This is a genomic window from Shimia sp. (genome assembly GCF_965227725.1).
In the GTDB taxonomy this organism is placed as follows: domain Bacteria; phylum Pseudomonadota; class Alphaproteobacteria; order Rhodobacterales; family Rhodobacteraceae; genus Shimia.
The window spans coordinates 705,973-749,649 of record NZ_CBDDGH010000006.1 but is presented as its reverse complement, the minus strand read 5'-3'; the positions used below and the strand labels follow the sequence as shown (position 1 = coordinate 749,649).

Annotated in this window: 38 protein-coding genes and 1 pseudogene (1 of these 39 only partly in view); 24 read left to right on the top strand and 15 right to left on the bottom strand. The window is 56.2% G+C overall.

The features are described from left to right. The 10 genes from ACO07T_RS21160 to ACO07T_RS21115 form a co-directional block, all read left to right on the top strand. A partial coding sequence (locus ACO07T_RS21160; RefSeq protein ID WP_422051045.1) for a TonB-dependent siderophore receptor occupies window positions 1-2,083 on the top strand: 2,083 nt, incomplete at its 5' end. Window positions 2,084-2,462: 379 nt separating this feature from the next. Next, window positions 2,463-3,257 carry an ABC transporter substrate-binding protein gene (locus ACO07T_RS21155; protein ID WP_422051044.1) on the top strand — a complete coding sequence of 265 codons (795 nt, stop codon included), beginning with the start codon at window positions 2,463-2,465 and terminating at the stop codon, window positions 3,255-3,257. After that, window positions 3,254-4,282 carry a FecCD family ABC transporter permease gene (locus ACO07T_RS21150; protein ID WP_422051043.1) on the top strand — a complete coding sequence of 343 codons (1,029 nt, stop codon included), beginning with the start codon at window positions 3,254-3,256 and terminating at the stop codon, window positions 4,280-4,282. The genes ACO07T_RS21155 and ACO07T_RS21150 overlap by 4 nt, the downstream gene beginning before the upstream one ends. Beyond that, window positions 4,279-5,295: a FecCD family ABC transporter permease gene (locus ACO07T_RS21145; protein ID WP_422051042.1), complete on the top strand. Its 1,017-nt coding sequence runs from the start codon at window positions 4,279-4,281 to the stop codon at window positions 5,293-5,295. The genes ACO07T_RS21150 and ACO07T_RS21145 overlap by 4 nt, the downstream gene beginning before the upstream one ends. After that, window positions 5,295-6,077 carry an ABC transporter ATP-binding protein gene (locus tag ACO07T_RS21140; protein WP_422051041.1) on the top strand — a complete coding sequence of 261 codons (783 nt, stop codon included), beginning with the start codon at window positions 5,295-5,297 and terminating at the stop codon, window positions 6,075-6,077. The genes ACO07T_RS21145 and ACO07T_RS21140 overlap by 1 nt, the downstream gene beginning before the upstream one ends. A gap of 11 nt (window positions 6,078-6,088) precedes the next feature. After that, complete coding sequence (locus ACO07T_RS21135) at window positions 6,089-7,135, top strand: siderophore-interacting protein (RefSeq protein WP_422051040.1); 1,047 nt, start codon at window positions 6,089-6,091, stop codon at window positions 7,133-7,135. Further along, a complete protein-coding gene (locus tag ACO07T_RS21130; protein WP_422051039.1) occupies window positions 7,135-8,217 on the top strand; it encodes a MotA/TolQ/ExbB proton channel family protein in 1,083 nt (360 codons plus the stop codon). The genes ACO07T_RS21135 and ACO07T_RS21130 overlap by 1 nt, the downstream gene beginning before the upstream one ends. Before the next feature lies 1 nt (window position 8,218). Next, the gene (locus ACO07T_RS21125; RefSeq protein WP_422051038.1) at window positions 8,219-8,590 is read left to right on the top strand and encodes an ExbD/TolR family protein; all 372 of its coding nucleotides are present in this window, start codon (window positions 8,219-8,221) and stop codon (window positions 8,588-8,590) included. A gap of 4 nt (window positions 8,591-8,594) precedes the next feature. Next, window positions 8,595-8,978: an ExbD/TolR family protein gene (locus ACO07T_RS21120; RefSeq protein ID WP_422051037.1), complete on the top strand. Its 384-nt coding sequence runs from the start codon at window positions 8,595-8,597 to the stop codon at window positions 8,976-8,978. A gap of 44 nt (window positions 8,979-9,022) precedes the next feature. Further along, the gene (locus ACO07T_RS21115; protein WP_422051036.1) at window positions 9,023-9,829 is read left to right on the top strand and encodes an energy transducer TonB; all 807 of its coding nucleotides are present in this window, start codon (window positions 9,023-9,025) and stop codon (window positions 9,827-9,829) included. Between the two features lie 610 nt (window positions 9,830-10,439). Here the strand turns inward: ACO07T_RS21115 and ACO07T_RS21110 are convergent. Further along, window positions 10,440-11,229: pseudogene (locus ACO07T_RS21110) on the bottom strand (IS3 family transposase). 629 nt (window positions 11,230-11,858) lie between these two features. Between ACO07T_RS21110 and ACO07T_RS21105 the strand changes: the two are divergent. From ACO07T_RS21105 to ACO07T_RS21095, 3 genes are read left to right on the top strand one after another with little or no spacing between them, the layout of a single operon-like run. After that, window positions 11,859-12,950 carry an NAD(P)/FAD-dependent oxidoreductase gene (locus tag ACO07T_RS21105; protein WP_422051035.1) on the top strand — a complete coding sequence of 364 codons (1,092 nt, stop codon included), beginning with the start codon at window positions 11,859-11,861 and terminating at the stop codon, window positions 12,948-12,950. Next, window positions 12,943-13,230: a (2Fe-2S)-binding protein gene (locus ACO07T_RS21100; protein WP_422051034.1), complete on the top strand. Its 288-nt coding sequence runs from the start codon at window positions 12,943-12,945 to the stop codon at window positions 13,228-13,230. Before ACO07T_RS21105 ends, ACO07T_RS21100 begins: the two co-directional genes overlap by 8 nt. Continuing rightward, the gene (locus ACO07T_RS21095; protein ID WP_422051033.1) at window positions 13,220-14,596 is read left to right on the top strand and encodes an NAD(P)/FAD-dependent oxidoreductase; all 1,377 of its coding nucleotides are present in this window, start codon (window positions 13,220-13,222) and stop codon (window positions 14,594-14,596) included. The genes ACO07T_RS21100 and ACO07T_RS21095 overlap by 11 nt, the downstream gene beginning before the upstream one ends. A gap of 268 nt (window positions 14,597-14,864) precedes the next feature. Here ACO07T_RS21095 and ACO07T_RS21090 read toward each other — a convergent pair whose 3' ends face one another. The 5 genes from ACO07T_RS21090 to ACO07T_RS21070 form a co-directional block, all read right to left on the bottom strand. Next, the gene (locus ACO07T_RS21090) at window positions 14,865-15,548 is read right to left on the bottom strand and encodes an ABC transporter permease (protein WP_209065698.1); all 684 of its coding nucleotides are present in this window, start codon (window positions 15,546-15,548) and stop codon (window positions 14,865-14,867) included. 10 nt (window positions 15,549-15,558) lie between these two features. Continuing rightward, window positions 15,559-16,239 (bottom strand): ABC transporter permease, encoded by a 681-nt coding sequence (locus ACO07T_RS21085; protein WP_422051032.1) that lies wholly within the window; start codon window positions 16,237-16,239, stop codon window positions 15,559-15,561. A gap of 60 nt (window positions 16,240-16,299) precedes the next feature. Continuing rightward, a complete protein-coding gene (locus tag ACO07T_RS21080) occupies window positions 16,300-17,073 on the bottom strand; it encodes a transporter substrate-binding domain-containing protein (RefSeq protein WP_422051031.1) in 774 nt (257 codons plus the stop codon). Between the two features lie 55 nt (window positions 17,074-17,128). Then, complete coding sequence (locus ACO07T_RS21075; RefSeq protein WP_422051030.1) at window positions 17,129-17,926, bottom strand: ABC transporter ATP-binding protein; 798 nt, start codon at window positions 17,924-17,926, stop codon at window positions 17,129-17,131. A 232-nt stretch (window positions 17,927-18,158) separates the two neighbouring features. Then, window positions 18,159-19,097: a LysR family transcriptional regulator gene (locus tag ACO07T_RS21070; protein WP_422051029.1), complete on the bottom strand. Its 939-nt coding sequence runs from the start codon at window positions 19,095-19,097 to the stop codon at window positions 18,159-18,161. Between the two features lie 130 nt (window positions 19,098-19,227). Between ACO07T_RS21070 and speB the strand changes: the two genes are divergently transcribed. The 4 genes from speB (at window position 19,228) to ACO07T_RS21050 (ending at window position 24,393) form a co-directional block, all read left to right on the top strand. Continuing rightward, window positions 19,228-20,280: an agmatinase gene (speB, locus tag ACO07T_RS21065; protein ID WP_422051028.1), complete on the top strand. Its 1,053-nt coding sequence runs from the start codon at window positions 19,228-19,230 to the stop codon at window positions 20,278-20,280. After that, entirely contained in the window at window positions 20,277-21,464 is a 1,188-nt protein-coding gene (locus tag ACO07T_RS21060; RefSeq protein ID WP_422051027.1) for a pyridoxal phosphate-dependent aminotransferase, read from the top strand. Before speB ends, ACO07T_RS21060 begins: the two co-directional genes overlap by 4 nt. Window positions 21,465-21,502: 38 nt before the next feature. After that, entirely contained in the window at window positions 21,503-22,873 is a 1,371-nt protein-coding gene (locus tag ACO07T_RS21055) for an aspartate aminotransferase family protein (RefSeq protein WP_422051026.1), read from the top strand. Between the two features lie 83 nt (window positions 22,874-22,956). Beyond that, window positions 22,957-24,393 (top strand): aldehyde dehydrogenase family protein, encoded by a 1,437-nt coding sequence (locus tag ACO07T_RS21050; protein WP_422051025.1) that lies wholly within the window; start codon window positions 22,957-22,959, stop codon window positions 24,391-24,393. Window positions 24,394-24,413: 20 nt separating this feature from the next. Here ACO07T_RS21050 and ACO07T_RS21045 read toward each other — a convergent pair whose 3' ends face one another. The 4 genes from ACO07T_RS21045 to ACO07T_RS21030 form a co-directional block, all read right to left on the bottom strand. Next, window positions 24,414-25,796: an FAD-binding oxidoreductase gene (locus tag ACO07T_RS21045; protein WP_422051024.1), complete on the bottom strand. Its 1,383-nt coding sequence runs from the start codon at window positions 25,794-25,796 to the stop codon at window positions 24,414-24,416. Beyond that, a complete protein-coding gene (locus ACO07T_RS21040) occupies window positions 25,796-27,310 on the bottom strand; it encodes an aldehyde dehydrogenase (RefSeq protein WP_422051023.1) in 1,515 nt (504 codons plus the stop codon). The genes ACO07T_RS21045 and ACO07T_RS21040 overlap by 1 nt, the downstream gene beginning before the upstream one ends. Next, a complete protein-coding gene (locus ACO07T_RS21035) occupies window positions 27,307-28,923 on the bottom strand; it encodes a 5-guanidino-2-oxopentanoate decarboxylase (protein ID WP_422051022.1) in 1,617 nt (538 codons plus the stop codon). Before ACO07T_RS21035 ends, ACO07T_RS21040 begins: the two co-directional genes overlap by 4 nt. Window positions 28,924-29,167: 244 nt before the next feature. Further along, window positions 29,168-30,046 (bottom strand): LysR family transcriptional regulator, encoded by an 879-nt coding sequence (locus ACO07T_RS21030; protein ID WP_422051021.1) that lies wholly within the window; start codon window positions 30,044-30,046, stop codon window positions 29,168-29,170. 93 nt (window positions 30,047-30,139) lie between these two features. Here ACO07T_RS21030 and ACO07T_RS21025 point away from each other — a divergent pair, with 93 nt between their 5' ends. The 5 genes from ACO07T_RS21025 to ACO07T_RS21005 all read left to right on the top strand — a co-directional run bounded on the left by ACO07T_RS21025 (window position 30,140) and on the right by ACO07T_RS21005 (window position 34,360). Continuing rightward, complete coding sequence (locus ACO07T_RS21025; protein ID WP_422051020.1) at window positions 30,140-31,219, top strand: SMP-30/gluconolactonase/LRE family protein; 1,080 nt, start codon at window positions 30,140-30,142, stop codon at window positions 31,217-31,219. 3 nt (window positions 31,220-31,222) lie between these two features. Beyond that, the gene (locus tag ACO07T_RS21020) at window positions 31,223-31,537 is read left to right on the top strand and encodes a muconolactone Delta-isomerase family protein (RefSeq protein WP_209065408.1); all 315 of its coding nucleotides are present in this window, start codon (window positions 31,223-31,225) and stop codon (window positions 31,535-31,537) included. Window positions 31,538-31,554: 17 nt separating this feature from the next. Beyond that, window positions 31,555-31,950, top strand: a complete 396-nt coding sequence (locus tag ACO07T_RS21015; protein WP_422051019.1) for a VOC family protein — start codon at window positions 31,555-31,557, stop codon at window positions 31,948-31,950. Between the two features lie 248 nt (window positions 31,951-32,198). Beyond that, the gene (locus tag ACO07T_RS21010) at window positions 32,199-33,533 is read left to right on the top strand and encodes a radical SAM protein (protein WP_422051018.1); all 1,335 of its coding nucleotides are present in this window, start codon (window positions 32,199-32,201) and stop codon (window positions 33,531-33,533) included. Further along, a complete protein-coding gene (locus ACO07T_RS21005; protein WP_422051017.1) occupies window positions 33,530-34,360 on the top strand; it encodes a DUF547 domain-containing protein in 831 nt (276 codons plus the stop codon). Before ACO07T_RS21010 ends, ACO07T_RS21005 begins: the two co-directional genes overlap by 4 nt. 141 nt (window positions 34,361-34,501) lie before the next feature. Here ACO07T_RS21005 and ACO07T_RS21000 read toward each other — a convergent pair whose 3' ends face one another. The 5 genes from ACO07T_RS21000 to ACO07T_RS20980 form a co-directional block, all read right to left on the bottom strand. Then, the gene (locus ACO07T_RS21000) at window positions 34,502-35,380 is read right to left on the bottom strand and encodes an isocitrate lyase/PEP mutase family protein (protein ID WP_422051016.1); all 879 of its coding nucleotides are present in this window, start codon (window positions 35,378-35,380) and stop codon (window positions 34,502-34,504) included. A 7-nt stretch (window positions 35,381-35,387) separates the two neighbouring features. Continuing rightward, the gene (locus ACO07T_RS20995; RefSeq protein WP_422051015.1) at window positions 35,388-36,662 is read right to left on the bottom strand and encodes a TRAP transporter large permease; all 1,275 of its coding nucleotides are present in this window, start codon (window positions 36,660-36,662) and stop codon (window positions 35,388-35,390) included. Continuing rightward, on the bottom strand, window positions 36,659-37,156 hold the full coding sequence (locus ACO07T_RS20990; protein WP_422051014.1) for a TRAP transporter small permease: 498 nt from the start codon (window positions 37,154-37,156) through the stop codon (window positions 36,659-36,661). The genes ACO07T_RS20995 and ACO07T_RS20990 overlap by 4 nt, the downstream gene beginning before the upstream one ends. 48 nt (window positions 37,157-37,204) lie before the next feature. Then, window positions 37,205-38,188 carry a TRAP transporter substrate-binding protein DctP gene (gene dctP, locus ACO07T_RS20985; RefSeq protein ID WP_422051013.1) on the bottom strand — a complete coding sequence of 328 codons (984 nt, stop codon included), beginning with the start codon at window positions 38,186-38,188 and terminating at the stop codon, window positions 37,205-37,207. Window positions 38,189-38,549: 361 nt separating this feature from the next. Continuing rightward, window positions 38,550-40,445, bottom strand: coding sequence for a methyl-accepting chemotaxis protein (locus ACO07T_RS20980; RefSeq protein WP_422051012.1), 1,896 nt, complete (start codon window positions 40,443-40,445; stop codon window positions 38,550-38,552). A gap of 859 nt (window positions 40,446-41,304) precedes the next feature. Here ACO07T_RS20980 and ACO07T_RS20975 point away from each other — a divergent pair. Both ACO07T_RS20975 and ACO07T_RS20970 read left to right on the top strand, forming a co-directional pair. After that, a complete protein-coding gene (locus ACO07T_RS20975) occupies window positions 41,305-42,342 on the top strand; it encodes an AraC family transcriptional regulator ligand-binding domain-containing protein (protein WP_422051011.1) in 1,038 nt (345 codons plus the stop codon). A 120-nt stretch (window positions 42,343-42,462) separates the two neighbouring features. Beyond that, window positions 42,463-43,677 carry the 5' portion of a hypothetical protein gene (locus ACO07T_RS20970; protein WP_422051010.1) on the top strand. 2,031 nt of this gene lie beyond the right edge of the window, so the window shows 1,215 of its 3,246 coding nt (coding positions 1-1,215); its start codon is at window positions 42,463-42,465; its stop codon lies off the right edge, out of view.

The following is a 43,677-nucleotide window of genomic DNA, read 5'->3' as shown; positions in this document are numbered from 1 at the left end:
CATTGCAAAGACGGGAGATCCTATTGTTGAGACCCCGCGGTCGGTGAGTGTGATAACCGCTGAGCAGATTCAAGAGCGTGGTGCACGCGATCTGGAAGAGGTTTTAGCCTATTCACCAGGTGTTCGCGCGGGGCTTTTTGGTCAGGACAACCGTGCCGATTGGGCCAACGTTCGTGGGTTCACCCCAAACTTTCTGCAAGATGGGCTGCAGACCCGCTATGACTTCTATAATAGCCCTCGCCCCGAAACATTCATGTTCAATAGCGTTGAAGTATTACGTGGGCCTTCCTCTGGGCTCTATGGAAGCGGTTCTGTAGGCGGGGTGATCAACACAACTTCCAAGACCTCAGCACAAGATGCCCCAAACATTGTGCAGTTCCAGCTGGGTAGCAACAACCGAAAGCAAGTTGGCGTTGATGTCAGCGGCGATGGAAATGAGAGCGGAACACTCAGATACCGTTTCGTAGGTTTGCTGCGCGATTCAGATGATGTTTTGCTATCTTCGCGAGACGATACCGTCAATTTGGCGCCGTCCGTCACTTGGCGCCCTTCCGACGATACGGAACTGACGGTTCTTGCGAGCTATCAAAGAAGTCGCGCGACACCAGCCACGCAGTTTGCGTCTTGGATCGGGACATTGGAGCCGGTGCCATCGGCGTTTGTGATTCCAGATCTGTCTGGTGGTGGAGGGGCGCCGACTGTTGTGCCGACGCCGCACGCTGGGCGCGAGTTTGAGTCTGACCTGTATGTTGGTGAGCCTGGATTTGATCGATATGACTCAGAGTCCGCAAGCCTGTCTGCCAACTTCCAGCATCGTTTCAATAGTGTTTGGTCATTGAATGCAAATGCGCGCTATACTGACTCTGATGCTGAATATGATCATGCATATTGGTACGGCGCGACAGATATCCGAAATAACCTTCCTGCGCTTGCGCAATATATCTATCTTGGACGCTACAACCCTGACGGCACAATCAACCGTACCTTCTATAAAGCACGGAACTCTCTCAAGACGTTCGCAGCTGACGCTTACGCAACGGCAGATTACGAACTGGGCTCTGTCGAGATGCGCAGCATTGTTGGCTTGAGCTACGGCCGTGGTGAGTTTGATAAAGATACCTCGGACAACACCGATCCAAACAACCATGGCGCGCCCATTAACCCGTTTGACCCAACATACGGCAATGTCATCGACGTTGCGATAGTTGATACTCCTTCCGTCACCACCAAAGAGTGGGGGATTTACTCGCAGAACCGCGCGACCATTAACGACCGTTTGTTTGTCGACTTCGGTGTGCGATACGGTAGCGTTGATGTGGGTGAGAACCTAGACTCCTCGAGTGGACGCTTGCGTCCCGGTGCTGATGACAGCGCTTGGACTGGCAATGCGGCTATCATGTACCGCTTTGACAACGGGCTTGCACCTTACGTCAGCTGGGCAACAAGCTTCCAACAAGAAGCGTTTGGTACCGACGCCAATGGTCGGCCGTTTGAGCCAACTGAAGGTGAGCAATATGAGGTTGGTGTAAAGTTCCAACCAACTGGCACAAATACACTGTTGTCTGCGGCGGTATTTGATATCACGAAGTCCAATTTGCTAGAGAGAGATCCGGCAAATCCCAACTTCCAGGTGCAGTCCGGCGAGACAACGTCCAAAGGGGTCGAACTGGAAGCCTATCACAGCTTCGGGGACATCTCTGTTCAGGCATCTTATACCTATCTCGATACACAGACCGACTCCCAAGACTTTATTGATGGTATTCCTGAGCATCTGGCGTCCGCTTGGGTAAACTACACACCTAAACAACTCGGTGGCTGGAGCTTTGGTCTGGGTGCACGGTATACTGGATCGTCTTTTGGCTCGGCGGGTCTTCCTGTTGCCCTGCCGGGGCTGCCCACTGAATTCAAAACCGGGGCTTACACTTTGTTTGATGCCGCGGTGTCTTATCGCAAAAACGATTGGCTAGTGGCGTTCAATGTCAACAATCTATCAGACGAGCGTGTCATCACCGGTTGTGGCGCATTTTCCTGTTACTTCGGCGAAGGTCGCAATGTGATGCTTACTGTCAGCAAAACATTCTAATCAAACAACAAGGGGCCAATCGCGCACACCGTGGCTGGCCCTCTAAAATCTTGACAAAATTACTTTGCCGAACTACCCAAGCACTTCAGCCACTGCCGGTACATTCAGTTGCCCACCGGTAGCCAGCCTCGAGTTTTGGACAGTCCACTTCACATGGATATGCAAGCAAGAGGTGCGGAAATTGCGTGCTTTTCATAAATTGGCACTATTGATTTCCTTGCTCTGTCCTATTGCGGCGAAGTCAGAGTCTTTCCCTGTTGAAATCACTCACAAATATGGTTCTGCGGTTGTTCTGTCTGAGCCAAAAAAAATTGTGTCTCTGAGCTTTATAGGGCACGACTTTCTGCTTTCGCTGGGCGTAGTGCCTCATGCTTTGCGCATGTGGTACGGCTCGCATCCCTATGGGGTTTGGCCCTGGGCGCAAGATGCATTGGGAGACGGAACCCCCATCGTCATGCGCGGCGAGATCGACATTGAACAAATCGCCGCAATGAAACCTGACCTGATTGTAGGGCAGTGGAGTGGCATGACTGAAAAAGACTATGCGCTTCTGAGTCAGATCGCGCCCACTATCGCCACGCAGGAGGCATGGGGGGACTACGGCGCCCCATGGGCGGAGATGCACCGCGTTCTGGGGCTTGCAACTGGGCGGCAGTCGATTGCTGAGGCGCAAATCGCGCGCATTCAGGGGCGCTTCGCAGATATCCGCGCCGCTCATCCGGACTGGCAGGGCGCCACCTCCGTGGTGGTCTGGTCAGGCAGCACCGGGGCCTATTCCAGCCGCGACATTCGCGGGCAATTCATGGCAGAGCTCGGCTTTCAAGAACCGCCCGCGCTCAAAGACATCGGGTTGTTTGACAGTTTTTATAAATTGATCCCTGAAGAGGTCACAGAGCCTATTGATGCGGATGCCCTGATCTGGATTGACGCAGGCAAAAATGTCGCGCGTCTCAATAGCTTGCCACTGCGACACACCATGCGCGCCTATCAGGAAGGCCGTGAAATCTATCTGGGCGTTGATGTGACCGCTGCGTTGTCCCATGCGAGCCCATTGAGCATTGACTACACACTGGACGCTTTGGTGCCTTTGCTTGAAGCTGCAATGGACGGTGATCCGGCAACCGTGGTGTCCTCCTCTCAACAGGCGGGCATTCTGCCAGAGGTGCAGCCATGAGCGTATACACCTCAGAAGCGCCCATGTTGCGGTTACAAGACAGGCGTGGGCTTTGGTTGCTGATCGCGACCTGCGCCGTGATGTGCCTTGCGGTCATGGCGCTGCGCTTTGGATATCGCGCGGTGTCTTGGAGCGACGTGTTTGCGCTTTTTGTTGGTTTTGAAAGCTCTGTTGCGGAGCATATCGTGGTCCGTGAAATCCGTCTGCCGCGCCTATTGGCTGCGATACTTGCAGGCAGTGCTCTGGGCGTTGCCGGCGCTCTGATTCAAGGTATGACCCGCAACCCACTGGCCGATCCGGGGCTGCTTGGGATCAACGCCGGTGCAGCCTTCGGGGTTGTTTTGGTTGTCTTTGCACTGCGCTGGAGCGACCCAAGCCAGTTTATCTGGGTTGCCATGGCAGGGGGCACTTTGGGAGCTCTGAGTGTCTTTGTCCTGGGCGGCGGTGCACAAGCCAACCCGGCGCGTTTGTTGCTGGCTGGGGCCGCCATAACCGCCTTCTTTCTTGCCATGACACGGGCGGTTTTGTTGATGAGCCGACAAAGTCTGGACGTGTATCGATTTTGGGTGCTCGGCGGTCTGGATGGCATCAGCTTTGACGATATCAGCGCGCTCTTGCCATTTTTTGCCGCAGGATTTTTGGTCGCGATTATGTCCGCACATCTGCTCAATGCGCTGATGTTGGGGGAAGACACCGCCAAGGGGCTTGGCATCAATGTCGGGCTGGCGAAATTGATCAGCGGCCTGGCGATTGTTTTGCTCGCGGCCAGCACTGTGGCGCTGGCAGGGCCCATTGCCTTTATCGGGCTGATGGTGCCGCACATCGCGCGCGCCTTTGCCCGGCAGGATATGCGCTGGATGGTTGGCTTCAGTGCTGTAATCGGTGCAGGCCTGCTCCTGATGGCCGATCTTCTGGGACGGCTGCCACTGCTTGGCGACAATATGCAGGCTGGTGTTATGGCGGCGCTGATCGGCGGCCCAACGCTGGTGGTTATGGTGCGCAGAGGGGGTGGACGAAAACTATGAGCATCTCGCTGCAAACCTCGCGCTTTTCTTTTGAAATCAGCCCCCGCGCCGTGGTGGCTGGCGCCTTGCTGTCTCTGCTTGGCCTGTCTGTCGCCTTACTTTCGCTCAGCATTGGCAGCTATCCACTGAGCATCCCGCAACTCCTGCTTGGTCTGGCTGGCCAGCTTGACGGGGTGGAGGCGATGATTGTTCTGGAGCACCGTCTGCCGCGTATATTGGTGGCAATTGGGGCAGGGGCTGCCTTTGGCATGGCTGGCGCAATGTTTCAAACCATGTTGCGCAACCCTCTGGCATCACCCGATGTGATCGGCTTTACCGCAGGTGCAAATTTCGGGGCTTTGCTGGCGGTTTTGCTGACCGGGGGCATGGTTGTGGCAGGGGCCTTGGCTGGCGGCGTGGCAACAGCGCTGACGGTCGCACTCTTGGCCTGGAACAATGGGCTTCAGATCAACCGTTTGATTTTGGTCGGTATCGGCGTGAGCCTGTCACTGGCAGCAGCGGCGGATCTTTTGCTCAGCTGGACAGATGAACGCATCGCAGCGGATATGGCCCAATGGCTGACAGGGTCTCTGAACACGCGCTCTTATGAGGATGTTGCCCTGATCTGGGGCGGTATCGCCTTGCTCCTGCCATTGATTGTCTGGCTGCTCTTCCCACTTGCGCGTTTGGCAATGAGTGATGAAACCGTGGTTGGGCTTGGCCTGTCGCTGGTCTCCCTGCGCCTGCTGATCACCGGCGTAGCGGTCGCGCTCGTGGCCTTGGCCGTCAGCGTAGCCGGCCCGCTTCCCTTTGTGTCATTTGTATCGGGGCCAATCGCACGCGGGATTGTGCGCGGGGGGCAACCGGCTGTTTTTGCAGCGGCTTTGGTGGGCGCTGTGGTCACATTGCTGGCTGATCTGGTGGCGCGTTCCGTTCCCTTTGTCCAGCTTCCCGCCGGTGTGTTCACAGCATTAATCGGTGCGCCGGTTCTGATGTGGCTGCTGATGCGACAATTCCGAAGAGGAAACCTTTGATGAGCCAATCTGCCAGATTACGGGCTGAAACCGTCTCTGTTGCCTTTGGCAACAAGCCCGTCTTAAACGCGCTTTCTCTGGATGTGCCTGATGGTAAAGTGACGGTCATTGTCGGGCCCAACGCCTGCGGGAAATCCACCTCGCTGCGATCCCTGTCGCGGCTACAGAAGGTGGATAGCGGTCAGATCGTGCTGGATGGAAAAGCGATTGCCAAGCAGAGGTCCAAATCCGTGGCGCAATCGCTTGCGGTTTTGCCCCAGTCCCCTGTGGCGCCGGAGGATATCTCTGTTCATGATCTGGTACGCCGGGGGCGGACACCGCATCAATCGGCGCTGCAGCAATGGTCCCAAGCAGATCGCGCTGCCGTGGCGCGCGCTTTGGAGCTGACGGGCATGGCGCATCATGCGCAACGCAGCCTCGACACGCTCTCTGGCGGCCAACGGCAACGCGCCTGGATTGCGATGGCGCTGGCCCAAGACACAGACATTTTGCTGTTGGATGAGCCAACCACCTACCTTGATCTGCCTCATCAGATTGAGCTGCTGACCCTTGTGCAGACGCTGAACAAAGAGACCGGGCGCACGGTTGCAATGGTGCTGCATGATATCAATCTGGCCGCGCGTTTTGCAGATCACATCGTCGCTTTGAAAGACGGTCGTGTGCAAATTGAGGGTGGTCCGGAAGACGTCATCACAGAAGCGATGATGGGCGAGATTTTTTCATTGCCTTGTACCGTGATCGCAGATCCGCTGCATGGTCATCCCCATGTCATTCCAAAATAGGGGCGCACCTTATGACTGAGCAAACACTCTTTCCACATGTGGCCGAGACAAGTCTGTCGGGCTTGGCGTTCGCTGCAGTTCGCGCGCTGCTCATGCACGAGGCCGAGGAACATGATCTAACTCTGTCGACTAACACCGAGAAAATGGTCCGGATGTCGACAGAATACGGGGATCTCTCATTCCAGGATATCAAAGGCGGTGTAAAAGCCGTTGCCATGTCAAAACGTGCAGATACGTTATTTATTTTGAAAGAGAGCCTCGTAGAAAGCATCTCGCATTTCGCACCAGAACTTGTTGAAACGCTTGTTTGGTCAGATGCTAGTTTGCATCAGGGGCATCCCCCTAACTTCCAATTTGCAACAGTAAAATCAGTGCGTGCAATCGGTGGTGATTTCATGCGTGTCGTGCTGCACGTTGAGGATGTTAGAAATTTCGTCGATTCCGCTATTCATTTTAGGATAATTTTGCCAGCGGTAGGCGATAACTCACCGGATTGGCCAACGGTAAATGAAAAGGGTGTGACCGTTTGGCCGAAAGGGGACAAGGCGCTGCACCGACCGGTTTACACCGTACGGCGGGCAGATATTGCAGCCAAAGAACTTGAATTTGACGTTTTTTTGCATGCTGGCGGGCGGACTACGGAATGGGCAAAAGCCGCGGTCAAAGGTTCCAAGATTGGCCTCACCGGGCCGGGTGGAGGGGGTATCCCAAAAACAAATAGAATTGCGGTCTATGCAGATGAAACGGCATTTCCGGCGGTCGCCCGCCTTTTGGAGGGGTTACCACGAGACAGTACTGGCAAGATTGTTGTGATGGCTGATGGAGGAGAAGCCTGTGGTTATATTTTCCCGGAACATCCTCGATTGAAACCCGAATGGGTAAAACGGAATGCTTGTGAAGGGCTCGCTGCTCAAGCCATTACGGACCGAAAAGATCATGCGGACCATATGCTGTGGTTTGCGTCAGAAAAAGAGGATGTCGCCAAAGTGCGCGCCTTTTGCAGCGGTGCAAACATCGACACCAAACAGCACTATATCGCGACGTACTGGAGCCGTTGATGACTAGAGTTCTTATACTCCTTTCCGCTCTCGTGTTGCCTTTCTCAGCGTTGTCTCAAACTTCCCCATTGGGGTCCGAAGTTGCCTCTGAGACGGCATCCGTGCCCGTATTGAGCGCGCCTCAGGTGGAGACGAATGCGCCAAGCCTAAATTCGATATCACCCACATCTGAAGTTACGGATGACGGGCCAGATGTTCCGCAATCAAATGGTGCAAATGTGCGGTCTGGAACGCGCGTAAATTCAGATTTGGATTCAGCAGGCGCTTCGGAAGCGGCAGATCGGAACACACCTGTACAGAGGCAGATTGGAGCCGATGAAGAACAAAACGCTTTGGCGAACGAAGCGATCATGGATGATGCGTCTTTTACCGCAATAACGGATGAAGACATTGTGCCAATGACTCGCCAGCAGGAGCTGACCGAGGTTGCGCAATCCGCGATTTCAGGCGCCTATCGGTTCTTGCGCGATGGTGGCCCAAGCATTTGGGCAATTGCTTCGCTTTCTGTCGTGACATTGGCTTTGATCCTTTGGAAGATCTGGCAGCTGGCCTTGATGGGAGCATGGTCGCGAGGCAAAGCAGATCAGGCAATTCGAGCTTTCGAGAATGGAAATGCTCAGCTGTCTCTTGACATAGTGCGCCCCCGGCGCGGCGTGCGTTCCAAAGTAATTACTGCTACTCTCAATGCTATGGGGCGATTTGATGAAGATCGTGCCAGAGAGGATGCGGCGCGTGTCGCCAAAAATCAATTGGCTGAAGCGCGTGCGGGGCTCTCAGCTCTTGAACTTATAGCAACTATCGCGCCGCTATTGGGCTTGCTGGGCACGGTACTCGGCATGATTGCGGCCTTTCAAGCCCTGCAAAGTGCCGGTTCCAATGCGGATCCATCACAGCTTGCAGGTGGCATTTGGGAAGCGCTTTTGACTACTGCTGCCGGTATGGCAGTCGCTATTCCAGCTTCCGCGGCTCTGACTTGGTTTGAGAGTGTCATTGATCGTATCCACCGTGATATTGAGGATGCGGTCACACGTCTGTTTGTAGCCTTTGGCACGGAGCCTGATCTCAAAGTGGCGGCTGAATAAGATGTTTTTAGAGCCAAGTGTTCGTCCCCGTAGAAAACCCAGCTTAACGCCTATGATAGATGTGGTGTTTCTTTTGCTGGTATTCTTCATGCTGGCCTCTCGTTTTGGCACCGACGCCATGTTGAGTTTGCCGCTTGCTGCGGGAGGCGGCGTTTATTCCGGTCCACCACGTTTGATTGAAGTTGGTTCAAATGACGTCAAGTTGAATGGAATTGTTGTGGCAGATATTGTCGCTTCCGTCGCACCGCTGACCGAGACGATGAATGATACACTTATTTTACGGGGTGGTGCTGAAACACCTTTGCAACGCATTGTAGACGTCACTCAAACGCTGCGATCTGCGGGCTATACCTCGGTTGTTTTGGTTGAATAGAGCAATGCAAATTGAAAAGCCAAAACGCAGGGTACGTGGAGAAAGCATTGTTCCCATGATTAATGTGGTGTTTCTTCTGCTTATTTTCTTCCTGATGACCTCACGTTTGGCGGAGCCAACCCCATTCAAAATTACGCCACCAAATGCAAAGGTAGATGCGAAACCTGTGGCAGAGGCAGTCGTATTCCTAAGCGAAAAAGGTATTTTGTCTTTCGACGGTCAGGAAGGCGAAGCTGCGTTAATCAAGCTGCTGGCGCAAAGCGCTAAGGCTTCGGTTATTCGCGTGCGTGCGGACCAAAATGTTCCCTCCAACATCGCGGCAAAAACGCTTTCAGATCTTGCAGCTGCAGGCATGTCCAAGGTTGAGTTGATTGTGGTGCCACAATGAGGCGGACCCTAGAGTTTTGTGTCGCTGCATCTTTGGCGGTTGGAGTGCATGTCGCTGTCTTTGCAACTGTGCCAAAAACAGGTTCGGAAGCGGCTGGTTCGGGTGGAGAGGAGATGGTTTCTCTGCTGGGTGCTGCCCCAACCGTCGTGGAAATGGTTAAGAGCTGGGAGCAGGCCCCAGAGACGTCCATTGATGTACATGATGTCATGGAAGCCGAAACGCCGATGTTGAACTCGCCTGTTGTTCCCACATTGGAGGATTCTGCACCCCGTGCAGAAGTGCGTTTGCCTACTTTGCAAGACGCTAGTCCAGACCAATTTCAAATTGATCCCTTAGCGACTCAGCTGCCACCGTCACCTGTTGATGAGAAAAAGCCAGATCCGGATGCAGAACAACAGGAGCGTCCTGAAATCGATGAAGTAGAGCTGCAACCAAAGGAAGAGAAAGCGCTTAAGGCTGATGTAAATTCGTCCGGGCGACAAGAACAGCGCGCGGCTGGTAGCAGCGGTGGAAGCAACGCGGGCAATACTGCAACAGCGACGGTTAGCACGGCAGAACAAGGCAAGAAGGCCAAGCTTAAAGCCGTTTGGGGCGCCAAGATCCGCAACAAAATAGCGCGTTTCCAAAGGTACCCGAGAGGTGATCATGGAAATGGGAGAGTTGTGGTGCGCATATTGGTTGCTCGCGATGGTCGCTTTGCCAATACGCAGATCTTGCGATCATCTGGAGTTTCGGCGCTCGACAAGGCCGCCGTTGCGGCTGTCAGGTCAGCAAAAAGAGGACCGAAGGCGCCCAAAGGATTGGAGGGCGAAACATTTAGTTTCAAGATCGCTCTGAATTTTAGTCGGTAGACCGTTTTGCATATTGTTTCGACTTAGGGTGTGACCGCTGATCGAGATTTTGCATTACACGACTTTGCGGTGGCTGGCTCTCGAAGGATAGCCTGCTCTTGGTGAGTAAGGTACATTCACTTGAATATATTTCCTTTAAATACAGCACCTTATCTCAGTTCGGTAACGGCGGTTGCGTGCTCCCGCAACCAAATTTAGCATTTTATAGAAGTCACTTAGCGCCCAAAGGGGCGCTGCTTGCGTTTTTGGTTCGGCAAGTGTGGAAGCACTGTGACGGCGCACTGCCAGCGTTTTGCGAAAATACCGAAACACTTCTTAGGAAAAGTTACGGCACCTCTAAACCGGAATAAGTGTATTCTGACTTGTGGGAATTGTCTCTTAGGGGGCTAAACTGCTTTGAAGAAAGTGAGGTGGGATGGATCGGAGAGTGCTGTTATGGTCCATCACGATCTGTGTGGCAGTGATCGTTTGTGGATTTTGGCTTTGGTTGAGCCCAAAAGAAAAAAACGGACAATCAGCTGGCCGCTGAGACCTTCAGAGCTTTGGACCTTTCGATTGAAGCCTTAGAAGTTTGGACATGTCACGTTTTTGTGCCGCCCCAAGTGCACGTTTAGGCTACTTTCCGTTCGAAGGCGACCGGGCTTTTCCAGCCCAATGCTGAGTGCCTTCGGCGCGGATTGTAGAAGCCGTAGATGTACTGGAAGATGGCTAACTCAGCGTCCCGCCGCGTCTGCTATGACCTTCGCCAAATCAGCTCTGCCTTGATCGTTTTGAAGAAGGTTTCCACAGCTGAGTTGTCATAACAGTTGCCTTTGCCACTCATCGATACCTGGAAGCCGTGCTGGCGCAGCAGCTTCTGGTAATCGTGAGAGCAGTATTGGCTGCCACTGTGGTGTGGTGGATGCAGCCTTTTGGTGGCTGCCGAAGAGCTACGGCCATCTTCAACGCTCGGATCGCCAGATCACGCTTCACCCTGTTGCTGACCACCAAGCCGATTAGGCGCGCAGGCCACGGTTGCTGACACCCAAGACCTGACAAAGGCGGTTGGTCGAGAATTCGTGGCCATGCTCTTCAATGAACTGGAACCTCATGGTTTTTGGCTCGCGAAGAAGGCTGTGGCCTTCGAACGCTCTCTCGAACGCATGGCGTTCGCGTTCTCAGTTTGGGATGTCCCCCTCCTCCTTGAGAATACGGTTCTCCCGTCGAAGTCGCTCATTCTCTCGGGCAAGGTCGAGGTCTTTGTCTGACACAACCTTGGTGTCACGATGTGATGTCACCCATTTATTCAGCGTCGAAAGGCCAACACCCAAATCCGAGGCCACCTGTTTGCGTGTTAGTCCGCTCGTTAGCGCGATCCGCGCCGCATCAGCGCGGAATTCGTCCGTCCGTTTCAATCCCATAGCTCGTCTCCTTTGCTGCAATAAATGCTAGCAAAGGAGCGGCATCAAACCGCGACAGGTCCAAGCCTCATGTTGCCGGATTTTTGACGTCCAATTGGTAGATTAATTCGCCGTAATGTTGAGACTCTGTTATCGGCCAGGTTCGGGGCTCACGCTTCTCGAGAAATGTCATCGGGTATTCAGTTTGGATTTTCTGCGGGTCTGCATTGGAACGCCTCGACGTGGAAAGGCCTCGTTTCAGAATGGGGCGCCATTGTTTGGGCGATGCTTCTGCTGACTTGGTAAAACGTTTCGTTCGTCAGCCCGCTGCGAGAATTCGCGGTGTTGACTTGCGCCGCCTAATAGAAGGCACCTTATTGAAATTGCCATTCTCATCGATGGTCAGACAACTTGGTTTGGTGGGAATTCTATGAATATACTGGCGTTCTGGAGTTTCTTGTCCCATCCAGACCGTGTGTCTCATTTTGCCGAAATGCAAGGCCTAGAGCTTTCGATCTCTGGATATTCCATCCGCACCGAAAACCCGCAAACTACACCACTATCGTATTGATTTTTCGAACCTTCTTGTCGAAAATAGCGGTCATGCGAATTTGTGGGCCCGGCGATTTTTTGGCGGGTAGGGGGGAGCTATGGCCACTCTAGTTATCGGTGGTGGAGTGGTTGGGCTTTCAATTGCTTACGGTCTGCTAAAGCAGGGGCGTGAGGTGATTGTGATTGACGGTTCCGACACCGATGCGCGGGCGTCTCGCGGCAATTTTGGTTTGGTTTGGATCCAAGGGAAAGGTTTGGAGGCGCCGCCTTATGCGAGCTGGTCGCGCCAGTCTGCGGGTTTGTGGAAACAATTTTCAGATGAGCTCAAGGAATCTACCAACATAGACGTCGCTTTCAGCCAGATCGGCGGCGTCGAATACTTCACTGAAATTGGTGCGTTGGAACAAGAGGCTGCTGATTTGTCCGGCCTGCGCGAAAAGCTTGGTGGCGATTATCCCTTTGAAATGTTGGACCATGCGCAGCTCAAAAAACTGGTGCCGGAGATCGGCCTCAAAGTCGCAGGGGGGATTTTCTCCCCCATGGATGGCCATGTGAACCCGCTTTTGCTTTTGCGCGCTTTGACCGAGGCGGTGAAACGTTTGGGCGGAAGGTTACAGACGGGGCACTCCGTTACCTCGATTGAGGGCGCGGATCACAGCTACAGCGCATTACTTGCCGATGGGACACGGATCGACGGCGATGCTCTAGTGCTTGCAGCGGGGCTTGGATCGGCAGAGCATGGTGAAGACCTGGGTTTCAAGGCACCTGTTCGCGCCCAGCAGGGGCAGGTGCTCATCACAGAAAAGCTGCCGTTCTTTCTAAAGTATCCGTCTGGCAGGATCCGGCAGGTGAATGAGGGTGGGGTACAGATCGGGGCTTCGAAGGCCGAAACGGATTCTGAGGCGACAGATCTCTCTACTCTGCAGGAGCTGGCGCGCTACGCCGTTGACGTGTTCCCTTTGCTGGAGCATGTGCAACTGGTGCGCAGCTGGGCAGCGCTTCGGGTGATGTCGCCGGATGGTCTGCCAATTTATCAACGCTCTGCCAAATATGCTGGCGCGCATTTTGTGACCTGTCATAGCGGTATCACACTGGCAGCAGCCCATGCGGGCTTGTTGCCGGAGTGGATTGACGGGCGAAATACCGCGCCTGACCTCACCTTTTTTAGCGAAAGCCGGTTTGATGTTTGAAGCTATGGAGCCCGCGCGCAAGCAGGTTTCTTTTACCTTTGAAGGGCGAGAAATCTCTGCGCCCCAAGGCAGTAGTATCGCCGCGGCCCTCTTGGGCGCGGGGATTCACACCTTTCGCAACACCCCGGTTTCTGGTGCAAACCGTGGGCCATTTTGCCTGATGGGGGCGTGTTATGATTGCATCGTGCAGATTGAAGGCGAAACGGTCCAAGCCTGCATGACGCCGGCTCAAGACGGGATGAATGTGACGGCAGTGAAGGTAGCTAAAAATGTCCTATGACATCGCTGTTCTGGGTGCCGGGCCCGCAGGGTTGGCCGCGGCCACGCGCGCTGCGCAACTGGGTGCGCATGTCGTTTTATTGGATGAGCAGGAGCATCCTGGTGGACAGATTTATCGCAATGTAGATGTTGCTTCTGGCATGCAACAGCGCGTCTTGGGGGCAGATTACACGGCCGGGCGCCAGTTGACGGATGCGTTTCGCCAAAGCGGTGCAGTGTATTATCCTGGATGCACTATTTGGGATGTGACGCGTGACGGGCAGGTGACCTTCAGTGAAGCGGGCAAAGCGCAACAAATCAAAGCCAGCCACCTGATCCTCGCGACAGGTGCGACCGAGCGCCCAATGCCATTGCCTGGCTGGACTTTGCCGGGGGTTATGACGGCTGGCGCGGCGCAAATCTTGATGAAATCCGGTGGCTTGGTTGCACAAGATGCGGTTCTGATCGGTAGTGGGCCTTTGCTTTATTTGCTGGCAGCTCAGATGATCTCGGCGGGAAGCAAACCGGCGGCGCTGATCGAAACGCAGGCGCGCGCTGATCTGTGGTCGGCGCGGGCGAACATCCCGGGTGCCTTGCGCGGTTGGCCGTATCTGGCCAAAGGAGCCGCGATGCTGGCCCGGATCAAATTGGCTGGCGTCTCGCGGTTCACGGCGGCCCATGATGTGGCTTTGATCGGCGAGGACCACGTGACAGCCGTGCGCTTTTCTTGTGATGGGAAACCGCAGGAGATTGCCGCGGAAACGGTGCTGCTGCATCACGGAGTGGTGCCAAATACGCAGATGTCCCGCGCGTTGCGACTGGATCACGATTATGATCAGACGCAGCGGTGTTTTGTTCCCAAGGTGAATGCAATGGGGGTGTCATCTCATCCGAGCATCAGCATCGCCGGAGACGGTGCCGGGATTGGCGGCGCGAAGGTTGCGGCCCTGTCTGGTGAAATTGCCGCATTTGGCGCCGCGCAGACTTTGGGGCTGATTTCCGATGCAGAGGCGCTTGCCGCTCCATTGCAGAAAAAACGTGCCAAGGAGTTGGCAGTGCGGCCGTTTCTGGATCGCGCTTACCCCCCGTTTGAACAGTGCCTGCGGCCCGCGAATGAGACCATCATATGCCGTTGCGAAGAGGTGACCGCCGGGGATATCCGCCGTTTCGCTGAGTTGGGCTGTAAAGGGCCCAATCAAGCCAAAGCCTTTGGGCGGGCTGGCATGGGGCCTTGTCAGGGACGGTTCTGCGGGCTGACCGTGACAGAGATTCTCGCGCAGGAAACAGGGCAGACACAGATCGAAACCGGCGCCCTGCGCATTCGGTCACCGCTTAAGCCTGTGACATTGGGAGAGCTCGCGGCCTATAGCCCGGATCGGGAAAACTAACGAAGAACAATCGTCGCCTAACGGATGCATGTCGGCCGTGAGGTTGGGATGATCGCGTTTTAAGGTAGAACAGCGGGCGCAAGTTGGCGGGAGGCTGTCTGAAACTTGCGCCCGTGTCTTACGTTTTCACGTATGGATGTGAAAACGTCCGGCGTCGTGTCTTCCGTGAGTGCGGCCTGATCGGGGCTTGAGCCAACGCCGTAGTCGTCTGTTCCCACCGCATTGATGGTGGTTGTGAGAGCGCCGCTTCACACGGCGCTCCATGTGTTTAGCGCACCAGATATGCCAGATAACGCCTTTCGGCCTGTTTGAAGACGCGGTCCACCAAGAAGACAATCGCGAGATAGAGAACCGCCGCCACGAGCAGACCTTCATAGGCCAGGTAATACATGCCGTTCAGGGTCCGGCCGGCACCCAGGATATCGGTGATGGTTATGGTTGAAGCGATGACGCTGGCATGCAGCAAGAAGATCACCTCATTGGAGTAGGCGGGCAGGGCGCGGCGCAGGGCGCTTGGGATGATGATCCGGCGGGTCACCTTGGCGCGGGTCATGCCGATTGCCTGTGCCGCTTCGATTTCGCCCTGCGGGATCGCCAGGATGGCGCCGCGGATCATTTCACAGACATAGGCGGCGCTGTTGAGAGAGAAGGCAAGCACAGCACAGATTTCGGGGCGTTTGAGGGCAACCCAGAAGATCGATTCACGTACCGCCTCAAACTGCGACACCCCGTAATAGAGAAGGTACAGCTGCACCAAGAGCGGCGTGCCGCGAAACGCATAGCTGTAGGTGGCGGCGGCACGGCCGAGATAGGGAATTTTATAGGCCTGAAACAAAGCCAGAGGGATCGCCAGCACTGCACCGATCAGCAGAGAAGAGCCAATCAGCCAGATTGTTGTCCAGACACCTTCCAGAAAAAGGCCGCGATGTTCCCAGATCAGATCGTATTCCATCACGCGCCCCTCATTTCAGCGCGTAGCGCTTACCAAGCGCGCGCAAGCCGACGTCGGAAATCATGGTCAATCCCAGGTAGATACAAAACGCCATGAGCAGGAACAGGAAGGGTTCTTGCGAAGTGCGCCCGGCCTGATGGGCGTTGTACATGATGTCGTGGAGACCAAGGATTGAGGCGAGCGCGGTTGTTTTCAGAAGCACCAGCCAGTTGTTGGTGAAGCTTGGCAGAGCCAAAGGAACGATCTGCGGCCACACGATCCGGATCATGTAGGTGCGTGGGGCCATGCCGATGGCTTTGGCGGCTTCGATTTGGCCCAGTGGGATGGACAGGAAGGCTCCGCGAAACGTCTCCGTCATATAGGCGCCAAAGATAAACCCGATTGTTATCGCGCCTGCCATGAATGGGCTGATTTCAATGTACTTCCACCAGCCGGTTGCGCTGCCGATCTTGTTGAGCAGCATCTGGCCGCCAAAAAACACCAGAAGCATTAAGACCAGATCAGGTAGGCCACGGATCAGTGTTGTGTAGGTGCGGCCAATTCCGCGTGCGACCGCGTTGTTTGACAGCCGGAGCGCAGCGCCCACGATCCCAAACATGATGGCAAGACACACGGCGGCCAGTGAGAGGCCAACCGTAAGGCCCAGACCGGACAACACCATGGGGCCATATTCTTTGAGCAGTTCGACCACGATACCCTCGTATTAAGCAATAAGCCCCCTCCCGTTTGGGAAGGGGCAAGGATGTGAGGATTATTCCCCGTAGATGTCGATATCGAAGTATTTATCGTTGATTTCCGCGTATTTACCATTTTCACGCAGGGCAAGAATGGCGCCGCTGATGGCATCACGCAGTTCACTGTCCGCTTTGCGGACACCAATGCTGGAGCCATAGCCGAAGTACTTTGGATCAGCATAGTCGCGTCCGAACAGGGCAAACTCTTTGCCTTGATCGGTGTTCAGGAAGCCTTCAACGATCTGCAGTTTGCCACCCATCGCGGCGTCCAGACGACCTGCGACCAGATCCAGCCAGATTTCATCCTGTGTCGGATAGGTTTTCACAGTCACATCTTTGCGCTCGTTGCGCAGATAGTCTTCCATGATGGTGGAGCGCTGAACACCAACGGTTTTGCCTGCCAGGCCGTCCTCGTCGTTCAGGCCTGCATCAGAACGGCCCACAAAGGTGGAAGGGATATTGTAGTATTTGCCGGTGAAGTCGATGGCGCGCTGACGTTTGTCGGTGTTGGTCATGGAGGCCAGGATCGCGTCGAATTTATTGGCGTTCAGCGCCGCGATCAGCGCGTCGAACTCGTGTTCTTGCCATGAACAGGTCGCATTCAGTTCTTCGCAGATCGCGTTCCCGATTTCGATGTCAAAGCCGGTGAGTTCACCGTCGGCGGTTTTAAAGGCGAAAGGCTTGTAGCCGGCTTCCGTGCCCCAACGGATGACAAGGTCTTCGGCAGAGGCCGCAGAAGCGCCAACTGCAAGGGCCAGCGTCATGGCAATGGATTTGAGTGCTGTTTTCATTGTGTCTTCTCCTGTTGGTTTGGTCTTTTGGTTTGGGGAGTTGGGGGGGTGGGTGTTAGTCGCGTGCGCGGGAAACAAATTCGCGCCAACGCTCAGAGACGTGTGACGGGTTGTTGAAGAGCTCGTCGGGGGTGCCTTCGGCCTCGATCATGCCTTGGTGCAGGAACAGGACCTTGTCGCTGACTTCGCGGGCAAATCCCATTTCGTGGGTGACCACCAGCATGGTGCGGCCCTCTTCGGCGAGGCCGCGCATCACTTTCAGAACCTCTCCAACCAGCTCCGGATCAAGTGCAGAGGTAGGCTCGTCAAAAAGCAGTGCGCGTGGTTCCATCGCCAGTGCGCGCGCAATGGCGCAACGCTGTTGCTGCCCACCGGAAATCTGTGAAGGGTAAAAATCGCGGCGCTCATAAACGCCCACTTTCTCCAGACAATCCTTGGCACGCTCACGTGCTTCGGCTTTGCTGAGCCCCAAAACCTGAACGGGGCCTTCCATCACATTTTCCAGTACGGTCATATGTGACCAGAGATTGAAGCTCTGAAAAACCATGCCGAGGTTGGTGCGCAGCCGGACTGCCTGTTTTCCATCGACACCCGTGATTTCGCCAGCGGATGTGCGGGTGAAGTCAATCTCTTCGCCTTCGACAAAAATGCGGCCTGAGGACGGGGTTTCCAGCAGGTTGACGCACCGCAGCAAAGTGCTTTTGCCCGATCCCGATGATCCCAAGATCGAGATGACATCATGTGCCTGGGCGTCCAGCGACACGCCATGCAGGACTTCAAGCGACCCGAAGCTTTTCTTGAGGTCGCGAATGCTGATCGCTGTAGAGGTTTCTGTGGCGGGTGAGGTGTTCATTCAATGCTCCGGATGCAACCGTCGTCAAAAAACTGCATCCAAACATCGCGGCCAGAAAGGGTGGAGTGGCGAACGAAAGTTTCACAAATATGAACAAGTCGCGTCTAAAAAATGGGCAAACGCCAAGCTTGCCCATTCATTAGATCGAGGAAATTGAATGCATTGAAGTGGCTTGGGAGCCGGAACATGCGCGATCGCGCAGGTGTTTTTGAGGGGCGAATGATATGCGCTGTCAGGCGGCAGACGCGTTTGATGCTCCATTGCGCAGCATCTTCAGAAACTCCGCGACATGGGCGCTTTGTACTTTGCTTTTGTGAAACGCCATATGCACCTCACTGGAGTAGCTGAACGCATTGGGCAGGATCTGGTGAAACTCCGGCTCGCGCCCATCAAATTTATGATCTGGTAGATATCCCAGATAGATTCCGGCTTTCACCAATGCGGCAACGGCTTCGGTTTCATGCACGGTAGGCCCGCGTTTGAAGCGGCTTTTGAGGTCATTCTGCAGGCTGCTTTCCCGGTACTCGCGAGAGATCAGCTGATGGCTTTGCGCCTCGCTTGGTGTGATCTTCTCACCTTGCTGCATCTTCTTCACAAGCGGATGAGAAGATCCCGCGTAAACACTTGAGGCTTCTGAATAAAGAGGCTCGTAGTTGAGTTCCTCAAAAGACGTGTAACGGTGCAGAATGCCAATATGGGCCTTGCGTTCAATCAGGCGTTTTTCGATCTCACGGGGGGAGCCGACCATCAGATTGATGGTGACATTGGGCGCCACCTGATGAAAGGTCTGCATGACGCGGGTCAAAGGGTTCTTGTCATCGCTGTAGGTGAAGTCGGTCATGCAGATGTCCAGCGTGCCAACCAGATTTTCATTGATGGTTGCAATGTCTTCGACAAATTGATCCGTGGCTGACAGCAGCTGCTCGATATAGACCATCGCCTTCTGGCCTTGCTGGGTCAGTTGAAAGCCCCTGCGGCCCCGCTCGCGATGCAGCAGGCGCATCCCCAGCCGGGTTTCGATGTCTGAGATTTGACGAGAGATGGTGGAGCGGCCGACGCCCAATTCCGTTTCCGCCGCAGACAGGCTGCCGCATTCGACCACTTTGGTTAGCACGCGCATCAGTCTCAGATCCACGTCGCTGACAGTGCCGAAAAATATCTTTTTGCGCATGTCTGGTTCCCTCGCTCAAAAGTATTGCCACTCATTGAAACATTTATTGGCTGTCCTGCAATATCTTGATGTCGTTGGGGCCAGTAACGTGCAACTCAATATCTGATACTCACCAGGAGATTGTGGCGTTATGGCTTGGACCCCCGAAAAGTTGAAAGAACTGCAGGACCGTTTTGACGGAGCCAACTGTGGTGTGGTTCATGATGCGCATGCCGCGCATATCTCTTCGCTTCTGTTTGATCCGGGTGGAACGCGGCGGACCGCGCCTTATGCGGGGGCGATGACGTTTCTGGATGCGCCAGTGGGTGATCTGGAGGCAGAAACTCTGCAAAATCTGGATGTTGCGATCCTTGGCATGCCGATGGATCTGGCGGTGACCAACCGTCCCGGATCGCGGTTTGGCCCCCGTGCGCTGCGCGCTATTGAGCGTATAGGGCCCTACAACGAAGGCCTGCGCTGTGCCCCTGTGCAAGAGATGAAGGTCGCCGATGTCGGGGATGTGCCATTCCGCAGCCGCTATAGCCTGTCCCAAAGTCATGAGGATATCACCGAGGCAGTCGCTAAAATCGTTGATGCGGGTGCAATGCCTCTGTCTGTGGGTGGGGATCACTCCGTCAGCCTGCCTATTTTGCGGGCATTGGCCAAGGATGGTCCGGTGGGTATGGTGCATATTGACGCCCATGCGGATACCGGCGGTCCGTTTGATGGCGAGCGTTTTCACCACGGCGGCCCGTTCCGCAATGCGGTGCTTGAAGGGCTGCTGGACCCGGAGCGCACCATTCAGATCGGCATTCGCGGGCAATCCGGCTATCTTTGGGAATTCTCCCATGCGAGCGGTATGACAATCATTGAGGCGCAGACGCTGGCACATCAGGGGCTGGATGCTGTGATCGCCAAGGCGCTTGAAGTCATTGGCTCCGGGCCGACCTATGTTTCTTTTGACATCGACTCGCTGGACCCGGCCTTTGCTCCCGGCACAGGCACGCCAGAAGTGGGCGGCCTCACACCGCGCGAGGTGATCGCCTTGCTGCGGGGGCTGAAGGGCATGAACATTGTTGGCGGCGATGTGGTTGAAGTGGCACCTTCTTTTGATGCCACATCAAATACGGCGCACAATGGTGCAACCGTGCTGTTTGAGATCCTCAGCCTGATGATGTTTCGCAACCAAGGCACAGGGCAATGAAAGGGTTCTCAGATCTGGTAACCCGTCTGGCTGCCCTTGAGGGGGACCAGTGGGAGCTGCAGCTGCGGGCGCGGCGCATGAATGAAGCGGGGGGCAACATCATCGAGCTGACCATCGGTGAGCCGGATGTGCCGACGCCACATGAACTGGTGGATGCCTGTTTTCGCGCCATCGCAGAAGGGCGCACGCGCTATTCTCCTGCGGAAGGCGAGCTGACCCTGCGCCAGACTCTGGCGGAGAAATACAGCGCCCGAACCGGACGGACAATCAGCCCGGACAGCTTTATCTGTTACCCGGGCACACAGACCGCGCTCTATGCAGCGATGCAGCTGTTTGTTCAGGCAGGCGATGACGTGCTGTTGTCCGATCCCTATTATGCCACCTATGAGGCTGTGATCCGCTCCACAGGTGCCGATATGGTGCCTGTGGCGTTGCATCAGGACAAAGGTTTCCGCCTCCAGCCGGAAGATCTTGAGGCCGCTATCACGCCACGCTCCAAGGTTTTGTTGCTGAATAACCCGCACAACCCCACCGGGGTTAATCTGAATGCCGACGAGTTGCGCGCCATTGCTGAGGTCTGTGTCAAACATGATCTGTGGATCATCGCGGATGAGGTCTACGAAGCGCTGATCTTTGATCAAAGCTTTGCCTCCCTGTTTGACATGCAGGAGTTTGCAGAGCGTGTGGTTGTGGTGTCCTCAATCTCCAAATCACACGCGGCGCCGGGCTTCCGCAGTGGCTGGATGGCCGCAAGCGAAGAGGTGTGCAACGCCGCAATTCCACCGGCTGTGGCGATGTTGTTTGGCAATCAGCCCTTTATCGCAGACATGACGGTTTGGGCGCTGACACATGAACTGCCTGTGACGGCAGAGATGCGCAACGCCTATGGTCGACGTGCGGAAATGGCCAATGCCATTCTTGCAGACTCCGCACTGCTCACTCCGCTGCCCCCGCAGGCCGGCATGTTCCTTTGCGTGGATGTGTCTGCCACAGGGCTGAGCGGCTCGGAGTTTGCCAACCGTCTTCTGGATGATCAGGAGGTCGCCGTTATGCCGGGGTCCTCGTTTGGTGCGCAGGCGGCGCATCTGATCCGGCTCAGCCTGACGGTGCCTGACGAACATATCAAAACAGCTTGCGAGCGCATCTGTCGCTTCGCCGCTGATCTAACTGAAATGGCCGATTGATCCGGCGCTGCCGATCAAAGCGAAGAAGAGGACATGCCATGACCATTCATGCCAACTCACCCGAAGCGCGTGATATTGCGCATCACTTCCACGGATACACCAACGCCCGCGCCCATCAAAAAAACGGCCCGATGGTAATTGACCGTGGCGAAGGTTGCTATGTTGTTGACAACACGGGGAAACGCTACTTTGAGGCCATGTCAGGTCTATGGAGTGTGGGTCTCGGGTTTTCCGAGCAACGGCTGATTGATGCTGCCACACAGCAGCTCCAGCGCCTGCCATTTTACCACAACTTCTCACATAAATCGCATGATCCGGCGATTGATCTGGCCGAGAAACTCGTCTCCATCGCGCCGGTGCCGATGAGCAAGGTGTTCTTCACCAACTCCGGCTCTGAAGCCAATGATACGGTGCTGAAAATGGTGTGGTATCGTTCCAATGCGATGGGGCAGCCGCAGCGCAAGAAAGTGATCAGCCGCCAGCGCGCCTATCACGGGGTTACCATTGCCGCGGCCAGCCTGACGGGCCTGCCCAACAACCACCGCTCCTTTGATCTGCCGATTGCCAATGTGCTGCACACCGCCAGCCCACATCACTACCGCGACGCGCGGGATGGCGAGACCGAGGAAGAATTTTCCACACGCCTTGCGCAGGAGTTGGAGGACCTGATCCTTGCCGAAGGTCCAGACACAATCGCAGCCTTCTGGGGCGAGCCCGTAATGGGGGCCGGCGGCGTTGTGGTGCCACCGAAGGGCTATTGGGCCAAGGTGCAGGCCGTGTTGAAGAAATACGACATCCTGCTGGTTGCCGATGAGGTCATCTGCGGGTTTGGCCGTCTGGGCACGATGTTTGGCTCTGAAGCGATGGAAATGCAGCCGGATGTCATGATGATGTCCAAGCAGATCACCTCAAGCTACATGCCGTTCTCTGCCATTATGGTGAACGACCGTGTGTTTGATCCGATTGCTGATGAAAGCAATTCCATTGGCGTGTTTGGTCATGGCTTCACCGGCGGCGGGCATCCTGTGGGTGCCGCTGTGGCTCTAGAAACCATCAAAATCATCGAAGAGCGTGACTTGGTGGCAAATGCCGCCGATGTGGGCGCGCATATGCAAACCCGCATGGCGGATCTGGTGGATCTTCCGATGGTGGGCGAAGTGCGCGGCTATGGGCTGATCGGCGCTGTTGAGTTGGTGCATGACAAAGCGGAGAAGTCTCCCTTTAAGGCGCCGGGCAAACTCGGCGCGCTGGTGAACGCGGACCTGACCGAGCGTGGCGTGATTTCACGCAACATGATGGATGCGATGGCGCTTTGTCCTCCGCTGATTTCGACAAAGGCTGAGATTGATCTGGTGATCGACAGCATGGCGGCCTCCATCGAAGCCGTGTCGAAATCCATCACCGGGTAACCCCCGTTTTCCAATCGCTCTCAAGCAGTGACCCGCCCCCTAGCCGGGGGCGGTGCGGAGAGCTGTATCAAAAGGATTTTGATATGCTGAAACACAACTACATTGCCGGTGAATGGGTTGCAGGGATTTCTGAGGCGCAAAACATCAACCCGTCTGATGTGACAGATCTGGTTGGCACCTATGCGCAGGCCAGTCCCGAACAGGTCAACGACGCCATTGCCGCAGCCAAAACGGCGCAGCCCATCTGGGCTGCGATGACGCCGCAGGACCGCGCAGATATCCTGGATCAGATCGGCACAGAGATTTTGGCGCGCAAAGACGAGCTGGGAGAATTGCTGTCGCGTGAAGAGGGCAAAGTGCTTGCCGAAGGGATCGGCGAAGCCACCCGTGCAGGCCATGTGTTCAAGTTCTTCGCACAGGAAGCGCTGCGGGTTGAAGGCACCTATATCGACAGCCTGCGCCCGGGTGTATCGGTCGATGTGCGGCGGGAGCCTGTTGGGGTGGTTGGCCTGATCACGCCATGGAACTTCCCGATCGCCATTCCTGCGTGGAAAATGGCACCGGCGCTTGCCTTTGGCAATTCCGTGGTGATCAAGCCAGCCAGCCTGACGCCGGGCAGTGTTTGGGCCTTGGTCGAGATCATTTCGCGCACGGCAATGCCCGCCGGGGTGGTGAACCTTGTGATGGGGGGCGGCGCTGCTGTTGGCAATACGATCTGTGAGTCTGCGGATGTGGCAGCTGTCTCTTTCACAGGGTCCGTAGGCACGGGCGCGCAGGTGCGTGAGATTGTTGCCGGGCGCGGTGGCAAGGTTCAGCTTGAGATGGGAGGCAAAAGCCCGCTGATCATTCTGGATGATGCTGATCTGGACGTGGCAATCAACTGCGCAATCTCAGGATCCGTGATTTCTACGGGTCAGCGCTGTACCTCAAACACGCGCATCATCTGTACGCCGGGCATCCACGATCAGGTGGTGGAGGGCATGGCCGTTCAGGCGCAGGCTCTCACGGTTGGTCACGCGCTGGACCCCAGCAGCCAGATCGGCCCTGTTGTGGATCAAAAGCAGCTTGATACCAACCTGCGTTACATCGACATTGCGGATGCCGAAGGCGCTCAGCGCCTGTGCGGCGGGGAGCGGTTGGAGCGCCCACAGGACGGATTTTACATGTCGCCGGCTGTGATTGCGGGATGTACCAACCAGATGCAGCATGTGCGGGAAGAGATTTTTGGCCCGGTGGTCAGCGTGCTGCAGGCCGACGATTATGATCAGGCGCTTGCCATCGCCAATGACAGCGAATTTGGCCTGTCCTCCGGGATTTGCACCAAATCTCTGAAGTATGCTGAGGCCTTTAAACGCCAATCTGCGGCAGGCATGGTGATGGTCAATCTGCCCACGGCGGGCGTGGATTATCATGTGCCGTTTGGGGGCCGTCGCGGATCGTCTTATGGATCTCGCGAACAGGGGCGCGCTGCGGTGGAATTTTACACCACAGTGAAAACCTCTTACACTTTGGCTGTTTGAAAATAAGCTCTGCGCGGGGTTTACCCGCGCAGTCCGTCCAGACATCCGGGATTTAAGGTTGCTTGAGGATCAATCAGCGATTTCAGATCAATCGGAAAGCCATGCCCAGCACCAAGGTCACGCGCCAGCTTGGCTTTCTTGCGTCCCAAGCCGTGTTCAGCACTTAGAGTGCCGCCCAGTTCGAGAGCGAGCTTATAGACGCTGTATTCCAGGGTTGTGCGATCAGCCTCCGGTGGCAGTGTCAGGTTAAAGTGGATGTTGCCATCCCCCAGATGCCCAAATGCGGAGACTTTGGCGGCAGGCTCTATCTCCAGCACCAGCGCCTGCGCGCGGCTGATGAAATCAGGCACGCTTGGCACAGGCACAGCAACGTCATGTTTGAGTTGCGGCCCGGCCAGACGCTGGCCCTCCACAATGGCTTCGCGCAGCAACCAGAACGCCGCCCGCTGGTTTTCGCTGGTGGCCAGCACGCCATCATGCGCCAGACCCTGTTCAAGAGCGGCTTCAAAGATCTGCATCATCTGGGTTTCCAGTGTCTCTGCGGTTTCGCCGCTCAGCTCCAGAAGAATGGACCACTCCGGCATCGGATCCAGCGGTGGTTTGACGCTGCTGACATGTTCCACCGCAAAGGCCACACCCTGACGCGGGATCAGCTCACAGGCATCAAGGCTGCCTCCAGACAGGCCTTGCGCCAGATTGCAGAGCAGGGGCGCATGAGACAGATCTTGCAGAGCCAGCAGGGCCGCGACCCTTGCTTTGGGGCGTGCAACCAAACGCAGGGACGCTGCCGTGATGATGCCCATGGTGCCTTCAGACCCGATAAACAGGTGTTTCGGGTCTAGTCCCACGTTGCGTTTGCGCAAAGTGCTCAAATCACTCCAGATTGTGCCATCCGGAAGCACAACTTCGAGCCCAAGCACCAGATCGCGCATCACCCCATAGCGTAGCGCCATGATGCCGCCGGCATTGGTGCTGAGCAGGCCGCCGATTTGCGCTGTGCCTTCGGAGCCCAGCGACATGGGGAACAAACGGTCTGCCTCTTGCGCCGCGTCTTGCAGCGCGGACAGCACGCAACCGGCCTCCACAACAGCCGCATTGGTATCAAGGTGGCGGATACGGTTCATCCGACCCAGTTGCAGGATCACCGCTGGTGTTTCTGTAGCTGGCGCGGCACCGCCCACAAGGCCGGTATTGCCACCCTGTGGGATCGCCGCCACGCCGTGTTGGGCACAAAGCTTGATGGCAGTGCTGACTTCTTGAGTGGTTTGCGGGCGAACAACGGCCAAAGCACGACCGGGAAATTCGTTCAGCCAGTCGGTTTCATAGGCTGTCTTCGTGTCGCTGATGGTGAGCGCAGCAGCGGGGAGCGCCGCGCGCAGAGCGTCCAGAAAAGACGTCTCCATCAGCCCGCGCGCCCGGGAGACAGTTGAATCCATGTGGTCTTGAGTTCCGTGTATTTATCGAGTGCGTGCAGGGATTTATCTCGCCCGGAGCCGGATTGTTTGAACCCGCCAAATGGTGTGGTCATGTCGTCGCAATCATAGCAGTTCACATAAACCAGACCGGCACGAATCTGTTTGGAAACCTGATGTGCCACGGACAGATCATCAGTCCAGACGGCAGAGGCGAGCCCATAGACCGTATCATTGGCGACACGCACCGCCTCAGACACATCATCAACCGTGATGACAGAGAGCATTGGCCCAAAAATCTCTTCCTGCGCGATGCGCATGTCGTTGGTGACATCGTCAAAGATCGTCGGGGCTACATAGCTACCCCCAGCGACAGGAGACTTGCGCTCCCCACCAGCGATCACACGTGCGCCATCCTGATGGGCGGTGTCCACAAAGCCCATGACCCGTGCGGCATGTGTCTCATCGACCAAGGCGCCCATGGTTGTGTTCGGGTCCAGAGGGTTGCCCGGGATAAACTCGGCGGCCACGGCCTTCAGGGTTTCAACAACCTCGTCACGCACGCTGCGCTCCACAATCAATCGGCTCGGGCAGGTGCACATCTCACCCTGATTGAAGAAGGCCGCCTCAGCAGAGACACGGGCGGCATGGGCCACATCGTGACAGCTCGACAAGATCAGGTTGGGGCTTTTTCCGCCCAGTTCCAGCCCGACTTTCTTCAGATTGGACTGCGCGGCATGTTCGCTGAAAATCCGGCCAACACGTGTGGAGCCTGTGAAAAACAGCCCGTCAACATCCATATGCAGCCCAAGCGCACGGCCAACTTCGGGCCCCATGCCAGTGACAACGTTGAACACACCTGGCGGTAAGCCCGCCGCAAGCGCGAGATCTGCCAGCCTTAGCGCGGTGAGCGAAGATTGCTCTGCCGGTTTCAGCACCACCGAATTGCCGGTGGCCAAAGCAGGGGCAACTTTCCACATGGCCATGAGCATCGGGAAATTCCATGGCACAACAGCCGCCACCACTCCCAGCGCTTCGCGGGTGACAAGAGCAACCACGTCTTTTGCCGTTGGCGCGACCTCGTCATAGACCTTGTCGATGCTTTCCGCGAACCAGCTGACACAATCCACGACCGCCGGCAGATCAATATCCACACTGTCAGAGATCATCTTGCCCATATCGAGCGTTTCCAGGAGCGAAAGCTCTTCACCGTGCTGTTCAATCAGCAGCGCGAAGTTCTGCAAGACCCGCTTGCGCTCGGCAGGGGGACGATCCGCCCAGACACCACTGTCAAAACTGCGACGTGCGGCCTGCACGGCGCGTTCAACATCTGCATCTCCCATCCGCGCGATCTGCGCCAGCTGGCGGCCATCCATCGGGCTGTGTGAGGCAAACACCTCGCCAGACAGCGCATCAACCCGCTGACCATCAATCAGGCCCCGCCCATCAGGCGTGAGGGCGGCGGCTTTTGTGGTCCAGTCACTTAGGGTAAATGGGGCTGTCATGCGCGTGCTCCTGCGTCAAAAAGATCCTCAACGCCCAGGATCAGAGTGCTCTGCTGTGTTTTTTCGGTGTTGGCAATCGCTTCAATCATCTCCGCTTCGGAGCGCACACGTATGACGTTCCAACCGTAGGCTTTGCCAATCGCCGCAAAATCGGGCGACTTCAGATCTACGGCGATGGGGCCGACATTGATGTCATTCATGAAGTTGCTGATTTCCAGATAGCAGGCATTGTCCCAGAGGATCATCGAGATCGGGATGCCGGCTTCGACGGACATGGCCATTTCCGTCAGTGTGAACTGCGCGCCGCCGTCACCGGCTATGGCCACCACCGGGCGGTCACCGGCCGCGATTTTGGCTCCGATTGCCGCGGGCAGGGCGTAGCCCAGCGTGCCAAATCCGGTGGCAGAATTGAACCAGCGCCCGCTGGCCGGGATCGGCAGAAGATCATTGCCGGCATAGACAGGCTGCGTTGAATCTCCCACAAACACTGCATCGGGAAGGGCGTCCCAGAGGCGTCCAAAACTGCGCGAAACATCGGCATAAAGCGGCGACAATCCCTGCTCTACAGCCGTGCGCACCGTTTCAATCTGCACCGCCAGAGGATTGGCTCTGGGGGTGTCAGGCAGCCGGTCAGCGATCTCATTCAATGCGGCACTGGCATCCGACAAGATTTCAAGATCAGCTGGAATATTGCGTTTGAGTTGTTTGGCATCAATGTCGATCCGCATCAGCTTGCCACCCGGAACAAACGGGCCTTTGGCATAGACATCATAATCCGTCTGCCCAAGTTCGGTTCCCACCGCAATGGTGAGGTCAGCCTGCGCCACAAGCTCTCGCACGGCTTCCATGGAAGGGGAGGCGTTGAGCGCTAGAGGGTGATCCTTCCCCAGCACACCGCGCGCGCCTGTGGTGGTGACTACGGGCGCATTCAGACGTTCTGCTAGGCGCTGCAGGGCGTCCGCTGCACGAATTGCGCCACCCCCGGCAAGGATGATGGGTTGCTGTGCGGCGTTGCACATCTCTGCACATTTTTGCGCCTGCGATGGGGCAATATAGGGTGGTACATTTGGTGTGCGCGGCGCAGGCAGGGGCAAATGGCTTGCATCGGCACCCATCAGGTCAAGTGGGATCTCAATGTGTACCGGGCGGGGACGGGCGCTTTCAAAGACGGCATAGGCGCGCTCAAGCACAGACAGGATGTCATCCGCACAGGTCAAAGTATGAGAGAACTCCGTGACCTGCGACATCAGCGCTTGCTGGTTAGGCAGCTCATGCAGACGCCCGTTGCCATGGCCCAGATCACGTGTCGCATTGACGCCAGACAGCACCAGCATGGGAATGGAATCCGCATAGGCCTGACCGATACCGGTGATCGCATTGGTCAGGCCCGGGCCGGTGATCAACAGGCATACACCGGGCTTACCGCTCATCCGAGCATAGCCATCTGCGGCAAAGCTGGCGCCTTGTTCGTGGCGGGGAGTCACATGTTTGATCGAACTTTTGGTCAGGCCGCGATAGAGCTCTGCTGTATGGACGCCGGGGATACCAAAGACATGGTCCACGTCAAAACGCTCCAGCAGTTTGATCAGATATTCACCTAGGGTTATAGCCACGTCGCTTGTCCTTCCAGTTCCGTCTCCCCGGCGCAAATAATACCAACACCGAGCGCTGGTTCTGCCACTAAAGGTTGGAACGAAAGTTTCAACCATATGAAATGGTTTGCGTTGGGTAGCGTGTTTGGCGGGGGTTGTCGGTTAATTGCAGCGTTTGCGAAGGCACTGCCACTTTATCGAGATTAGGGGGAGATCGGTTGGGGCCGCGTTACAAACTGTCATTTCGTGTGCACTAGAGCTCAGTTTACCCAAAGCAGCTCGAAACAAATTTGCCAAAGGCATCCGTTTTTGAGGCAGATCGGGCCTCTGGCGGGTAGACGAACCAGATCGGGGCATCTGGTTTCCAGAGCGAGCCTGGCGAGACCTCTACCAAACGTCCTTCCGCAAATTCATTCTGAACGGCCAAGCGGGATTTTATTGCAAGACCAAGGCCTTGTGAGACAGCTTCTGTTAGTGTGTCCGAATTGGAGACTAGCATACTGCTCCGCACCGTTGCATCTTTCCGTTTGCCTTTTGCATCCTTGAAAGCGATCCGCGTCTGCCAGGGCAGACAGACCCAAGGCAGATCTACGGTCGCCTCAATATTCTGCGGTGTTCCATGCTGCGCTAGGAACTCAGGTGAAGCGCAGATGATGCGATGGTTGTCGCTGAGCTTGCGGGCAATCAGCGAGCTATCAGACAAATCCCCGACCCGCACCGCACAGTCCTGCCCCTCTGCAGAAAGCGCCACAAAACGATCCACCGCGAGAAAATCAAAAGTCAATTTGGGATGTTCCCGTTGAAAAGTCGGCAGCGCGGGCAGAATGAAACGGGATAGTATCCACGGCGACATCGTAACGCGGATATGGCCGGTCAGCTCGGCTGAGCCGCTGCCCGCATCGCGCTCCGCCTGCGCCAGATCTGCGAGGATGGCCTCTGTGCGATCAAAGAAGATCTGTCCTTCGTCAGTCAGTTTCAGCATGCGGCTGTTACGGTGAAACAGCGTCAGCTTGAGCGCGGCCTCAAGTTTATTGAGCCGATGGCTGGCGGTGGCGGGCGATATGCCAACCCGCCGCGCACCGGCTGTGACCCCGTTTGCATCAGCGATGGCCACAAAGGTCTTGAGATCGTCAATGGAGTACATTCGAAATCTTCAAACGCTAGTTTCAGATTATAGCATATTTATCTGATTTATTCGATTGCGCTACTCCAATGTCAAAGCTATGGAGGAGAGAAAATGAAACATCTGTTGAGTGCCGCCAGCGTGGTCGTCATTTTATCAAGCCCGCTCGCCGCGGCAGGGCTGGAAACCTATCTGGAGTTTCCCAAGGAGATGCCACCGGGCAATCTGGCGATTGGGCCGGACGGCCGGATGTTCATGTCAGTGCACGAGTTTTACGGCCCGGAACTGCGCGTTGTTGAGGTCATGCCGGATGGCAGCACAAAGCCCTACCCAACCGAAACCTGGGCCCGCGCTCCTGAAGAGGATGGCGACGGCTTGCGGGGCGTTTTGGGACTGCGCGCGGATCGCGAAGGCATTCTCTGGATGCTTGATGGCCAGGGCGAGGGGCAAACCGGTCGTGTTGTTGGCTGGAACACCAAGACCGAGGAGCTGCATGCGATCTACTATGTCGGGCAGCCCGCCGCGCGGCCGACATCATTCCTCAACGATCTCGCCATCGACCGGGAGCATGGCGCGATTTACATCTCCGATACGGGTGACGGCGCGAATTCTGCGGTGATTGTGATCGACATGCACACCGGGCGTGCCCGGCGCGTGCTGGAAGGCAGCGCTTTCACCGTGCCGGAAAATATGCCGATGATCATCGACGGTCGCGAGATCAAGCTGGGCGGCAACCCCGCCAAGATCGGCATCAACCCTATCACCATCGATCCGACCAACACCTGGGTCTACTTTGCGCCGATGACCGCGTCCTCCATGTACCGTGTGCGGACAACCGATCTGCTTGATGCGAGCCTGAGCGATGACGACCTCGCAGCCCGCGTCGAGAGGTACGGAGACAAGGTTATCTCGGATGGGTCTACCGTGGATGCGGATGGGAATGTCTACATCACGGCGATGACAGACAACGCTCTTGGCGTCACAAAGCCCGATGGCACCTATGAAGTGCTGTTCCAATCCGACGAAGACCTGCCCTGGCCGGATGGCTTTTCGATGGGTGTCGACGGCTATGTCTATGCCACCATCAACGAATTGCACCGCTCACCGGTTCTCAACGGTGGCGAAGACGCCTCGATCGGCACCTATCGCATCGTGCGTTTCCCGGCGCTCGGCACGGCCATCAGCGGGAGGTAAAGGATGCTGTATCGACTGGACTTCACGGTGGAGTATGACGCCACTTTGCAGCAGCAGGGCCTGTTGGGTGTCTGGGCAGAAGAGGCTGAAGCCGCGCTTGGTGCCAAATCGGCGGGCGTCGTGAAAGACCTGTGGAAAGTGGTCGGAGAGCGCAAAGTGCTGGCGATTGTTGATGTCGACACGCCAGATGCGCTTGATCAGATCCTTTTTGATCTGCCGATCATGCAAAAGATGGGCCACCACGTTCAAGTCGACGTTCAGTCGCTGCGTCGCTACGAAGACTTCGCAGCAGACGTCAAAGACCGCATCGGTCGCTGAAGCGAAAGGTATCTTTCATGGCAAAAATGGTTCACTCCTGTATCCGGGTTCTGGAGGATGACAGGTCGATTGCGTGGTACAAATCCGCCTTTGATCTGGACATTGTTGATCAGCTCGATTTCGAGAGCTTTCGCCTCACGTATCTCGCAAACAGAGAGAGCGGGTTTGAGCTGGAGCTGACGCTCAACAAGGACCGGACCACACCTTATGAGCTTGGCGATGGCTACGCGCATTTGGCTTTTGTCGTGGAAGATGTCGCCGCCTATCACAAAACTATGATCGCAAAGGGGATCGATGTTGGTGAGCTCGTCGAATTCGCACCTGATGGCGAACTGGTGGCGCGGTTCTTCTTCGCCACCGATCCGGACGGCTATAAGATTGAAGTCCTGCAGAAGGCCGGGCGCTTCAAATAAACCGGGGTGCAGGCGCATTTTAGGTGCGAGACCGCAAAACAAGATGCGCCTGTATACCGCCCCTTACGGGGCCTTTGGGCCGCGCGATAGTGCAAGTGCTTTCCACAGCTCGCTTTCCATCCTCCGCACAGCTTCCACCCACCGGCAAGCGCATACAACTGACCTGAACTCTCCGTGAGGCAGGCTATCTCAGCAGAGTCCGCAGCTCTAAGCTTCAGGAGATTGCACGCCACGGGGCTCTGGACAGAATGCAAACATCACCCAAACCAAAAGACGCTCGCAAACCGCTTCGGGAGGGGTTGCAGGCCGCCGGGCAATACGGTGCGCTTCAAACAGCGGGGCGTTTTTATCCGGTCGCCTGTGTCGCCTTGGAAATCACCCAGAAATGCAATCTGGACTGTACGCTTTGCTACCTGTCAGAACATGCGGAGCAAGCCCGTGATGTCCCTCTGGTGATCCTCTTCCAGCGCATTGCGATGGTTCATGCGCAATATGGGGAAGGCACCAATATACAGATCACGGGGGGCGACCCCACTTTGCGCGCTATCGAAGATATCGAAGCCATTTGCAAAGAGATCAAGCGTCTGAACATGCGGTCCTGCCTGATGACAAATGGCATTCGCGCCACCCGCCCGCGTCTTAAGCGCTTGGCTGCGGCGGGACTGAACGATGTGGCCTTTCACGTCGATCTGACACAGGAACGTCAGGGGTATGACAGCGAAATTGCGCTGAACAAAATCCGGGAGAAATATATCGCAAGGGCGCAGGGGCTCGGTCTGCGCATTCTCTTTAACACAACGGTTTATGAGGGAAATCTTGCTGAAATACCTGCGCTTTGTGCGTTCTTTAAAGGACAATCCAGGCATTTGGCGTTGGTGTCTTTTCAGATGCAGGCGGACACAGGGCGCGGCACGGAAGATAAGCGTCGCACGTGGCTGACCCAAGATGTGCTGTCAAAGCAGATTGGCAAAGGCTTTGGCGTGGCCTTCCCCTCAAAGATCGGGATCGGCCATTCTGGCTGCAGCCGCTATGATCATCTGGCCATCGCAGGTGACACCGCCGTCTCGATCCTTTCAGACACGCAACTGGTCAAACGCGCCATCAGCGCGCTGGAAGCCGCAGACACCGATGAACACGCCGTGGCCAATTCACGCAAAAACTGGCGCAAGGCCCCGCTCCATGATCCCGGCCTGATCCTACATGCGGGCAAAACACTCCTGAAAGTTTTGTGGCGCCTCAGATCGGGGCTGTTGTCCAGCCGCCGCGTGCCTTCGAGGATGAGTGTCGTGCTGCATTCTTTCATGGATGCCAAAGCGCTGGAGCCTGAGCGTTGCGCCTCCTGCGTGTTCATGGTCGCCACAAGTCAGGGGCCTGTGTCCATGTGCGTGTTCAATGCCGAAAGGGATGCTCAGCTCTTTGCCCCTGTGGCGCTTGAGCATGGCACACAAAAGCTGTGGTGGAGCGCGGCCACCGGTGAGCTCACTGAAAATCCGGTAGAGGCACGCCCCGAGGTGCCAAAATTCAAAAACATGAAAGGCCGGCAACGCGCCAAAGCCGCCGGTCAACGGGAGCATTCCACATGATGCGCTACCTACTTCTCCCATTACTTATGCTGCTGGGTGCCTGCGCCAGCATAGAGCGTGTGGCCCTGCCAAAGCCGACACTCCTGTCGCCGAGCTTTGCAGTGGCTGAAGACACAACACGCGCGCGCGTCGATCATACCGCTTGGGATGGCTTTCTGGGAACATATGTCCGTCACGATGCGCAAGGCATCAATCGCGTGGCCTACGACGAGGTTACCGATGTCGACCGCCAGAAACTGCAGGGTTACCTTGCGGGCCTCGAGCAGACCGAGGTTGAGGCTCTGACGCGAGAGCAGCAGCTGGCCTTCTGGATCAACCTCTACAACGCGGAAACTGTGGAGGTGATCCTGCAACATTATCCGGTCACGTCCATTCGTGACATCACCGACGGGGCCTTGTCTTTTGGGCCATGGGACCGTCCGGTCACAACGGTTGACGGGCAGGTACTGACCCTCAATGATATCGAGCATCGTATCATCCGCCCGATCTTTAAAGAACCACGCATCCACTACGCATTGAACTGCGCCGCTGTTGGATGTCCGAATTTGATGAACCGCGCCTGGCGTGCCGCCACGCTTGAGCGTGATCTGGAGGCAGCAGAGCGCGCCTATGTCAACGACGACCGCGGTGTGCAGGTTGGCCCGAACGGCGCTTTAACGCTTTCCAAAATCTACATCTGGTTTCAGGAAGACTTCGGCGCAAACGAAAGAGAGGTCTTGGATCGCCTGCAAAAGGTGGCAGATCCAGAACGGGCAGCGGCAATCTCTGTGCGCAATGGTGTGAGGCGCTACGCTTACGACTGGTCGCTGAATGAGGTTGATCGGTGAGCGAAAGGCCACCTACGGGGAAACGCAAAGTTTTTCGGCTCCGTGACCTTGAAGAAGTTTCAGCATGCTTGGATCAAAGCGTTTTTCAACATGTGCGGCTCCGTTCCGACAGAAACGGAGCACACATGACACGCGCAAACATCATGTCTCGCGCGCAGAAGACGCATAGCGTGCGGAAGCCACATAGTAGTCCTCAAACCCAATCCGTTCGCGGAGTTCGCTGAATGTCATCAGACCCGGGCGGCGGTCTTCTCGCATAGCCTGCAGGCAGCTCACCATGGCCTGCATGGCGCTTGCCATGAGTGAGAGCGGGTAGGCGGCGATGGAATAGCCGATGTCTTGCAGGGCTTCGTTGGGCAGATCAGGTGTTTCGCCACCTTCAACGATATTGGCCATATGGGGCAGCGAAGAAATGGCGCAGATTTCCCGCATTTCCGCTTCACTGCGCGGTGCTTCTACAAAGAGAATATCGGCGCCCAACTTGGCAAATTCCTCTGCGCGTGCAAGCGCTTCTGGCAGGCCATGTTCGTGGCGCGCGTCCGTGCGTGCCAGAATAAGGATGTCGCTTCCTTGCGAGCGGAGCTCTTCACGGGCATCGACCGCAGCGCGGATGCGATCAAAGGCTTCGCCACGTCCCACCACCGCTTTGCCGGGCGTGTGCCCACAGCGTTTGGGGGCCAGTTGATCTTCAATCATCACTGCCGCACAGCCTGCGCGGGCAAAGCCTTTCACGGTGCGTTTCACGTTCATCGCGTTGCCATAGCCGGTATCGCCGTCGCCGATCAGGGGAATGTTGACCGCATCCGCAATATTGCGCGCCTGATCGACCACTTCGCCATAGCTCATAAGGCCAAGATCCGGCTCGCCGATGCGGCTGGCTGATGTGGCGAAGCCGGACATGAACGTCAAATCATAGCCCTCTTGCGCAATCAGCTTTGCGGATAAAGCGTCAAAACAACAGGGCATGATGTGGCATCGGTCTTCGGCTAGAAGCGCTCGGAGCTTTGCGGCTTGGGTCATAGAGAGGTCACCATTTGAAAGGAATGTAGAGCGCCAGATCTGGCACGATGTAGAGAATTGCAACAGACAGCAGCATCAGCGCGAGGAACGGCCAGACGCCGCGCGCAACCTCCCCAAGCGAGACCCGCGCAACCGCTTGGATGACATAGAGGTTAAGGCCAACCGGTGGCGTGATCAGCGCACATTCGACCATGATCACCATGAAGATGCCAAACCAGATCGGGTCAAAACCGAGGCTCATCGCAGCAGGGAGCAGCACCGGCGTCATGATCAGGATCATCGACAGCGCTTCAAACACCAGCCCCATCACCAGCAAGACCACACAGACCAGCAAAATGAACACAAGCGGCCCGTCGATATTGGCGGCAATAAAGGCAGAAATATCCTGCGGGATACGGTAGAGTGCGATGGCTTTGCCAAACACCTTCGCCCCGGCCACGATCAGCAGGATAGCAGTGGTTGTGATGGCGCTTTCCCGAACCGCTTCCCAGAAGGTTGCCCAGGTGAGCGTGCGTAGCCAGAAGACTGTGATCAGGATTGCCGCAGCAAATCCAACGGCCGCCGCCTCGGTCGGGGTGAATGCGCCGGAGTAAAGCCCGAGAACGATCAGCAGGGCGAGGGCAAAGGAAGGCAGGGCGCGGACCGAGCTTTGCAAGCGCTGCGCCATGTCCGCTTTCTCAACCGGCGTGTAGGCGGGGGAAAGGCGGGCATAAAGCATGGCAAAAGCCACAAAAAGCGCAACCAGCAACAGGCCGGGGCCAATCCCGGCCAAAAACAGCGCGATGACGGATTCTTCGGCGACAAAGCCAAACACAATCATCGGGATGGACGGGGGGATCAGAATGCCGAGTGTGCCGCCCGCTGCAAGCAGCCCGTAGACAAAACGCTTGTCATAGCCACGGCTGACCATTTCCGGAATTGCGACAGTGCCGATGGTTGCTGCTGTGGCAACGGATGATCCGGAAATCGCTGCAAAGAGTCCGCAGCTTAAGATCGTGGCCACCGCAAGTCCGCCGGGCCAGTGACCCACCCAAGCTTGCACCGCGGCAAAGAGATCACGCCCGACACCGCCTTTCAGCAGCACGTTGGACATCAGGAGAAACAGCGGAACAGCCAGCAGGATAAAACCATCCAGCGTGGAAAGAACAGCCTGCGGCGCCATCAGTGGAGAGAAGCCACCCAGCATCAACATGCCAAGCCCAAGCCCTCCGAGCGCAAAGGCAACAGGCACACCGATGAGCAAGAGGGCAAACAGGCAGACGAGGATCAGAACAATGGTCATTCGTGGCTCGCTCCCAATGAGGCGACATGCTGAAAGCGCAAAGAGAGCAGCTCTACTACGGCCTGAGCCGTCAGCAAGCCAAAGCCGACAGGAACGGAAAGCTCCGCAATCCAGCTGGGCAGGTTCAGGAGTGATCCGGTGGTGCGGCCGCGCGCCCAACTGTCGTGAAATATGCCCCAGCCCCAGTAGGCGACGCAGGCGGAAAAGAGAATGAGCACCACCAAAGACAGCGCCACGCAAATGCGCTGGGCGGTAGGGGGCAGCAGCGCAGTGATCGCATTTACCGTGATATGACGACGGATGCTGAGCACCCATCCCAGCGAAAGCAAGCAGCCCCAGATCAGACAGAGCTGGCTGAGTTCTGCGGCCCAGATGGTGGGTTTGATAAAGAAATACCGCGCGATGACCTCATAGGTCAGCATCGCGCCCGTTGCGGCCATCAGGCACGCGCCAAGCAATCCGGCGAAGCGCGACAGAGTCGTAATGATATGCATGAAATCAGAAGCGGGCGGCCCTCATATAGCGCCGCCCGAACCCTTTTCTTAGTCGCTACCAGCGGCGTTGAGAACGGTTTGACCGGCCTCACCGGACGCCGCGAGATAGGCGTCATAAACAGGCTGTGCCACGGCTTTCCACTGCGCGAGCTCATCATCGGTCAATTCAACGATGTTCATGCCGTTTTCCTTTGCTGCGGCATAAGCCTCAGCCTCAATAGACGCCATCTTGTCGCGCACACTCGCCTGAGCGACCGCTGCGGCCTCGGTGATGTGACCGCGAATGTCGTCTGCTAGGCCGTTCCACCACTCATTGTTGACCACCACAACAAATTCGATGTCGGCATGGTTCGTGACAGTGATGGTGTCCATCACTTCCCAGAGTTTGCGGGATTTCACGCCGGATACGCCGGTCATGCCCACATCAACGGTGCCGCGCTGATAGGCAAGATATTGTTCTGAGCCGGAGATCAGTGTTGGCGCGCCGCCCGATGCTGTCACGAAGTCACCAAGGGTTTTGCCAAAAACGCGGACCTTCTTGCCTTCCATGTCTGCCGGGGTGCGGATTGCGCCACCGTTGGACAGCATGATCGCGCCGCCGTAGGCTTGCCAGTAAAGGACCTGCCCACCGGTCTTTTCGATCTCGGCTTCAATGGTCTCGCGCACCTCGGAGCCTTCAGCGACCGCCGCGCGTACCTTGTCTTCATTGTTCAGCAGGAACGGCATGTAGAAAACATCCACCACCGGCGCATCGCCCACATAGCGGGTCAAAGACGCGACGCCCGCTTCAATGGCACCCGAACCGACCGCCGCAGGCACCTCTTTGTCTTTATAAAGCGTTGCGCTGTCGTAGATTTCCACATCAATCGCACCGTCTGTGCGGGCCTCTACTTCCTTTTCGAAGAGAAGCAGGTTTTGGCCCAGATGGCTTTTGAGCGGAAGCTGAAGCGAAATCCGCATCTTTTCCTGAGCCACAACCGCAGAAGCCGTCAGGGCAACGCCAGCGGCGGCCCCCAAAATAAATTTGAACATAATTTCCTCCCAAAGAATGCCCGCAGCACCGCGCGCAATTCACTGAACAATGCAATCAAATTTCTGTGAGCTTGGCAAGAATAAAGCCCCGCAGGCGTGTGGAGCACCAATGGTCTTCGCCTCAACGCCTATGTGGAGTTTCAAAATTCACCGCACCTCACCGTCAGGATCGCGCATGATCCTGCGGAATTTGATCGTATAAGAGGTTATCGGGCGCTCGTTGAGCCGTCTATGGATCGGCTCTGTGGTCGAGTGGCGCTGGATCACAGGACCGAGCGCCACAGGTTTTGTTTGGAAAGGCGGAGAAACAGGGCAGTCAGCAGTCTTTTCCCGCTCGCTGCCCCGTCCCTAAAGCAAGGCGTTACGCCGCCATATCATCGCGCATATCTGTGCTGTTTTGCTGGCTGCCGATATCAAACGTCGCAACAGTGTCGCGCAGCTTGCTGGCATCCTTGGTCAGCGAGTTTGCTGTCTGCGAAGATTCATAGACCAGGCTCGCGTTTTGCTGCGTGTTGTGGTCAAGGTTGGAAAGGGACGCCGACACCTCAGACATCTGAACAGACTGCTCCTGTGTTCTGCCCGAGACCGCCGAAATCAATTCGTTGATGTTGTCCATCTCGGTTTTCACAGCCTTGATCAGTTCATCAACACGACCGGCCAGACCTTTGCCTTCCGATACGCGATCGTTGCTGGTTTTGCTCAGATCGCTGATCTTGGTTGCAGCATCCGAAGTATGCTGCGCAAGGCTCCTGACTTCGGTCGCAACCACCGCAAAACCGCTGCCAGATTGCCCCGCACGCGCCGCTTCCACACCGGCGTTCAGTGCCAAGAGGTTGGTTTGGAAGGCGATGCTGTCGATCAGGTCCGAGATCTGCAGGATTTCCACCGAAGACTCGGCAATGGATTTCATTGCGTCCATCACGCGGTCAAACTCTTCGGCCACATTGTTGGCGCTCTGGCCCGCTGTTTGCGCGGCTTCCCGCACCTTTTCCGCATTTTGCGAGGTTTGGCGGACAGAGTCGGTCAGCGATGTGGTCACCGCATTGGCTTCCTCCAGAGATGCCGCGTGGTCATTTGCAGCCCGTGAGACGCCATCCATCATTTTGGAGAGATAAGAGGCGCGATCATCAAGCGTATCCGCACCCATGCGGGCCTTTGACACGATCTGTTTCAACTCCGAACGTGCAGTTTCCGCATAGGACAGAAGCTCTGAATAGCGACCTTCGAGATCTGTCGAGACCGGTTCGGCCAGATTGCCTGTGGCGATCTTTTTCAGAATGGTAGAAATCTCGCTGAAGGCTTTGTCCAATTTGGTCATCAAGCCGTTGGTGGCATCCACGATGCCCTCACCGCCAGATACATTGGTCTGAATGCGGCCGGAGAAATCACCAAACTGCGCGCGCTCAGCAATCTCCTGAACCTCTGCGCTCAACATCTCATTGTTGCGTGCTGCTTCGATCGCAACATTCAAGCTGCGGGCAAGCTCGCCAAACTCATCCTGGCGCTTCGCACCGGGGACCTCATCAACGGCCTCACCCTTGAAGTGAGACTGCATGGTGCGTGTCAGCAGCCCAAGGGGGCGCAGCATACCAAGCATAACCATCAAACCCATCAGCAGCACCGCGGCGATGATCACAAAGACCGAGATTTTTGAAGCTTGTTCCGCAGACTTATACTCTTCGGTCAAAGCAGAAATCTGGCCTGAAATCCGCAGCTCTGGCGACGCAAGGAACTCGTCCAGCGGTGCCATGATGTCTGCTTTATACTGGTGATACTGTTTGGAGTGCATCAGGTCACGCGCGAGTGCAAAATCTGGCTTGGCGTTCACGGTATAGGCGCCGGTGCTATCCTGATAAATCCCTTTCACCGCATTCATCGCCCGGACTTCCAGCGCGACCAGCCCATCGGAATTTGCCTTGGCCTGCGCCAGAAGCTCGAACTCGGCGTCGGTGAAGCCCGCGTCTCTCATGAGGTCTTCAAGGGAGCGCGTAATACCGCTGCCTGCGGGCACTGGATGGCCCGCCGCCACAAAATCCCAATAGATGCGATGATAATCCGACGGTCGTTCTTTCTCCCCGTTCCGAATGGCGAGAATCTCCATATATTGCGCTTCGTAGGCTGGATCAGCGGTTACCACATAGGTCCGCGCGAGCCGTGTGAGGTCATCGCTGGACTGGCGCAATTCGTCTGCAAGAAGGTATGATGTATATTGCTGCTCATAGGCGTTGCGCAGCGCTTCGCCGGATTGGGTCCGCATGCTGCTGGTTGTATAGACGAAGAGCGCGCTCAGGAGGCCGATGGCGCTTAGAGCGATGCCTAAAATGCTAATTCGATTTCGAGCAAACATTTGATTCCCCGTTGGTACATGTTCAGGGACCGCTTTTGCATGGCGTTCGTTGATAACTAGATAATCAAAGGATGAAATTTTGAGCAGAAATGCCGTGTTTCTGGAGCTGTTTTGGCTGAATTTAGCGAATTTAAGGGGAAATTAGGGTTTATGTCTGTTGGCGGAAGATCTTGATAAATATGCGAAAAAATTCTTCCAGAGGTTGTTTTTGATGTCCGTGGTCAAACAGGCGGTGTTCTCAATCGGTGAACCCAATAATTTTGAGTGTCTGATGCGTCTACATGTCTGATCGTGTCGCCTGTCTAGAGCTTCAAGCTGAGACTTTGCTGAGAGTAGGAGTGCTCATGCAGCGTATCTAGATAGTCTGCCTCTACAGAACCACAACGCCGCAAAGGGATTCTCGGTTTTGCGAGCGTGAGCCCAATTGGGACAAGAGATCTACCACCGACGATCAAATCTGCTGACCGCAAGCGAGGGCGATTGGCACGCGGCATGTCGTAATAATTCAGAAGGCGCGAGAGACTTCAGAAAAGGTCTTCCGCGCTGTCCCTCTATAAGAAACCCACATTTCAACCATCTGTTGTGCGCTGCAGGTAACACGATCGCCGTTTTTTCAGCTTTCTACGTGTCCGGACCACCGAAAATTGGCAGCCTTCGCTGCAAAGTGATACGGAGATCCAAAGGCACATTGGATCCGTCCTTTCGGACGGCGCTCAACAAGACGGAAGGCAAATGCATTTTCTGAGCTCTGGTTACCGTACGGGGTGCCATGCCCGGTATTGAAAACCTTGATGTGGTGCCCAACCACTGGGTGCGATCCATTCTCGCGCTGCCACATCTTTCCGAGCACCGGCAGGAGGCGCTCGACGCCGCGGGGCTTTCTCGCAGCAGTCTGGAAGACATTGGCGGCCCAATCCCGCGCGGCTCTGAAACGGCGCTTCTGGATTTCTTTTCCGACCGTCTCAATAGCGCCTACGTTGGGGCTGAGATCGGGGTCGCGCTTGATCCGCGCAACAACTCGCTGCTGACATATATTCTGTTCAATTCACACACATTGCATGATGCGATCCACCATGTGCAGCGGTTCACGCCCATCACCCGGCCGCGCGCACGGATTGAGCTTCGGGAAACCAAAGACCATATCGATTTTATTGTCGACGGGGTTGGTCCGAACCTTCTGCTGAACCTCCACCTGATCGAATTCTCGCTTGGCGCCATGCTGGGGGCGCTGCGCACGGCCACCGACACGGAGGGGCTGGCTATACAGGTTGGTCTGGCCAATCCGCGTCGAAACGGCCGGCGGGAACTGGCAGAGATCTATGGATGCCCGGTCGAACTGGGCGCGGATCAGAACTATTTGCGCTTCCCTCTCTCAGTTATGGACACAGCCATTCGCGGGGCTGATGAACATCTGCTGGGGCATCTGACCAGCTACGGCGAAGTGCTGCTCAGCCGCAATACACGCCATCCCGCAACGCTGGCTGAAACCGTTGAACGGCATCTGTTGCATGGCATGGCATCCGGTCGCCCCAAGCTTGGCGATACGGCAGATGCGCTGGGGATGTCTGAGCGCACCCTCAATCGCCGCCTTCAGATGGAAGGCACCAGCTTTCGCGATCTGGTGTCCAACACGCAGATGAAACTGGCGCGTGCCTTCCTGAGTGACCCAAATCTGTCCTTGGCGGAAACTGCGCATCTTTGCGGGTTTTCGGATCAAAGCAGTTTTACGCAGGCCTATCGCCGCATGACCGGAAAAACGCCCAAAGCTGACAGAATATTGCTCATTAAAAGCAACGGGTTGCGATAATCCGCCGATGGCGAATTTCCTAAAAGGAATGGCCGTACATCAACATAAAATCTGTGTTTCAGTTGAGCCAAGCGACCACCACTCGCGGAACGACTAACTTGAAACAAGGGCAAACAATTGATGTCAAACGGCACTTTCTCCGAATTCCTATCGGCACTTCTGGCGTTTGAGTCGGGCTGGGATCGGGATCGGTATGAAACCGGCGTCATTCAGGATTGGCAATTGGACACTTGGGCCGGAGGTCCGGTTACGGATTTCTTCCCAGTTTACAACAGCTGGGGCGACCTGAGCGACAGTGAATGGGAGGCGATGGCCTATCGCTCAACCAATTCGCTTGGCTTTGTCGGGTTTCAATTTGGCGAAGCGCTTCTGATCGATCTGGGCTATTATGACGACGATCAGTTCTACGGCAACGGCGCCTCTACCAACACATGGGATGGAAGTTGGACGGGGAAAAACGGCGTGTCCTCTCTTGAAGAGTTCATGACCAAAGAGGCGCAGACCGTCGCCATTCAGGAGGCGTTTGGCCTCAACCTTCAAATCATCACCAACGGCTTGGAAAACGCGGGGCAGAGTCTCGATGATTTTCTCGGTCAGACCACGACCTATACGGATGGGAGCGGCAATACCGTCACGGTGGAGCTGACGTTGACAGGCATTCTGGCCGCGGCCCATCTGCGGGGCGCTTACGGCACGCTGAATCTGTTGCAAAACGGAGCTGTTTCCACAGACGAATATGGCACGTCGATCCTGCAATATATCGACCTATTTGGCGGTTATGAGGCGGCGTCAGTGGAAGATATGATTGCGTTTTTTGAGGATCGCAAAACCGGCGACGAAGGGCTGGGGACTCCTGGAGGAAGCACCGGCGGAACAGACGGCGGCAACTCCAGCGGGGAAACTGACAGCGGCTCCGGTGACGGCGGATCTGGAGCCTCAGGTACACCGGTTGGCAACGGCACTGCTGGCGTCGACAAAGACAGCGCAAATGTGGTGCTGACATGGACCTATGGGGTGGCCGCACAGGTCACGGATTTTGATCCGACCACAGATACAATCTTTGTGGATTGGATCTCCGCAAGCGATCTTGAAGTGACCGAAACCAACGGCTCTGTGGTATTTTCCGTGCCCTCCAATCAACAATCGCTTACGCTCGTTGGCGTCACATTGGCGGACTTGTCCGCAGCCAATTTCACCATTCTTGATAACTCGGCGGCGCAGGAAATCCTGAGCCTCATTGGGGATGATGACGACACGGGAGACAGCACCGATCCCGATACAGGCAGCGGTTCTGACACAGACAGTGGTGCCAGCGATGGGGGTGATACCGGAGGC

Excerpts from the sequence above, each read along its gene's own strand:
- ACO07T_RS21040 (WP_422051023.1), bottom strand. The coding sequence starts at position 27,310 with ATGACAGCCCCATTTACCCTAAGTGACTGGACCACAAAAGCCGCCGCC.
- dctP (WP_422051013.1), bottom strand. The coding sequence starts at position 38,188 with ATGTTCAAATTTATTTTGGGGGCCGCCGCTGGCGTTGCCCTGACGGCT.
- ACO07T_RS21025 (WP_422051020.1), top strand. The coding sequence starts at position 30,140 with ATGAAACATCTGTTGAGTGCCGCCAGCGTGGTCGTCATTTTATCAAGC.
- ACO07T_RS20995 (WP_422051015.1), bottom strand. The coding sequence starts at position 36,662 with ATGACCATTGTTCTGATCCTCGTCTGCCTGTTTGCCCTCTTGCTCATC.
- ACO07T_RS21000 (WP_422051016.1), bottom strand. The coding sequence starts at position 35,380 with ATGACCCAAGCCGCAAAGCTCCGAGCGCTTCTAGCCGAAGACCGATGC.
- ACO07T_RS21145 (WP_422051042.1), top strand. The coding sequence starts at position 4,279 with ATGAGCATCTCGCTGCAAACCTCGCGCTTTTCTTTTGAAATCAGCCCC.
- ACO07T_RS20975 (WP_422051011.1), top strand. The coding sequence starts at position 41,305 with ATGCCCGGTATTGAAAACCTTGATGTGGTGCCCAACCACTGGGTGCGA.
- ACO07T_RS21015 (WP_422051019.1), top strand. The coding sequence starts at position 31,555 with ATGGCAAAAATGGTTCACTCCTGTATCCGGGTTCTGGAGGATGACAGG.
- ACO07T_RS21140 (WP_422051041.1), top strand. The coding sequence starts at position 5,295 with ATGAGCCAATCTGCCAGATTACGGGCTGAAACCGTCTCTGTTGCCTTT.
- ACO07T_RS21070 (WP_422051029.1), bottom strand. The coding sequence starts at position 19,097 with ATGCGCAAAAAGATATTTTTCGGCACTGTCAGCGACGTGGATCTGAGA.
- ACO07T_RS21005 (WP_422051017.1), top strand. The coding sequence starts at position 33,530 with ATGATGCGCTACCTACTTCTCCCATTACTTATGCTGCTGGGTGCCTGC.
- ACO07T_RS21120 (WP_422051037.1), top strand. The coding sequence starts at position 8,595 with ATGCAAATTGAAAAGCCAAAACGCAGGGTACGTGGAGAAAGCATTGTT.
- ACO07T_RS21010 (WP_422051018.1), top strand. The coding sequence starts at position 32,199 with ATGCAAACATCACCCAAACCAAAAGACGCTCGCAAACCGCTTCGGGAG.
- ACO07T_RS21090 (WP_209065698.1), bottom strand. The coding sequence starts at position 15,548 with ATGGAATACGATCTGATCTGGGAACATCGCGGCCTTTTTCTGGAAGGT.
- ACO07T_RS21155 (WP_422051044.1), top strand. The coding sequence starts at position 2,463 with ATGTGGTACGGCTCGCATCCCTATGGGGTTTGGCCCTGGGCGCAAGAT.
- ACO07T_RS20990 (WP_422051014.1), bottom strand. The coding sequence starts at position 37,156 with ATGCATATCATTACGACTCTGTCGCGCTTCGCCGGATTGCTTGGCGCG.
- ACO07T_RS21060 (WP_422051027.1), top strand. The coding sequence starts at position 20,277 with ATGAAAGGGTTCTCAGATCTGGTAACCCGTCTGGCTGCCCTTGAGGGG.
- ACO07T_RS21075 (WP_422051030.1), bottom strand. The coding sequence starts at position 17,926 with ATGAACACCTCACCCGCCACAGAAACCTCTACAGCGATCAGCATTCGC.
- ACO07T_RS21105 (WP_422051035.1), top strand. The coding sequence starts at position 11,859 with ATGGCCACTCTAGTTATCGGTGGTGGAGTGGTTGGGCTTTCAATTGCT.
- ACO07T_RS21095 (WP_422051033.1), top strand. The coding sequence starts at position 13,220 with ATGTCCTATGACATCGCTGTTCTGGGTGCCGGGCCCGCAGGGTTGGCC.
- ACO07T_RS21020 (WP_209065408.1), top strand. The coding sequence starts at position 31,223 with ATGCTGTATCGACTGGACTTCACGGTGGAGTATGACGCCACTTTGCAG.
- ACO07T_RS21045 (WP_422051024.1), bottom strand. The coding sequence starts at position 25,796 with ATGGAGACGTCTTTTCTGGACGCTCTGCGCGCGGCGCTCCCCGCTGCT.
- ACO07T_RS21150 (WP_422051043.1), top strand. The coding sequence starts at position 3,254 with ATGAGCGTATACACCTCAGAAGCGCCCATGTTGCGGTTACAAGACAGG.
- ACO07T_RS21100 (WP_422051034.1), top strand. The coding sequence starts at position 12,943 with ATGTTTGAAGCTATGGAGCCCGCGCGCAAGCAGGTTTCTTTTACCTTT.
- ACO07T_RS21080 (WP_422051031.1), bottom strand. The coding sequence starts at position 17,073 with ATGAAAACAGCACTCAAATCCATTGCCATGACGCTGGCCCTTGCAGTT.
- ACO07T_RS21135 (WP_422051040.1), top strand. The coding sequence starts at position 6,089 with ATGACTGAGCAAACACTCTTTCCACATGTGGCCGAGACAAGTCTGTCG.
- ACO07T_RS20980 (WP_422051012.1), bottom strand. The coding sequence starts at position 40,445 with ATGCGGACCCAATCCGGCGAAGCGCTGCGCAACGCCTATGAGCAGCAA.
- ACO07T_RS21030 (WP_422051021.1), bottom strand. The coding sequence starts at position 30,046 with ATGTACTCCATTGACGATCTCAAGACCTTTGTGGCCATCGCTGATGCA.
- ACO07T_RS21130 (WP_422051039.1), top strand. The coding sequence starts at position 7,135 with ATGACTAGAGTTCTTATACTCCTTTCCGCTCTCGTGTTGCCTTTCTCA.
- ACO07T_RS21125 (WP_422051038.1), top strand. The coding sequence starts at position 8,219 with ATGTTTTTAGAGCCAAGTGTTCGTCCCCGTAGAAAACCCAGCTTAACG.
- ACO07T_RS21055 (WP_422051026.1), top strand. The coding sequence starts at position 21,503 with ATGACCATTCATGCCAACTCACCCGAAGCGCGTGATATTGCGCATCAC.
- speB (WP_422051028.1), top strand. The coding sequence starts at position 19,228 with ATGGCTTGGACCCCCGAAAAGTTGAAAGAACTGCAGGACCGTTTTGAC.
- ACO07T_RS21050 (WP_422051025.1), top strand. The coding sequence starts at position 22,957 with ATGCTGAAACACAACTACATTGCCGGTGAATGGGTTGCAGGGATTTCT.